Origin of the sequence: Brevibacillus daliensis, assembly GCF_021245735.1 — a bacterium.
GTDB lineage: Bacteria > Bacillota > Bacilli > Brevibacillales > Brevibacillaceae > Brevibacillus_B > Brevibacillus_B daliensis.
In genome coordinates this window covers 519,044-576,714 of the sequence record NZ_JAJISB010000001.1, presented here as the reverse complement: position 1 = coordinate 576,714, position 57,671 = coordinate 519,044, and the positions used below count along the sequence as shown (strand labels likewise).

General features: G+C 40.4%; 50 protein-coding genes, 1 tRNA gene and 3 pseudogenes (1 of these 54 cut by a window edge). 29 read left to right on the top strand and 25 right to left on the bottom strand.

Going from position 1 to position 57,671, the window contains the following annotated elements; all coding sequences use genetic code 11:
- Window positions 1–328: 328 nt before the first annotated feature.
- Window positions 329–799 (bottom strand): DUF4180 domain-containing protein, encoded by a 471-nt coding sequence (locus LM917_RS02795; protein ID WP_232695929.1) that lies wholly within the window; start codon window positions 797–799, stop codon window positions 329–331.
- A 294-nt stretch (window positions 800–1,093) separates the two neighbouring features.
- Between LM917_RS02795 and LM917_RS02790 the strand changes: the two genes are divergently transcribed.
- Window positions 1,094–1,669 (top strand): cupin domain-containing protein, encoded by a 576-nt coding sequence (locus LM917_RS02790; protein ID WP_232695927.1) that lies wholly within the window; start codon window positions 1,094–1,096, stop codon window positions 1,667–1,669.
- Between the two features lie 292 nt (window positions 1,670–1,961).
- Here the strand turns inward: LM917_RS02790 and LM917_RS02785 are convergent, their stop codons facing one another.
- The 7 genes from LM917_RS02785 to LM917_RS02755 all read right to left on the bottom strand — a co-directional run bounded on the left by LM917_RS02785 (window position 1,962) and on the right by LM917_RS02755 (window position 11,795).
- Window positions 1,962–3,614 carry an esterase/lipase family protein gene (locus tag LM917_RS02785; protein WP_232695925.1) on the bottom strand — a complete coding sequence of 551 codons (1,653 nt, stop codon included), beginning with the start codon at window positions 3,612–3,614 and terminating at the stop codon, window positions 1,962–1,964.
- Between the two features lie 279 nt (window positions 3,615–3,893).
- Window positions 3,894–3,969, bottom strand: a tRNA-Ala gene (locus tag LM917_RS02780).
- An 84-nt stretch (window positions 3,970–4,053) separates the two neighbouring features.
- Window positions 4,054–4,701: a YcnI family copper-binding membrane protein gene (locus LM917_RS02775; protein WP_232695923.1), complete on the bottom strand. Its 648-nt coding sequence runs from the start codon at window positions 4,699–4,701 to the stop codon at window positions 4,054–4,056.
- 28 nt (window positions 4,702–4,729) lie between these two features.
- A complete protein-coding gene (locus LM917_RS02770) occupies window positions 4,730–6,421 on the bottom strand; it encodes a copper resistance CopC/CopD family protein (RefSeq protein ID WP_232695922.1) in 1,692 nt (563 codons plus the stop codon).
- A 138-nt stretch (window positions 6,422–6,559) separates the two neighbouring features.
- Window positions 6,560–11,158 carry a multicopper oxidase domain-containing protein gene (locus LM917_RS02765; protein WP_309241917.1) on the bottom strand — a complete coding sequence of 1,533 codons (4,599 nt, stop codon included), beginning with the start codon at window positions 11,156–11,158 and terminating at the stop codon, window positions 6,560–6,562.
- A 42-nt stretch (window positions 11,159–11,200) separates the two neighbouring features.
- Window positions 11,201–11,488 carry a hypothetical protein gene (locus tag LM917_RS02760; protein WP_232695920.1) on the bottom strand — a complete coding sequence of 96 codons (288 nt, stop codon included), beginning with the start codon at window positions 11,486–11,488 and terminating at the stop codon, window positions 11,201–11,203.
- A gap of 19 nt (window positions 11,489–11,507) precedes the next feature.
- Window positions 11,508–11,795: a hypothetical protein gene (locus LM917_RS02755; RefSeq protein ID WP_232695919.1), complete on the bottom strand. Its 288-nt coding sequence runs from the start codon at window positions 11,793–11,795 to the stop codon at window positions 11,508–11,510.
- A gap of 191 nt (window positions 11,796–11,986) precedes the next feature.
- Here LM917_RS02755 and LM917_RS02750 point away from each other — a divergent pair, with 191 nt between their 5' ends.
- Complete coding sequence (locus LM917_RS02750; RefSeq protein ID WP_232695917.1) at window positions 11,987–12,706, top strand: hypothetical protein; 720 nt, start codon at window positions 11,987–11,989, stop codon at window positions 12,704–12,706.
- 141 nt (window positions 12,707–12,847) lie between these two features.
- On the opposite strand, the gene LM917_RS02745 is transcribed toward LM917_RS02750, so the two are convergent.
- Together LM917_RS02745 and LM917_RS02740 are read right to left on the bottom strand one after the other, a co-directional pair.
- Window positions 12,848–13,264, bottom strand: coding sequence for a hypothetical protein (locus tag LM917_RS02745; RefSeq protein WP_232695916.1), 417 nt, complete (start codon window positions 13,262–13,264; stop codon window positions 12,848–12,850).
- Window positions 13,265–13,345: 81 nt separating this feature from the next.
- The gene (locus tag LM917_RS02740; protein WP_232695915.1) at window positions 13,346–14,128 is read right to left on the bottom strand and encodes a hypothetical protein; all 783 of its coding nucleotides are present in this window, start codon (window positions 14,126–14,128) and stop codon (window positions 13,346–13,348) included.
- Window positions 14,129–14,289: 161 nt separating this feature from the next.
- Between LM917_RS02740 and LM917_RS02735 the strand changes: the two genes are divergently transcribed.
- Window positions 14,290–14,703 carry a hypothetical protein gene (locus tag LM917_RS02735; protein WP_232695913.1) on the top strand — a complete coding sequence of 138 codons (414 nt, stop codon included), beginning with the start codon at window positions 14,290–14,292 and terminating at the stop codon, window positions 14,701–14,703.
- A gap of 100 nt (window positions 14,704–14,803) precedes the next feature.
- Here the strand turns inward: LM917_RS02735 and LM917_RS02730 are convergent, their stop codons facing one another.
- Window positions 14,804–15,448, bottom strand: a complete 645-nt coding sequence (locus tag LM917_RS02730; RefSeq protein WP_232695911.1) for a DUF305 domain-containing protein — start codon at window positions 15,446–15,448, stop codon at window positions 14,804–14,806.
- A gap of 511 nt (window positions 15,449–15,959) precedes the next feature.
- On the opposite strand from LM917_RS02730, the gene LM917_RS02725 reads away from it, so the two are divergent.
- The 4 genes from LM917_RS02725 to LM917_RS02710 all read left to right on the top strand — a co-directional run bounded on the left by LM917_RS02725 (window position 15,960) and on the right by LM917_RS02710 (window position 22,180).
- Window positions 15,960–17,513 (top strand): ABC transporter substrate-binding protein, encoded by a 1,554-nt coding sequence (locus LM917_RS02725; RefSeq protein ID WP_232695910.1) that lies wholly within the window; start codon window positions 15,960–15,962, stop codon window positions 17,511–17,513.
- Window positions 17,514–17,751: 238 nt separating this feature from the next.
- Window positions 17,752–19,080 (top strand): FAD-dependent oxidoreductase, encoded by a 1,329-nt coding sequence (locus LM917_RS02720; RefSeq protein ID WP_232695909.1) that lies wholly within the window; start codon window positions 17,752–17,754, stop codon window positions 19,078–19,080.
- Between the two features lie 359 nt (window positions 19,081–19,439).
- Window positions 19,440–20,000 carry a sigma-70 family RNA polymerase sigma factor gene (locus tag LM917_RS02715; RefSeq protein ID WP_232695908.1) on the top strand — a complete coding sequence of 187 codons (561 nt, stop codon included), beginning with the start codon at window positions 19,440–19,442 and terminating at the stop codon, window positions 19,998–20,000.
- Window positions 19,991–22,180, top strand: coding sequence for a YcdB/YcdC domain-containing protein (locus tag LM917_RS02710; protein WP_232695907.1), 2,190 nt, complete (start codon window positions 19,991–19,993; stop codon window positions 22,178–22,180). Before LM917_RS02715 ends, LM917_RS02710 begins: the two co-directional genes overlap by 10 nt.
- A 67-nt stretch (window positions 22,181–22,247) precedes the next feature.
- Here the strand turns inward: LM917_RS02710 and LM917_RS02705 are convergent, their stop codons facing one another.
- Window positions 22,248–22,847 (bottom strand): hypothetical protein, encoded by a 600-nt coding sequence (locus LM917_RS02705; protein ID WP_232695906.1) that lies wholly within the window; start codon window positions 22,845–22,847, stop codon window positions 22,248–22,250.
- A 377-nt stretch (window positions 22,848–23,224) separates the two neighbouring features.
- Between LM917_RS02705 and LM917_RS02700 the strand changes: the two genes are divergently transcribed.
- From LM917_RS02700 to LM917_RS02665, 8 genes are all read left to right on the top strand, one after another.
- Window positions 23,225–23,803 (top strand): hypothetical protein, encoded by a 579-nt coding sequence (locus tag LM917_RS02700; protein WP_232695904.1) that lies wholly within the window; start codon window positions 23,225–23,227, stop codon window positions 23,801–23,803.
- 158 nt (window positions 23,804–23,961) lie between these two features.
- Window positions 23,962–24,426 carry a ferritin-like domain-containing protein gene (locus LM917_RS02695; RefSeq protein WP_232695903.1) on the top strand — a complete coding sequence of 155 codons (465 nt, stop codon included), beginning with the start codon at window positions 23,962–23,964 and terminating at the stop codon, window positions 24,424–24,426.
- A gap of 143 nt (window positions 24,427–24,569) precedes the next feature.
- Window positions 24,570–25,880 carry a GTP cyclohydrolase IIa gene (locus tag LM917_RS02690; RefSeq protein WP_232695902.1) on the top strand — a complete coding sequence of 437 codons (1,311 nt, stop codon included), beginning with the start codon at window positions 24,570–24,572 and terminating at the stop codon, window positions 25,878–25,880.
- 38 nt (window positions 25,881–25,918) lie between these two features.
- A complete protein-coding gene (locus tag LM917_RS02685) occupies window positions 25,919–27,505 on the top strand; it encodes an N-acyl-D-amino-acid deacylase family protein (RefSeq protein WP_232695901.1) in 1,587 nt (528 codons plus the stop codon).
- Window positions 27,505–28,320 (top strand): serine hydrolase, encoded by an 816-nt coding sequence (locus tag LM917_RS02680; protein WP_232695899.1) that lies wholly within the window; start codon window positions 27,505–27,507, stop codon window positions 28,318–28,320. Before LM917_RS02685 ends, LM917_RS02680 begins: the two co-directional genes overlap by 1 nt.
- A 23-nt stretch (window positions 28,321–28,343) precedes the next feature.
- Window positions 28,344–29,156: a transporter substrate-binding domain-containing protein gene (locus LM917_RS02675; protein ID WP_232695898.1), complete on the top strand. Its 813-nt coding sequence runs from the start codon at window positions 28,344–28,346 to the stop codon at window positions 29,154–29,156.
- A 47-nt stretch (window positions 29,157–29,203) separates the two neighbouring features.
- Window positions 29,204–29,860, top strand: coding sequence for an amino acid ABC transporter permease (locus tag LM917_RS02670; protein WP_232695984.1), 657 nt, complete (start codon window positions 29,204–29,206; stop codon window positions 29,858–29,860).
- 8 nt (window positions 29,861–29,868) lie between these two features.
- The gene (locus tag LM917_RS02665; protein ID WP_232695983.1) at window positions 29,869–30,594 is read left to right on the top strand and encodes an amino acid ABC transporter ATP-binding protein; all 726 of its coding nucleotides are present in this window, start codon (window positions 29,869–29,871) and stop codon (window positions 30,592–30,594) included.
- A gap of 650 nt (window positions 30,595–31,244) precedes the next feature.
- Here LM917_RS02665 and LM917_RS02660 read toward each other — a convergent pair.
- The 5 genes from LM917_RS02660 to LM917_RS02640 all read right to left on the bottom strand — a co-directional run bounded on the left by LM917_RS02660 (window position 31,245) and on the right by LM917_RS02640 (window position 36,086).
- Window positions 31,245–32,261 carry a S66 family peptidase gene (locus LM917_RS02660; RefSeq protein ID WP_232695897.1) on the bottom strand — a complete coding sequence of 339 codons (1,017 nt, stop codon included), beginning with the start codon at window positions 32,259–32,261 and terminating at the stop codon, window positions 31,245–31,247.
- Window positions 32,262–32,380: 119 nt separating this feature from the next.
- Complete coding sequence (locus LM917_RS02655) at window positions 32,381–33,532, bottom strand: amidohydrolase (protein ID WP_232695896.1); 1,152 nt, start codon at window positions 33,530–33,532, stop codon at window positions 32,381–32,383.
- A gap of 186 nt (window positions 33,533–33,718) precedes the next feature.
- Window positions 33,719–35,125, bottom strand: a complete 1,407-nt coding sequence (locus LM917_RS02650; RefSeq protein WP_232695895.1) for a nucleoside recognition domain-containing protein — start codon at window positions 35,123–35,125, stop codon at window positions 33,719–33,721.
- Complete coding sequence (locus LM917_RS02645; RefSeq protein WP_232695894.1) at window positions 35,103–35,834, bottom strand: FeoB small GTPase domain-containing protein; 732 nt, start codon at window positions 35,832–35,834, stop codon at window positions 35,103–35,105. Before LM917_RS02645 ends, LM917_RS02650 begins: the two co-directional genes overlap by 23 nt.
- 6 nt (window positions 35,835–35,840) lie before the next feature.
- Window positions 35,841–36,086 (bottom strand): FeoA family protein, encoded by a 246-nt coding sequence (locus tag LM917_RS02640; protein WP_232695893.1) that lies wholly within the window; start codon window positions 36,084–36,086, stop codon window positions 35,841–35,843.
- Window positions 36,087–36,690: 604 nt separating this feature from the next.
- Between LM917_RS02640 and LM917_RS02635 the strand changes: the two genes are divergently transcribed.
- The 3 genes from LM917_RS02635 (at window position 36,691) to LM917_RS02625 (ending at window position 39,185) form a co-directional block, all read left to right on the top strand.
- The gene (locus LM917_RS02635; protein WP_232695892.1) at window positions 36,691–36,942 is read left to right on the top strand and encodes a hypothetical protein; all 252 of its coding nucleotides are present in this window, start codon (window positions 36,691–36,693) and stop codon (window positions 36,940–36,942) included.
- Window positions 36,923–37,126 (top strand): aspartyl-phosphate phosphatase Spo0E family protein, encoded by a 204-nt coding sequence (locus LM917_RS02630; protein WP_232695891.1) that lies wholly within the window; start codon window positions 36,923–36,925, stop codon window positions 37,124–37,126. Before LM917_RS02635 ends, LM917_RS02630 begins: the two co-directional genes overlap by 20 nt.
- A 262-nt stretch (window positions 37,127–37,388) precedes the next feature.
- Complete coding sequence (locus tag LM917_RS02625; protein ID WP_232695889.1) at window positions 37,389–39,185, top strand: serine hydrolase domain-containing protein; 1,797 nt, start codon at window positions 37,389–37,391, stop codon at window positions 39,183–39,185.
- An 80-nt stretch (window positions 39,186–39,265) separates the two neighbouring features.
- On the opposite strand, the gene LM917_RS02620 is transcribed toward LM917_RS02625, so the two are convergent.
- The 4 genes and pseudogenes from LM917_RS02620 to LM917_RS02605 form a co-directional block, all read right to left on the bottom strand.
- Window positions 39,266–40,738 carry an aldehyde dehydrogenase family protein gene (locus LM917_RS02620; protein WP_232695888.1) on the bottom strand — a complete coding sequence of 491 codons (1,473 nt, stop codon included), beginning with the start codon at window positions 40,736–40,738 and terminating at the stop codon, window positions 39,266–39,268.
- An 88-nt stretch (window positions 40,739–40,826) separates the two neighbouring features.
- A pseudogene (locus LM917_RS02615) lies at window positions 40,827–41,975 on the bottom strand (copper amine oxidase); the annotation flags it as partial.
- 25 nt (window positions 41,976–42,000) lie between these two features.
- A complete protein-coding gene (locus tag LM917_RS02610; protein ID WP_232695887.1) occupies window positions 42,001–42,615 on the bottom strand; it encodes a hypothetical protein in 615 nt (204 codons plus the stop codon).
- Window positions 42,578–42,892, bottom strand: a complete 315-nt coding sequence (locus LM917_RS02605; protein ID WP_232695885.1) for a copper amine oxidase N-terminal domain-containing protein — start codon at window positions 42,890–42,892, stop codon at window positions 42,578–42,580. The genes LM917_RS02610 and LM917_RS02605 overlap by 38 nt, the downstream gene beginning before the upstream one ends.
- Window positions 42,893–43,057: 165 nt before the next feature.
- Between LM917_RS02605 and LM917_RS02600 the strand changes: the two genes are divergently transcribed.
- Window positions 43,058–43,900, top strand: a complete 843-nt coding sequence (locus tag LM917_RS02600) for a helix-turn-helix domain-containing protein (protein WP_232695884.1) — start codon at window positions 43,058–43,060, stop codon at window positions 43,898–43,900.
- A gap of 159 nt (window positions 43,901–44,059) precedes the next feature.
- The gene (locus LM917_RS02595; protein ID WP_232695883.1) at window positions 44,060–44,587 is read left to right on the top strand and encodes a hypothetical protein; all 528 of its coding nucleotides are present in this window, start codon (window positions 44,060–44,062) and stop codon (window positions 44,585–44,587) included.
- A 109-nt stretch (window positions 44,588–44,696) separates the two neighbouring features.
- On the opposite strand, the gene LM917_RS02590 is transcribed toward LM917_RS02595, so the two are convergent.
- Window positions 44,697–45,899 (bottom strand): hypothetical protein, encoded by a 1,203-nt coding sequence (locus LM917_RS02590; RefSeq protein WP_232695882.1) that lies wholly within the window; start codon window positions 45,897–45,899, stop codon window positions 44,697–44,699.
- 247 nt (window positions 45,900–46,146) lie between these two features.
- On the opposite strand from LM917_RS02590, the gene LM917_RS02585 reads away from it, so the two are divergent.
- The 5 genes and pseudogenes from LM917_RS02585 (at window position 46,147) to LM917_RS02565 (ending at window position 49,805) form a co-directional block, all read left to right on the top strand.
- Window positions 46,147–46,977 (top strand): aldo/keto reductase, encoded by an 831-nt coding sequence (locus LM917_RS02585; protein ID WP_309241916.1) that lies wholly within the window; start codon window positions 46,147–46,149, stop codon window positions 46,975–46,977.
- A 440-nt stretch (window positions 46,978–47,417) separates the two neighbouring features.
- Window positions 47,418–47,876: pseudogene (locus LM917_RS24710) on the top strand (protoglobin domain-containing protein); the annotation flags it as partial.
- A gap of 222 nt (window positions 47,877–48,098) precedes the next feature.
- Window positions 48,099–48,416, top strand: a pseudogene (locus LM917_RS24705) (methyl-accepting chemotaxis protein); the annotation flags it as partial.
- Window positions 48,417–48,592: 176 nt separating this feature from the next.
- Window positions 48,593–49,600 (top strand): TIR domain-containing protein, encoded by a 1,008-nt coding sequence (locus tag LM917_RS02570; protein WP_232695881.1) that lies wholly within the window; start codon window positions 48,593–48,595, stop codon window positions 49,598–49,600.
- Window positions 49,584–49,805 carry a hypothetical protein gene (locus LM917_RS02565; RefSeq protein ID WP_232695880.1) on the top strand — a complete coding sequence of 74 codons (222 nt, stop codon included), beginning with the start codon at window positions 49,584–49,586 and terminating at the stop codon, window positions 49,803–49,805. Before LM917_RS02570 ends, LM917_RS02565 begins: the two co-directional genes overlap by 17 nt.
- A gap of 268 nt (window positions 49,806–50,073) precedes the next feature.
- Here LM917_RS02565 and LM917_RS02560 read toward each other — a convergent pair whose 3' ends face one another.
- Window positions 50,074–50,331: a YciI family protein gene (locus tag LM917_RS02560; RefSeq protein ID WP_232695879.1), complete on the bottom strand. Its 258-nt coding sequence runs from the start codon at window positions 50,329–50,331 to the stop codon at window positions 50,074–50,076.
- A 259-nt stretch (window positions 50,332–50,590) separates the two neighbouring features.
- On the opposite strand from LM917_RS02560, the gene LM917_RS02555 reads away from it, so the two are divergent.
- A complete protein-coding gene (locus LM917_RS02555; RefSeq protein WP_232695878.1) occupies window positions 50,591–51,544 on the top strand; it encodes an alpha/beta hydrolase in 954 nt (317 codons plus the stop codon).
- A 101-nt stretch (window positions 51,545–51,645) separates the two neighbouring features.
- On the opposite strand, the gene LM917_RS02550 is transcribed toward LM917_RS02555, so the two are convergent.
- Complete coding sequence (locus tag LM917_RS02550; RefSeq protein WP_232695877.1) at window positions 51,646–52,599, bottom strand: DMT family transporter; 954 nt, start codon at window positions 52,597–52,599, stop codon at window positions 51,646–51,648.
- Between the two features lie 134 nt (window positions 52,600–52,733).
- Here LM917_RS02550 and LM917_RS02545 point away from each other — a divergent pair, with 134 nt between their 5' ends.
- Together LM917_RS02545 and cls are read left to right on the top strand one after the other, a co-directional pair.
- Window positions 52,734–53,600 carry a LysR family transcriptional regulator gene (locus LM917_RS02545; protein WP_232695875.1) on the top strand — a complete coding sequence of 289 codons (867 nt, stop codon included), beginning with the start codon at window positions 52,734–52,736 and terminating at the stop codon, window positions 53,598–53,600.
- Between the two features lie 749 nt (window positions 53,601–54,349).
- Complete coding sequence (cls, locus tag LM917_RS02540; protein WP_232695874.1) at window positions 54,350–55,795, top strand: cardiolipin synthase; 1,446 nt, start codon at window positions 54,350–54,352, stop codon at window positions 55,793–55,795.
- A gap of 115 nt (window positions 55,796–55,910) precedes the next feature.
- Here the strand turns inward: cls and LM917_RS02535 are convergent, their stop codons facing one another.
- Window positions 55,911–56,969, bottom strand: a complete 1,059-nt coding sequence (locus LM917_RS02535; RefSeq protein ID WP_232695873.1) for an acyltransferase — start codon at window positions 56,967–56,969, stop codon at window positions 55,911–55,913.
- A gap of 220 nt (window positions 56,970–57,189) precedes the next feature.
- On the opposite strand from LM917_RS02535, the gene LM917_RS02530 reads away from it, so the two are divergent.
- Window positions 57,190–57,671, top strand: the beginning of a protein-coding gene (locus LM917_RS02530) for a 2-oxoacid:acceptor oxidoreductase family protein (protein ID WP_232695981.1). It continues 526 nt past the right edge of the window; only the first 482 of its 1,008 coding nucleotides appear in the window; its start codon is at window positions 57,190–57,192; its stop codon lies off the right edge, out of view.

The window sequence follows — 57,671 nt, the reverse complement described above, 5'->3', positions numbered from 1 at the left end:
ATTTTTAATAGTTATATTTTCTATTTTTTGGTATACATCGCAGTTGTTTCTTTAACTATCTCAAAGTTTCTTCGTTTTTCTTGCATAGGGACCATATTCTGATATTTCATGATCCTCATGCTTATTCAACAACCTAAGTATTTTTTTCCAAGCGTCATTTCAGAAGTAGAGGGGTCAGGAAAAAGAGTGAGGATGAGTTGAAGGCTTTGGCTTAGAAGTGGAGGATAAAAAACAAAAAACGCTCGGAAACCCAAGCGTTACACAGTTATTTATATGGTGGAGCCTATAGCAACTTTTCCATCTTCTGATTTATATAATGTTTCATTTATCATTTCAAAAGCCAACTCTCTGCATCTTCTCTGGTCTCAAAAACTCTAAAATGGTTGCTCTTATTGGATTCGAGTACCATTTCCTTAAATTTTCCTTTGTTAACCACCTCCATAGGAATGACCGCTGCAGTTTTAACATGGTAGTTGATAAATTTTTGAATCATTTTACCTGCTACGCCTGTTCGGAGTTTGAAAAAATCTTCCGAAAGAGCAGGGCTATGCAGCATTAGAAGATTCGCCTCATTTTCTATGCACAAAGCGACGAGATCCACAGCATCCTGCTCGGTGCTAAGTGGAACTTGGGTAGATATGATTTCGATATATTTTTTAGTTCCGTCCTCTACGATTTGATGGTTCATAATCGTTTCCACCATCCATTCTTTTTCATAAAGTTCTTTACGTATCCCTTGAACCCAGTTTAGTTCGTTGTGGTAGGAAGATAGCAGATTTTCGGATATTTTATTCCACAAAAACTCTTCACGTGCGTTTCGATTAGGTGCAGGAACTCCACGTCCTTGGTATGACGCGCATCGAGATCATTCATTAGCCAATATAGTTACAAAACAAAAAGACGAAGGTATCGTTTTTAGCGGTGTCTTCGCCATTAAAACAAAAAGCCCTCCAATTAGGAAGGCATTCTTACTAACTTTGGTGGAGTCCAAGGGGATCGAAGATGGCGGTTTCAGTTTTTGGACAAATCACATCTATCTGGGCACGTGAATATATTAATTAATCATCCAATCCAGAAAGGCGGGATACAGCCTGTGTCCACCGACAGCACCATGGCCGAACTTAGCTCTCCTTCTTTGAATTTATGTTTTGACTTAAGAACAGCGCCATTCTTCCAGAAGAATGCTCAAAACTTCATTCTTCAGCAATTCGCTAAGCAGTTGCCCGTGATGCAAAATTTGGGCTTGCTGGACATCTTTCTGAGTAAAGGAAATAGCGTCGAGTGCCATTGGCACCCCAACGCAGCCGAACTTGTCTACGTAATACAGGGAGAAGCTATCGTCTCCATTCTCAATCCCTTTACCCTGCAAATACTTACCTACTGCGTTAAGCCGCCCCAAACGGTGTATATCCCGATGGGGTGGTGGCATTGGGAAATTGCGACTACTGATCACACCCACTTGTTGGCTATTTTCGACAATAATGCCGCGCAGGTTGTATTCGGGTCCGATGTCCTGAGAAAGACACCACCCGAAGTGTTCCAGATAATCTATGGCGTGAATGCGGCTCAGCTTGCTGAAGTGCTCAAGCCAATTGATCAGACGGTAGTCATAGGTCCGCCAGCTTCAAATGATATTCAATGGCGGATAGGAACGCAAGGCCACCCTTGAATTATTTCCCGTACACAAAAAAGGCCGGAAAGCAACTTGTTGCTGGGTTCCCGGCCTGATTCTTCTTAAAATAATTACCTAGTCCAATAAAAAAAGCCTTCCATCCAGAAGGCATCGTTGATAAATATGGTGGAGCCAAGGGGGATCGAACCCCTGACCTCTTGACTGCCAGTCAAGCACTCTCCCGTGATGGTTAGTTATACTACCTAAATATAATTTAATTAATCAATCTCATCTTCAATAAATTAGAAAAAAGCTTTAAGTCGTAAAGAGAATTTTTCGAAAAAAAAATCTACTGTTTTTCGAGATAATATATTCCAAAATTACTTCTTTGCTGAATAATTGATAAAGCTTTCTTTGTTGCATCATCTACATCTATAAGAAAGATAATATAAGAAGGCTTTACCGAGTCCGCAAACACTTTCCCATCAAAACTCACAGTTTCTTGGACACTTGCAATGTATTGTTTGATTTCATCAAACCCCATTAAGTCACCGTTAATTTGTATTGCCGGAATTGTTGAGATAATTGGATGTGTCACTTCTATTTTCTCTTTGCTATCAAAGAATAAAATTAATTCATGGGCTCCCGTAAGTTGGTCCAAAAGAGTATTCAATGTGATCTTTTTGTCTTCAAACGATTCGTAGTTAATAACAGTATTAATGAGCTTGTATTGGTTTTCAATTGTAGTAATATCTATATCAAAATATTTTATTAAAATAAACACATTCTCGTTATGTTTATCTATCAAAGTGGCAAGTAGTGAACGTAAAATAAATTGGAATGATTTCCCTGTTGATAATAATATTTCAAATTGACCTTTTCTGAAATTTTCAGCAAGCAATTTAAATTGTTTTTTTTCTAATTCCAAGTACTCATCAAAGAGAACTTTAATAGCAGATCCCTCTTGAATACTTTCAATAATTTTATACATTTTAGTTTTATAGTCTTCTTCTAAATTGAATAGAGAATATAATTTTTGGAAATATTCTTCAGACAATACCTGTGTATATCCATGCTGCCAACTTTCTTGTTCAAGTGCTATAAACTTTTTAATACGGTGATTTGCTCGCTCAGCTAGTAAATGTCCAATTGCTTTGAGATTATTATCTGGTAATGTAGCTAATCTGGGCATCGTTTCACGAAGTAGATTTTCCATATGACTCGTATATCCCAATGTAGGACGATGGTTAAAAAATTGAACCATCAAATGGTACACAGTAGTCTCCGTATCCATTTTACAAATACTTCGATGATCCTCTTCTACCAGATCAGCATCTTGGATATATGGAGGATTGGAAGAAATTTTACCAACAGCCAAATCAGAATTACCATAGATATTCTTTTGTTTAATGTGCGCAAGTCGCGTACCAGTATATCGAACCCATTTTACTGACTGATCTGCCAGTTCTTTGCTAAAAACTTGCAATGACCGAACTTGGATCGAAACTACATACTTACCAATAAAAGGGGGCATAAAAGCGTATGCAGCTGAAGCTAAGGAAGCGACTCCGGAACCAGCGAATGGGACTGCGAGATACACAATGCCTCTTACACGGTCGGTGAAATCGATATTCTCACGTTCCACCTGCTCAATCAACATATTCTGGACGATCACCCCTCCCATACTATGTGAAACGAAATAAATCTCCTTATTATGTATTCTCGCCTTTAATTCGGAGAATAAGAGGTTTGAAATCTCCTTAAAATGATGCCTTTGGAGAATGAAACCCGTTTTATATCCAAAGGTATACAGATCATATTGACTATATGAGACATCTTCTAGAAACAATTGGGGTAAAGGGGCGCACCCCTTCTTAGTCCAAGTATGGTAAGGATGCCCTTGAAGACCGTGAACGAAAATAATTGTGGCATCGTTGCCATTTTGACGAACTTTATGTAATCCTTCCTTCTTATAAAGGTTACTATTTTTCCAGAAATTCAAGTAATTCCCTCCAGTATACCACTTAGAAACATCTCAATTACTAACCCTATTATAATTATTTGAAATTTGTGAGTCTATCCGGTTACTTCAAATGTGAGAATAGAAAAACACTCTATAAAGAAACACTACTTATTACCATTTTAGCTGATAAATGGAGCAAAGAGGTATTCTGCCAGCGTGACTTTGAAGCAGTAATTTAATATTCCGCTTTATCAGCATCTCGAAGCTCTATCAAAATCGAAAAAACCACTTCATGATAGAAGTGGTTTATGAACTGTATGGTGGAGCCAAGGGGGATCGAACCCCTGACCTCTTGACTGCCAGTCAAGCACTCTCCCAGCTGAGCTATGGCCCCATGAATAAGGCTAATGATAGCATTTGAGAGGATAAAATGTCAATATATCAGCTGGGAGAGAGGTGTCAATCGTTTCTCCTATTTTTATTTTCTTGTTAGAGCAATGATAATCGCAATAATACCTAGGATAAGAGCAGCAATAGATAGATACAAAGTAACAGTAAAACCTACATATTCCGCACCACTATCATTAGCCTCATGTGAAGAAGAAGTCCCCGTATCAACCGCAGTAGAAGGATGCCCATGACTATCTGTTCCACCACCTGCTACTTTTGCCGTCACTTTCGTAAGGGAAGCAGGGGTGTTAGAATCAGCGGCTCCTGTCCATTCCACTACTTTACCGTCTTTATACGTCTGGTATGATTTCCAGGAGATGTTCGTTGCGTTTTCGCCTACTTTTCCCGACATGTTGAATTCGGTAAATTCGTTCGCTAATAATCCTTCCCCGGTTGCTTTCCAGACAACACCTACTATTTTTCCTGAGGCATCTTTCGTCGGCTCATATGACCAGCCTGCCTTTGGCTCGAAACGGGAGATACTTACTTCCTCGGGGAACTTCACTTCAACCTTTATGGTTGGACTCTCACTTTCAGATGGAACACGAATAGAGAATTTCTCATACGAGCCTTGGGTTACTTCTTGGGGATATACAACAACGTGAGCACTAATGATTTCGGCAAACAGCAGAATACCAAGCAAGCAAGTAATGAAAGCAGTAGAGAATTTTTTCATAAAGGGTTCAATCCTTTCTCTAAAAAAATTAATAGATCACGAACTCCTTGTTGAAAATAATTTCGCTGTCACTAGGGTCCATAACACGTACCTGAATCGTCCATTTTCCAGCAAAGGGCAGATACGGTCCCTCTTTCTCGTAGGTATATGGTGAAAAGCCAGGAATTACATTTTGTTCAGAATTGGTTTGAACAGGGATGATAGGTACATCAATAGGCGGTATATCCGTATCTTGACTAATGACTAGGAGCTGTACGTTTTTAGGTTTTCCGACTTGGTGGGGTAACCAAACGCTTACTTTCATCTTGTTCGTACCTACCTGATTGGGTGTGATGGATACGGCAACGTGAAGGCGCTCGTTATTTACTTGCCAGCGTAGGGGTTCGTTGGTGGGGAGAGGATTCATATAGGTGAAAAGTCCGACGACGACTATAATCAGTGTCATAAGGGTAGAATCTAATCCCAACAGTTTTTGCATGGAAGACATATTTTTCTTTCGCAAGTCGTATCGTAATAAAGAGCCTACTACGAGGACAAGCAAGACGAGCCCTGACTTAACCAGTAGCAAGATTCCCCATTCTGTATGAATGAGATAGGAGAGATCTGGCAGGAAAATAAGGGTCAAAAGGGTTCCAGTTAAAATTAAAATAACGAGGCTTGCCAAAGCCACATCGGAAAAATAGGGGATAAACTTTTTAGCATGGTATCTGCTTTTTTGCCAATGAACCAGAATATACAATATTCCTCCGACCCAGACTGCAGCTGAGAGCAAATGCACGATATCAAGTAACACGGTTTGTAGTGGAGAATCAGTGGCTGAAGCATGACCAGAGAAGCTCTTGGTCGCAATCATGAGTATTAGCCATAACATATCGAACCATTTCACTCTGTGTAAAAAAAGAAAACCAAACAAACTTAACCCGAGCATCGCGAGCCATGATAATCCAATCGTTGTACCCGAGAATAACGAGAGGATATTGCTCAACTGCCATTCCACTAACAAGTTGGGAAGTTGTGTTCCGATTAGCACCACATGCATGAGGAAAAAGATTCTCTGCAACATGACCGAGTACTGCAAATCAAGAGCATGAATTTCTTGCATCGTAGATTCACGCTGAACCGTCATCCAAAAGATCCACCCTACCAGAGTGAGTAAACTCATGTAATAGACAATACGAGCTACGTAATGGAGTAACTGTTCTAAAGTGAAATCAGAGAGTCCGTTATGGTTAAAATGATGCCCCTTACTGGCTAATCCTCCTTGTATGGGCGGGGCTTCGGTTGTTTCCCCGACAGTAAAAATATAGGAACCAGAAATAGGATGACCGTCAGCAGATATTACTTTGTAACTAACCGTATAATATCCGTTTTCAAGAGGTGAGAGCGGTAGATATATCTGCTTTTGATTCGTATCCGTCAATGCATTGGCAGGAATGATGGACTCCCCATCAGCATTAAATAGTTTGATAGAAACATTCCCTTTTTCCAATCTCTCATTAAAAGTTAATCTGATTTCCTTAGGAGAATGTGGTTGTTGACTATTTTGTTCAGGGACTGAGTCGGTAAGTGAAGCGTGTGCTAAAATTCGCGTTGGAATAACGAACGTGAGTAAAAATAAGAAGAGAACCAGGAAACGCTTAAGGGAATAGATATGATATACCTCCTTTCCTTGGAGAATGGCATAGGTGACGAGTGCAGTTTCTTTGGAAGAGGTAGTCAATGTAGGAGATTTGCTATGACTATTAACTAAGGAGTGTCAAAAGATCCATTTCCCATGAAAAAATCCTGCAGAACAATGTACTGCAGGATTTGCTTGATTATATTCGTATGGTGGAACAATACCGAATTTATTGATCTTTTAATCATAATCAGATTTGGAAATGGTACGAGAATCAGAGTTGTCATTAGAACCAGAGCCAGGGTCAGAAGTAGGACCAGGGTCAGAAGTAGGACCAGGGTCAGAAGTAGGACCAGGGTCAGAAGTAGGACCAGGGTCAGAAGTAGGACCAGGGTCAGAAGTAGGACCAGGGTCAGAAGTAGGACCAGGGTCAGAAGTAGGACCAGGGTCAGAAGTAGGACCAGGGTCAGAAGTAGGACCAGGGTCAGAAGTAGGACCAGGGTCAGAAGTAGGACCAGGGTCAGAAGTAGGACCAGGGTCAGAAGTAGGACCAGGGTCAGAAGTAGGACCAGGGTCAGAAGTAGGACCAGGGTCAGAAGTAGGACCAGGGTCAGAAGTAGGACCAGGGTCAGAAGTAGGACCAGGGTCAGAAGTAGGACCAGGGTCAGAAGTAGGACCAGGGTCAGAAGTAGGACCAGGGTCAGAAGTAGGACCAGGGTCAGAAGTAGGACCAGGGTCAGAAGTAGGACCAGGGTCAGAAGTAGGACCAGGGTCAGAAGTAGGACCAGGGTCAGAAGTAGGACCAGGGTCAGAAGTAGGACCAGGGTCAGAAGTAGGACCAGGGTCAGAAGTAGGACCAGGGTCAGAAGTAGGACCAGGGTCAGAAGTAGGACCAGGGTCAGAAGTAGGACCAGGGTCAGAAGTAGGACCAGGGTCAGAAGTAGGACCAGGGTCAGAAGTAGGACCAGGGTCAGAAGTAGGACCAGGGTCAGAAGTAGGACCAGGGTCAGAAGTAGGACCAGGGTCAGAAGTAGGACCAGGGTCAGAAGTAGGACCAGGGTCAGAAGTAAGACCAGAGTCAGAAGTAGGACCAGGGTCAGAACTGAAATTAGTATCAAAAATATCATTCGAATCTGAATGAATCGAGGAATCCGTTACAACACTAACTTCAAAATCTTGTCCTTCACCGGGGAGACTAGGTTGCAGGGTATCGATCTCTTTCAGATGAGGCTGGAGATCTTGATGAACGCGAATCAAGCCCCAAACCCCCAATTCCAGATGCCATCGAATATTACCTGATCGATATAAATAATCTCCAGGGAACTTAAAAAGTCCGCCAGCACCGCCAATTAATTCTGCATCTAGCTTGCTTCCAGGAACATTTTGCCCTTTTACGGATCTTATTTCAGAATGAACATCATTTTTATCCGATCTCCAAATATGACCGTGTATATGGAAGGTATGCGATCTTCTACGCTCAGAAGGCATAATCATTCGTACCGTTACGGGATCGCCCACATATGCTTCAAACACAGGAGTAGCAGGGTCACCAAAAACAGCGGAGCTAAAAGCGTCTTTTATGTCTGCGAGCGGTCTGCCACGCATCCGGTTTTGCAAACGTTCAGAGCGATAGTTAAACCCTCTGGAACCCTGATCGTAGGTATCCACTTCTTCAAATGGTTCAACAGATGGAAATACAAATGACGGATCAATAATCAGGTTATCGTTTGTATCAAGCAAACGAACGCCGTCATGCATTAACAAGACAAATTCCCTGGTCGTAGGCAAATATGGGTTAACAAGAACGACACTTGCCCCTTTTTTTACAGGATACAAGGTTTGAGGATCGAGATATACAGTAAAACGAGGCTCTGCAATAAACGCTCCAAAAGAACCATGATGACGATGGTTACGTAAATCTGCTACATCCCACATATTAATAGCCCCATGAGGTAGGTCAACGTACCATTTATAAGTGATCGTTTCACCTGGAGCAATTGTTTGGTCATGATTAAATCCAACGGTATCCCCGCTTGATGTTTTTACATCGAAAGCAAGTAATTGAGGGTGAAGGGATATGCGTAAGGATGGTGGGAAAAAAGCTTCATCCTTGACTGCGGGATAGCCATGCCTGCCATCAATCACATGCCCTTCATCAGCCAGCAAGTTTGTTAAAGTAATCTCTACGCAATCCCCGGCATTGGCGCGTATCACCAATGGTTCTGGATTCATACTGCCATTCAGGATATCGGGTACATCATCTTCAAAGGCAAAGATGATACCAAACGGATCATGATCATTAAAATTGTTATAGACGATATTCGTTTGTAGGGCAACCACATTAAATTTGCGAACGTGAGCTACCTCAGGACATACGAATCCCTTGTCTACCGCTTTTGGTGGCGGATATCCTGTTTTCTTGGGCAAAGGTTTTTTTCGTTTTGGAGGACGCGGGCGATCTTTTAGCGGGATGAGATCAGGTACTTTTTGTCCATAGGCACGAATCAAGCCCCACAGTCCTGTCCATGCATCTTCAACATCTTCGTAGCAATAGAGATAGTCTCCATCTCGGGGAACAAAGGTTTCAATCGTAAACGATTCTGCAATACCGATGTGTTGAGATGCCACGAAATCAGAGTCTTGGTCTCTTCGCTCATTTTTCCAACTTATCCCATGAATGTTGAGAACATGTGATTCTTCCTGAGCCCCTTGCAGCATTCTGATACGTATAGGGTCGCCTGCATAGGCACGTAATATAGGAGTAACAGGATCACCATGTACAAAGGAGCTAAATACATAGGCTGTTTCGTCTCCCGGACCAACTCTGAACTTCATCGGTTCATTCTTGTAGTTGACACCGAACATACCGGGATCGTCATCAGAACCTGGAAAGTCCGGTTCTTCAATGGGATTGCCAGCTTTATCGAATAATAAAGTAAAATCTTGTACGAACAACGTATAATCTCGATAATCAGGAATAAGTGGATTGGTTACAGTGATTTGTGTGCCGCCTCTTGTGCGTTTTCCAGTAGTTGAGTCGAAAAATCTGGAGAAGCGGGGATGAACCACGACGCCAGCAAATAAACCATGCTGCTGATGTGAATTAGGGAAAAGATGGTCATGCCAAAAAGTAGCTTTTAATTCTACATCTGCAAACCATTCATAACGAATAGTTTCTCCAGGAAGGGCACTGGTATCGTAGTTCCAGCCTACATTAGCTCCATCTGAACATAATACATCGAATTTAACGAAGTGGACGTGCATGCCGGCTTCATAAGTGCGAGTAACTAGCTGGAATGCAGTACCAGGTAAGACGTTCGGCAATCGATTGGTAAAGTTAATCCGGATACAATCTCCCGCATCTGCATGAAAAACAAACGGTTCAACTTCCTTCCGACCAGCTAAGATGTCTTCAATATCCTCATCAAATACGTAAACTCTGGCATATGGGTCGTTCCAGCCTTGCTTGTTATATACAACTGGAATTTGAATCGCAGAAATATTGACCTCTCTCGTAACGGGGTTACCCAAGCAGGAATCTGCAAAAACAGCTCCAGGTCTTGCACGAGGGACAGCTGCGTTCTTTTCAAGTTCGGTCATTTTTCTGCCACCAACGAGACCTAGTGGTGGACGGGGTGCTTTAAACCCAACTTTTCCTGGAATGAAGTTAGGAAAACCAGGTTTCTCTGGTGTAGGACGAGGTGGGCAGGGTCGATCAGGTAGAGGTTGAAGTTGCTCAATCCTCATTCCATTCGGGTAACATTGAGTACCATCCTGTAGTGTGTCAAATATACGATTCATTCCCCACATTCCTTCGTCAAAGTGAGGATAAAGGTGGCAGTGAACGATTACATCTCCAATAGCGCCCTGTAAACTGCCCAGACCATATAAAGGTTCAACCGTATAATGATTCTGAGGACCAATTGCCTGAACGTCCAGGATATTGGATTCAAGATCAGAAGGCTCTGCAAACCATTGATGAACATGGTAGTGGAAGGTATGAGTCTCCTTAGTACCGCCGTGTATTAAGCGGATTTTGGCGGGATCACCTCTATACCCACGTAGAATAGGGGTGGCAGGATCACCAAATACCCAAGAATCATGGTGTACTTCTTCTCCTTCACAGTCCGGGCATACAACCCCTTCCTGAACTAACCTTAATCGGTTACGCATTGGCTCAGCACGATAATTGACTGAAAACGTAGAGGATGGCTGGAAGGTGTGGGGATTTAGTGGATTATTCCCCGTCAAGTCTTTCATTTCTAGCTCATCTCCGAAGAACCAGGCATATTCACGAAATGAAGGCAACAATGGATTGTGAACATCCGCATATACGCCACTATTAAGTGGACCACCTGTTACAGGATCAGTCCATGTTGATCCCATACGCTGTACAAGCAATGCGCCAAACAAACCGTGAACATTGCTTCCTTCTTCTGTACTAAGTACGTTACCAAGATCAGAGAAGAAATGAATTCCTTCTTTGACAACTTGCAGACGGTAAATGATTTCACCGCCTGGAGGGACGGTCGTATCGGGATTTAAGCCAGCAAATGCACCATCTGAAGTAAGTATGTCATACTGTGCTTCTTGAAAATGCATACCAGCATTCAGATCCAACTGATTTTCAAACTTAATTTCTACTTCATCACCTACGTTTGCACGAATCACTAGAGGCTGAACTAATTCAACAGGAGTGAATGGCTTTTTGCTTATAAGAAATTTTACTTTTTCCTCATTTTCCTTTAATACATACATCAGACCATTTGGATCATGATCTCCGAAGTTGTTGTAAACGATGCGTACTGATATCGCGACAACATGATAGGAACGCTTCACGTTAGTAATACCTCCTGCCTCCGTTGTGTCATCACACCGCTGTTAACGTAATTTAGGAATTTTGAAGTTGTCAGATTCAATGAAATAAACATTAATTGTGTCCATATGAATGTACCAAATACGATCTTCCAGCTCGATGGTGGGCATTATCTCCACTTTTACTTCGACAAAATCCTCAATGACAGATAGGATCTTTCCAATGAACATAGATGGGAATTGTGCAGTTAATAATAATACTCTTTTGCCAATCGCCTCACGCAATTCATCGTGAAAGGCTGCCTGGCGTTCAGGACTGGGGTCCGTGAAACTGTTACGTGACTTTTTTGCCAAAGAAATAACCTCCTTTGTACTAGGTTAGTGGGAATACGATCGTACTATCAAATTCTGTAAAGGAAACTACTTTTTCTAATGGGAAACTGAGTGGAGTAGGGAAAACAAAATTGGGAGCGTTCACCATTTTAATCGTGCAGGGAGATAACGTAACAAACCCCATGTTAACTTCGATGATTGGTCCAACAAAGAGTGGGCGAAACGTCTGGCCTAAGATATTCAATTGTGATGCTTCGAGTGTAAGCAAAATCTCCTTATCTTCTGCCTTGAGTTCGTTGAGGATATCTACAATCGTTGTAATATCCATTCTTTATCCTCCTTTTACGCAATGTTATTCTCTGACTTATATTCGCTACCTCAAGCTGCTTTGCAAATTGAAAAAGTTTTTTGAATAGAAAGTTAGACAGAATCATCATTTTGTCAGGTGTCCAAACACCATGACTGATCCTGCCATACCATGCTAATAACTGAGTAAGAAAGTCCAAGGAGGATCAACAAATGGGAAAGACAGCGAAGCATTGTTTTCCGTGTCCACCTGTAATTCGAACCCCGCTATACCCTTCCCCAAACAGTAACTTGTCCCAAAGAAAATTAGACCAACAACAAAAATGTATTGAAGCAGCTAATAACTTACTTCAAGCATTAGGCAATCCTCAAGATCCAGAGAACACAAACGCACTTCGACTACATTTTCAATCCCTTCGTAACATGCTACTGCGAATTACCGTAGGGTGTGCGATGAAGAAAGAGTGCATCGGTGGATGTCTACAAGTAGCGGGAAGTGACTTTTTACAATTAATCGGGGAAAAAGGGAAATTAACCTTTGTCCAGTACGACAAAATTTGCTCGGTTGCAACAAAAGGGGATGAAGCAAACGAGAATGAGCAAGAACTACTTCACATTGATCCTTGTTTACGTGAAGCATTAGTATCTTCATTTGGCGAAGTTGTTTCACAAAGTCCATTTCTCATCAATATATTTTTTGGGATTCCGTTATTTCGCCAGTTAAAAAGTTTTATCGGCAGTGAGGTGGAAATTACATCGGTAATAGGAGATGTAATTAGAGGGACATTAGTTGCATCGGAAGAAGGACAGATAGAGGTACTACTTGACTGTAGTAACGATTTCGTCAATGTCAATTTGCAAGACATCTGTTTTCTTACTCTCGAAAGTAAGCCTGTGTCAATGAACACACACAAATGCCCTATCTTGATATAAGGGTATGCAATAAAATAGATAAACGTGCGGCTACTCAATCACTAGAGGTCAGCTACACGTTTATTTGTTTATTAGTGCCTTCATTTTGGCTAGTACGAAAGAAAAAAAGGTAGGACAAGCATCCTACCCGCAGCTTTCATCTCAATGTTTATAACGTTTGATTTTTACAATACGCGACTGGAAAATGGTTGTGACTTTGTCCGAATCCTTATTCGCTACATCGACAAAATCGGTGCCTACATCGCAGACTGTTCCTTTAATCTTTCGGACTTTTTCATCGCATAAATAATAGATTTTGACAGAAGAATTTTTATGACGGATTAAATTAAAATTGATATTCTTATCTAGACCAGCTAGACGTAAATGAATCAGATTTTGTGGCGGAGCGATTAAGGGAATACAACAGTCACCATTAACAAATAAACCATCACAACGCTGTTCTCGCACAGGACGAAGTTTTCTATTTAGTTTTGTCGTACTGGTACAAGATCGCTGATTATTCACTCCGTTACGAGGCATCTGACTACTCACACTTTTATGAGATTGGAACTTACCCATTAGATTCACTCCCTTGGTATGATGTCATTTAACCGTATCATGCCAGGGGTATGCAAAAAAGGGACAAAAGCTGATCTTATATCATGTAGCGGCATCTCTTTTACTTTTGCCTGTTAACAAACGTGCGAACAAGCTATAAATTCTCAGTGTCCGGATATCCGAAATTTCCGTTAGGGGGAGAGCAAGCTGTTTTCCGAACGAAGTAATGGTTAGAATGCCTTTTTTTGAGTTCACTACTTTTCCAATGATGATCTCACCATTCATACTGATCTTAACTTTTGTTCCCTTCCACGTCTGCATATTTGTCTCTAAGGTTTCTTCAAAAAATTGTTGGATCAAGACATCACGATTTGCTACGGTTTCACCGAATTGGGTGGATAATTTTCGTACTAATTCCTTGTCTATAGCCAGATGCTGATGCGTGTTCGGTATATCAGGTAGTCCATAGGGGATATTGGCAGAATGAATAGCGGAGAAAGGAATCCAAATACGATCGATAAAGGTAGTGAGAATGACGAAGTTCCTACCCACAACACTCACCTTTCCTATGGTGTGCAATACTTTTTCTCCATTTTTGGAGTACACTTCCACTTGTTGATTCCGCTTGTGTTTAAAAAATTTACGGAGGACCATCTCTTTTTTGCGATTAGGTAAGGCTTCTCCCAGTAAGAATAAATTATGCCCATGAATATACTGTTGGAGCATTTTCAGCTCTGAGGAGGGCAATTCACTGGCTGGCGAAGAAATGCCTTTACCTAACCTGAGATTTATTTGATTCTCCAGATCTTCTTTCTCTTCTTCCTGACTTTGTTTTTCTAAGAGTTCCCTTACATATTGGTCTAATCGTACTGAGGGTTGTTCCATGCCAACTAAACCTCCACCCTGTGAGTTTGATGAAATCTAGCGTATGAGATTAAACGGGGACATTCCTAAAAGGGAATACAGCTTCATCCAGCATTGTATATATAAACTGTATGAAGAAAGAGCAGTTTTTTTCCCAGTTGTGAAGAAAAAGGAGGTGTGACATGTACTGGATGGCATGGGTGATTTTTTTCAGTTATCTCATAACAGGCATGGGGGCTTTTCTCTATTTATTTAAATTTCGTCGTTTGATTGGCTACCATTTTGGAATGAATGTGGCAATGACAGCAAGTGGTGTCTTCGGATTAGCAACAGGTATCGTATTTAGTTATCTGTTTCCTGGTGAATACACTCTCTTAACTATCGTGACTACCGTATTAGCAGTGGCTATTGGTGTGGTTTTTGGAGCGCTTGTGGATTATCAGACTGTTATTACTGGAGTGAGTAGCGGAGTGATGCCAGGACTGATGGGACCAATGATAGGAATGATGGCTGATCAACAGGTTTTACTGATACTGTTTTGTACCGTGCTGTATTACGGATCGTTTGGATTACTTTGTTACTCTGTTCGTGCATAGTAAGATCTAAAAAAGAAGTAGCATAGAGTAGAAAAAAAGAGTCACCTGTAACGGAGACTCTTTTTTCATTTATTAGATAGGATAGATTTCACAGCGTTATCTATTCTTCTCCCTTTTTCATCGCCATCAGCATTTTTCTCATCTTCATCAGTTGTGTGTATTGATTACCAACAATCATTTTCGCCATCTTGCTGAGTTCCTCATTATTGGTATAATCCAGAATATCGGCTGCCATCTTTACTGCGCCTTTGTGATGAGGAATCATTTCTATCAAAAAGTCTTCATTTATATTCCCAGTTGGTTTTGTGGTTTCCATTCTTGTAATCATACGGCTGTAAGCTTTCTTATACCCTATTAGATATTCCGCCTCTTTTGCTTTATCGATGTGAGGTGTGCTCTTTAAACGATCTAACAGCGATTTCATTTCTACAACTTCTGCTTTTTGTTCATTTCTTATATTCGTTGCGATTTCTTTAAGTTGAGGATCGTTCCCATACGACAGGTAATTTTCCGACATACGAACGGCTACTTCATGGTGGGGGATCATCTCATACAGAAAATCAATCGTCGGGTCCCCAGTTACAGGAGCGTTTTCCATACCTGTTTTCATAGTCTGAAGTATTTTTTGATATTGCTTTAGATAAGCTTCTTCTTTAGAAGCGGGTGCAGCGTGTACATTCAAGCCCATCGTCAGCATGATAACAACAAGTAAGGCTGTAAGAGTAGAGCGTACGAATCGTTTCATGTCCAGTTTCCTCCTAATACAGTGTTTTTGCTTATTATTGTTTGGAAAAATGTAGAATTTATTCATGGACACTCCGGTAAGTGTTAATTTGCAACTTTGGAATATTTAGGTAAGATTAATGACAGAGAGGAGAATGTTATGAAACAAGATTTTATTTCCAATACGGTAACAAGCCCGGATGGAATGTGGAATTTTCGATTATTGGATCTACCTCAAGAAAATGTAGATGAAAAAGCTAACAAATAAGTTTGTAAACGAAAAAAAGAGTCAAAAGCAATCCTTGCCAGTTTGCTATTGATTCTTTTTATAATTTTGAAAAAAATAAAAAATAGATTGATTACATTGAAAAATTCTACTATTATTATAAAAAATAAAATTATCTTAAAAATTTGATAATAGAGAAGTCTACTTAACAGCGGAAAACCATACTTGGTATTTGTACACATCATGCTTTTATCAATAAACTAAATTTTTAGTCAATTTATAGAATATTGAAGAGGAGAGAATAATCATGCTATCAAAAAAAGCTTTCAAAACAGCATCCGCCTTGCTTCTCAGCAGTATGTTGGTTCTTAGTGGATGTGGAGGAAGTGGAACAGACAGTGGGACAAAGCCAACTACTAAAGGAACAGAAGCTGCCACGAATAAAGTCCTGAATATCGGTTTAAAAGCTGATCCTCCGAGTCTCGATCCATCTCAATCTACCGCTCTGGTAGATCGTTTTGTTCATAATAGCTTATATGACAAGCTTTTTGATATTAACGAAAAGGGTGAAATCATTCCGATGCTGGCTACTTCTTATGAGGTATCACCAGATGGGCTTACGTATACGCTGAAATTAAAAGAGGGTGTTACCTTCCATGATGGTACCAAGTTTGATGCCGAGGCAGCCAAATTTAATATTGATCGCTATCGTGCGGAAGACTCCAGACGTCGTGCTGAGTTAACATTTATTACGGATGTAAAGGTAGTCGATCCATTAACCATTCAAATTGTACTGAAAAAGCCGTTTGCTCCGTTACTATCTATTTTTACAGATCGCTCAGGCATGATGGTATCACCAGAAGCAGTTAAAAAATCTGGGAAAGACTTCATTAATAATCCGGTTGGTTCAGGCCCATTTGTCTTTGTAAAACAGGTAAAAGGCGATCAGGTAAATCTGAAAAAGAATGAGAATTACTGGAACGGAGAAGTAAAACTTGATGAGGTCAACTTCAAAGTATTTACCAACCAAAGCGCAGGTGTACAAAACCTTAAATCAGGAGCAATCGATATTCTTGATGAGGTTCCTGTTAAAGAAATCCCAGGGTTGAAAAATGATTCCAATTTTGAAGTCGTTTCTGCCGCTAACTATGGTTTTCAAGGTATATACATGAATATGAGTGCCGAGCCTTTTTCTAATAAGTATCTGCGACAAGCTGTAGATCGTGCCATTGACCGTGAAACAGTAATAAAAGTTTTATTTGACGGTTATGGTTTGCCAGCTAACTCTCCATTCTCGCCAGGTAACCTCGCTTACGGGGATTCTGACAAGGTGAAAAAGCCAGATCCAGAAGAGATTAAAGAATTGCTTGCGAAAGGTGGAAAGCCTGATGGTTTCTCCTTTACCCTGCAAATCGCAACTTCTCCAGCCAATGAACAATTTGGTGCTGTTCTACAAAATATGTTAAAGACGTATAACATTGATGTGAAACTAGAAAAAGTAGAATTCGGAGCTATGCTTGAAAAATCCGAAAAGGGTACCTTCGAGGCTACCCAGCTAGGTTGGTCAGGCAGGGTTGACCCAGACCAAAACATCTATGATTTTATGGTTACAGGGGCTCCAAATAATAAATCGCGTATCAATAACCCAGAGGTTGATAGATTAATCGTTGAGGCACGCAGTGAACTGGATAATACGAAGAGAAAAGCTCTTTATGATCAGGTAATGGCGATTCTGTATGAAGAAGCACCATATGTCTACATTTATCATAACTATGATAGATTTGGTATTTCCAAAAAAGTTAAAGGGTTCACGCACGTTCCAGACGGTTTGATTCGAACTGCAAAACTGGATAAAGAATAAGAAGCCTTCGTTTATCGTCAGCTACAAGACGAACCCCGTTATACACTACCGGGGTCTTTCTTCTTGTCCTCCTGTAATCATTGCAAAAATCCCGGAAAAAACACTTGTGACATATTTCACAAATTGTTCACTGCCTTCTATCAATTAACAAGTTATAATGAACATGTAAACAACATAACAACAGTATTAAATATAGTAAGTTTGTTACTCATCTTAGTTGTACACAGGAGGCATAACTATGAAAATAGCTGTTATTGGTTGCACCCATGCTGGAACTGCTGCAATTGTAAATGCTGCTAAACTATATCCAGAAGCTCAAATTACTGTCTATGAACGCAATGACAACATTTCTTTCTTATCTTGTGGAATCGCACTTTACGTAGCTGGAGTTGTAAAAGATCCCCAAGGATTGTTTTACTCTTCACCTGAGCAATTAGCCGAATTGGGCGTTACCACAAATATGCTACATGATGTGATCTCCGTTGATTCTGATAACAAAGTACTTCGCGTACGCAATTTGAACACGAATGAAGAATTCGAGGATACGTATGATAAGCTGATCGTTACAACAGGATCTTGGCCAATTATGCCAAACATTGAAGGAATCGACCTAGAAAATATTGTTCTTTGCAAAAACTATAACCACTCCAATACCATTATTGAAAAAGCCAAAAACGCCAAAAATGTGGTAGTGGTTGGCGCGGGTTATATTGGTATTGAATTGGTGGAAGCATTCGAGATGAATGGTAAAAATGTAACACTGATCGATAGTGAAGAACGTATCTTGAACCGCTATTTAGATAAAGAATTTACAGAGGTCACAGAAGCAGATTTGAAGTCACACGGTATAACGCTGCAATTGGGACAGACTGTTACCAAATTTAAAGGTACGAATGGAAAAGTCTCTAACGTTATCACGACAAAAGGTGAGTATGATGCAGACTTAGTAATCCTGTGCATTGGTTTTAGACCAAATACGGCACTTTTACAAGGACAAGTGGAAATGCTGGGAAATGGTGCAATTGTTGTAGACGAATATATGCGCACCAGTAAAGAAGATATTTATGCAGCGGGAGATAGCTGTGCAATCCGTTATAATCCAACTGGCCGACATGCCTATATTCCATTAGCTACTAACGCGGTTCGAATGGGTACCTTGGTTGCCAAGAATCTATTGGCCCCTGTCATGAAATATATGGGTACGCAAGGTACATCTGGAATAAAAATTTATGATTACAATATTGCATCTACAGGACTAACTGAACAGGCAGCTTCTGATCTGGACTTAAATGTGAAAACTGTCACAATCAATGATAACTATCGCCCTGAGTTTATGCCAGATTATGAACAGGTTTTGCTAAAAGTGTTATATGATGAAGCGACACGCCGTATATTAGGAGCCCAAATCATGTCGAAAGCGGACATGACTCAATCAATGAACACGTTATCGGTTTGTATTCAAAATGAGATGACAATCGATCAGCTTGGTTTTGTGGATTTCTTCTTCCAACCTCATTACAACAAGCCGTGGAATATTTTGAATCAGGCTGGATTACAAGCCAACTAGCATCGTAAGTATTTCAATAAGTAGTGTAAAAAAGAGTATCAGCAGATTATGTCATAGACATGATCAATGCTGATACTCTTTTTTCTGTGAAAAACGTCTTGACGTTTTTCATAAAATTGGATGTGACCGCTTGCGGTCCATCAAAACGGTCATGACCGTTTTAGTAGGGTTTGAATCGATTTTATACCAGAAAACGGTATGATGCAGTAATGTAGAAAGAACGGATCTAAGATACTACTCTTTTTCAAAATCATGCGAGTTTTTTGATGTAACAATATTTTTTTGAAAACACTGTAACATTTTTTCTCCTACGGGATCAAATATACACACGAAGCGAAGAGAGGAGGAGTTATGTCATCGTGTATTCAGAAATAAAGCAGGAGAACCCGGCTATTCACATGACAAAAGAAGCTGCCCTGGAAGTCATGATGAGAGAGTATGGTGACAAAATCATTCAGCTGGTATATCTCATCGTAAAAGACCGAAATATGGCAGAAGACATTACGCAGGAGGTTTTTCTGAAAGCCTACCGTGGAATAGATTCATTCCGTGGTGACAGCAATTTGAAAACCTGGCTGTATCGCATTGCTATTAACGAGTCCAAACAATATTTGCGATCCTGGTCATTTCGCCGTATCTTCTCTACCTTTAAAAAGGAAGAGACACCTAGCGATAGTAGTGAGCTTTACGTAGAAAAGAAGGTCATAGATAAAATGACCAAGGAGGCAATAGCGGAAAAAGTTATGGCTATGTCACCACAGTATCGGCAGGTTATTCTGCTCTACTATTATGAGGATTTATCCACAAAGGAAATCGCTGAAATATTAGAAGTATCAGGACAGGTAGTTCGCACTAAACTTCATCGAGCACGAAAGCAATTTAAGTTATTAGTAGAAAAGGAGGGGCTGGAATGGATGTAGATAAAGAGCTTCGTGAGTCGGTTCGGACAGGTAGTCATAACTCGTTGCAGGATGTGAGATTTACTCCAGAATTGGAAAATCGAATTCGCAACCAAGTAAAACAAAAAGGACGCAACTATAACAAATTGTACATAAGCACTGCTGCGGTGGCATGTCTTGTTGTGGGGCTTGTTGCCTGGACTTCGCCGTCATTAGGTCTTAAAGAAGGATTCCAACAATCGGTATCGGCTCTCTCGGAGCAAAAAACTAAGGTTCTTATAGAAAAAGCCCTGAAGCCACTACTAAAAGCAATTCCAGAATTAAGCAGTTACCAAGTAGAAATAAAGGAATCATCTGCTGACAAGATCGTAGTGATGCTTAAAGATACTAGTGCGACTGCTAGTGTAGCCATAAATACGGAAAGTGGTAATGTGGAAATATTTCAATGGTCAACAGGGGATGAGACAGATCAACACCCGTCAGAAAAAGTAGCACAGGAGAAAGCGACAGCTTTTCTAAAAAAGCTCCTTGGTGATGATAGTGAGAAATACAAACAGGTTGCTGTAAGTGAAATTAAGAGACCACAGAATGGATACTTGGTCTTCGATGTGAAAGGAATGTACGTCACTTTCCAACAGCTAAAAAACGGAGAGCTTGTTCCATTTTCTGATATAACGGTATGGGTTGATGGTGCAGGTCGTGTCGTCTCCTTTGGACAAATAAATAAAGAGGAGCAAAAGATGCTTACTGAACTTAGGGAAGTACTCCCAGAGTTAAATCCCAAGTCCGTATTAGTCAACAAAGCGTATATTACTTTTGATTTTCGCGGGCGATTTTTGATGTTGGAGAATACTGACAAGAAAGGTAGCAAAGTGATGATCAGCACGGAGGGAAAAGGAGATACCCTAACAAACTACCGTGTTGAGAATGAACGGGGTGAGGATACAGATTTTGCATGGACGTCTAATGCAATAGCAAAAGAAAAAGCAAATCAATTCTTGCAACACGTTCTCGGAGATGACGCGAAAAATTACAGAGAAACGACAGAAAGCGATACAATCTATTATACGCGCTACCATAATGGGATACCTGTTTTAGAAGACGATATATTTATTGGTGTAAACAAGGAGGGGCGAGTACTTGGGTATGACAAGAGAGTTAATTCGTACGATCTAGCCTCGCTACCTGACCCAGCAAAAGCGGTAGCGAAAGAGACAGCAGAAGCTGAGCTGGCTAAAAATATGAAACTACGTTACATTGAGCATGCAGTAATGAAACGTGACCCTGAAACAAGCAAAGAGCTGGAATTTAGACCGATTCTCGACTACACTCCAGCTGTATCTTTTATGCAAAGGGGTGAGGTACGTTCCCTTAACTGGTATATCGATGCGTCAACAGGAAAAATTCAGTATGGCTCTGGGAATAACGGAATGGATTACGACCGCCGTAATAACCACGATCCGATCAGTCTCAATCCACAACAATCAGTTGTAATCAAAACAAAGGAAGAAGCAGCACAATTCTTGAAAGAACAATCAGGTGTCAACCTGAACAATCTCACTTATGATGAGCAGGTAGATGAGTCTGCATGGAATGGAAGGAAGCAAAAAAGCTTTCATTGGGTGACAAATGATAATAAATGGTTTGAAGTTGTAACAGATTTTGCCACCGGGAGAGTTATTGAATATTGGATCCCACGAGCGGATACGAAAATTACTGTTTCCAAAGCGGATGCTTTAAAGGAAGCAGTACGCTTCCTGGAAAAACATGTTGATTCGGATGTAACAGAGGTACAAATCAGCCAGCTCATTGAACCCGGAGAGGCTAATCCTGTATGGAATGGGTCTTGGGGGTTCGAGTTCATCAAGAGTTATGAGGGGATACCTGTTCTCGAACAAGATCCTGATGAAGCCTACATGGTTTCGGTTGATCCATCCACAGGAAAAGTTGATAGATTCTATAACAGAACAGGAATGAAAAAGAAAGTTACTCTTCCTGATAAGCAAAACGTGGTTCCTGTACAGACAGCTGTAGAAGAATATCTGAGAGTACTACCACTTCAATTAACCTATACAATCAAGGGTGTTGAGAGAGAGAATTTGGAAGAGCCCATGTTAATTTACATCCCAACAAGTGATAAAGCACACGCTAATAAATATATCCATATCGATGCAGTTACCGGCAAGGCAGTAATCCGGTAATTGTCTATAATAAACCCGAATAAAGGACTTTTTTTAAGCCCATTATTCGGGTTTTACGATTGAATGGCTACTTTCTTCTTCTGTTCATCATCCATATCCAGCCGACGATTACACCTGTAACTACTCCAATGATGATCCAGAGGATAGAACTTCCTGATTGTGTATCTTCGCTAGAGGAATCTGATTCTACAGAGATTTCTGTTATCAGAGAAGGCTTCGTTCCATCACCTAGCTGAGCCAGGACTTCAGTAGCTTTGGAAGCTTCGATTGTACCGTCACAAAAAGATGTGAGCAAGATATCCTTTTTCTCCGTATCAGTTTTTGCATATACGAGGTAGGAATTGCCAATCTTGAAATCTACTCCGCAAGATTCTTCATGACCATTGTCATATACGATCAGTTGTGAGGGAGGATTACCTTTCCATGATTTCTCTACTACAAATACATTGGCATCGCTATCGGACATCGGGTGATTGGCGGGGAAAAAACTACCTTGCTTATTCTTTATATCTTTAGCTGTACCAACAAATACCGAATCTGCTTTTTCGAATTTCTCTGTTGGGGTCAGGCTAACACACGAGCAGGCATAGCTAGTAGAAGGAGTTACCACAAAAAGGCTCATGGCAACAAAGATAACGATCATACATCTAGTTAATAACCGGTTCATATTAATCCTCCTAAAGGTTATTTTCTGTGGATTTCTACGAACAGGTATATGTGTATCTTCCTAGTGCAATTGAATGAAGAGGGGATATTTGTAAAATTTTTGCAAGCTGTATAGGTTATTATATAAATGTTTGCTACAATAATGAAAGTCTGTTAATGCTGCTTATAACAACATACCATCTGACAAGACATAGAGCGTTAGAATGCTTCATAACGAGTAATTAAATGATAGAGGGATGATAGAATCATTTTTCTCGTAACGATTAATCAGAAGAAAACGTACAACATATAAGAGAACACGTTACCTCATGCATTTTTTACATCTATAACACGTATGTAAAACGTACGAACACTATAGTCGATAAAGGAGGAATTGTCGTGAAACGTTTAGCCATACTCACCGTTGCAGCATTATTATTACTAGCAGGTTGCGCACCGGATAAACCGACTACCGAACCCCCTGTAACTTCACCAGAAACAGGACAAACAGGAGAGCAACAGCCTGTCCAAGAGATTTCTAAGGTTAAATTGAATGAGAAATTTTTAGGAGAGCTTGCTACCAATGAAATACAAGGCTTCCCTATAGCAATTGGTGCATCTAAAGATGAGATTATGAAAAAATACGGGGCCGTTACAGAAACTAACTTCTATGAAGGTGGAGAATATCATGCTTTCGAGAAGCTGGATCAGGCTCTTTTGTTTTTTGATGGAAAAGAACGATTATACGCCATTGATATTGGATCTAAATATTTGAGTACGACAGACAGCCAAAATTTGAAAAAAGCTGTGGGTAAACCTGATTACGATGGCATGGATGACTCCACAGGAGGATATACAATTACGTATCAAGCAGGAGACAATAGTGTATTTATTTCCGCTGCAGATGACAAATCTCCCGTTGAGAAGATTCGTATTATCAATAAAAAGATGATTGAAGAGGCACCTCAGGAATTGTAGGCGAATGTCAAAAGCAACAAGGTAAGGGTGAACTGTGCTACCCGCCGGTATTCTTTTCATTATCAAAAAATGCCGGGCGTAACTAAGAAAATATGTACCTAATTGTACACATGCTGAATAACATGGGGGGAAGAACAATTACCTAAAGAGGTGAGAGTATGTACCCCCATTTTTATCCGGCCTATGGGGTGGTTCCTGTCTACAACATAGGTCCATCTGAGTTCAACCTAATTATTCCGATCCTCGAGGAATCGATAGCTGACGAGCGTGAGGATGAGTTGTTTTACGATAGCCTGATTGCTCTGGCTCCAACTCAACTGGAAAAGGAAGTCATAACTAGCATACGTAATGATGAGCGGAAGCATAGGCGATATCTAAGACAAATCTATAAAGAGTTAACGGGAAGAGATGCACCACCAGGAAAAGCAAACAGCTTTCAACCACCCGCAAGCTATCTAGAGGGTTTAGAAAAGGCATTACTTGGGGAACTACAAGCGTTTGAAAGATACCGTACTGTATATATGAATATTCCTGAGCGATATAAAAATATGATATTTGAGATCATGACAGATGAGCTAAAGCACGCAGGTTACTATAATTGGCTCTACGCAAAAAATAAATAACCAAAAGCAATCAGCCCTTACTTATGCTGATTGCTTCTTTTTTTGTTGTAAATCGGACCTTTTACGGACGTTGACCTTAAATAGCGGATAATCTATCATAAAATATAAAAAATACTGAAAAGTTATAGAGGAAAGTGATTGTTATGCAAATTACTGTTGGTTTTTTTGGTCCTCATGACTTATTACCCGAAATAATGGAGTTGTCCGACTCCTCTCCCTCTATTTGTCTTCGCGCTTTTGGTTATAAAGAGGTATCGGAAACACTCTCACTCGTACAGCAACATGCCGATTCTGTGGATGCATTACTTTTTGCTGGTCCAATTCCTTACCAAATTGGTCGGAGGGCAGCTGGCAAAGAGAAGCCCCTTTTATATTTACCACATGATGGTTCCAGTCTGTACCGTGCCTTTTTTCACATGCTAAAGAACAAGGGGCACTCTACAGAGTCATGGAGATTAAGTATTGATTTTCTTTACCGAAGTGAAATTGAAGAATACCTGTGTGATCTTGGAATAAATGCCAACAAGATTTATGTGAAAGATTACCACCAGGGGATGAGTATGGACGAATTTCTCTCCTTTCATCTGTCTCTGTGGGAAGAAGGAAAAATTGATGCGACGTTAACTTGTTCGACAATGGTTTATAGAGAATTAACGAATCGGGGACTTGCCTGTTACAGGGTTATCCCAACCAGGGTGAGCATGAGAAAAATGCTTCAACAAGCGGAACTGGAAGTCAAAAGCTTGCGGGTATCTAACTCTTATTTGGTTATTGTCATCATTCATGTCGATTGGATGACGAATCGCTTTAGTTCTGAGTATGACTGGCAACGAAAAAAATTGTTGGTGCAACAAATCCTGATTCAATTTGGGGAAGATATCCAAGCTACACTTAACTGGTCAAATAGCGATGAATTCTCCTTTATTACCACTCGTGAAGCTATGGCAAATGCAGCTGATTACCAAGATGTGAATAGGTTGATAGGGCGAATCATGCATGAGGCGCAGGTGACTACCTATGCGGGCATTGGTTTAGGCAGAACTGCTAATGAAGCTGAGAGAAGGGCTAGAGAGGCTTTACTTCAAGCGAGAACGTTTGAAGAGGGGAATTGTATTATTCTGATGCAGGAGGGATTGGTGCTTGGTCCACTTGGAAAAGATAGCCACTTATTGTACAGTGCCAGAAGTGACGATCCACACCGGTTGAAGCTTTCCAAAAATACAGGTTTGAGTGTCGGAACAATCAATAAATTGATCTCTTTACATGAGCATCTTAATGAAGCACATATTACTGCATTGGAGCTAGCCAATCATTTTAGTATAACGCATCGCAGTGCAAGAAGAATTTTGCATAAGCTAGAGCAAGCCCAGGTTGCAACTGTTGTGGGAGAAGAACAACCGATAGGTAGAGGAAGGCCGCGTCAATTATATAAGCTTGACTTTAACCAGGAGTAAAATATGAATAATACAGTTGAAAAGGAGAGGCGATATGCATGCTTGATGTCCTGATTCGGGGTGGAATGGTTTGTGATGGTACAGGAAATCCCTGGACTAGGCTTGATATAGGAGTAAAGGATGGAAGGATTGCGGTAATAGGCAAGCTTGAGGATAAGAAGGCAAAAAGAGTGATCCAAGCGGAGGGATTAGTTGTTGCTCCAGGTTTTATCGATCCTCATGTACACTCTGATCTACTCTGTACAAAACCTGATATTCATAAGATTAAGGTTTTACAGGGTGTAACGACGGAGTTATGTGGTCAGGATGGTATTTCCGTTGCCCCTATATCTCCGGCTACTAAGCTTAAGTGGCAACAACAACTAAAAGGATTGAACGGGGACATTGGTGATTGGCCATGGGAGACAGTAGATGAATACCTTTCGTTTATAGAAAATTCTGAAATATCAGGAAATATTGCATATCTAGTACCGCATGGAGCTGTACGGACCATTGCTATGGGATTCTCAGCAAGAGAAGCGACGCAAGAAGAAATCAAGATTATGTGTGAGCTAGTGGAAGAAGGGTTAAAACAGGGTGCCTTCGGATTTTCTTCAGGAATTCAGTATCCTCCATGTGTATACAGCAATAAGGAGGAACTAACAGCTCTTTGTAAGGTGACAGCTACATATGATGGATGTTTTGTTGTTCATATTAGGAATGAAAGCAACTACTCATTAGAGGCATTGGACGAGGTAATCGATGCTGCTCGGCAATCTGGTGTTCGACTGCATGTCTCCCATTTTAAAGTATGTGGTAGCATAAATCGGGACAAATGGCAGGAAGCCCTGCAAAAGTTGGACAATGCTAGAAATGAAGGCATTGAGGTTACGTTTGACCAGTATCCATATACGGCTGCTTCGACTGTTTTTCAATCTATCTTACCTCCTTGGATGCATGATGGAGGAACGGATGCCATGCTTAAACGTCTGGAAGATCAGCAGATTACTGACCAAGTAAAAATCGAAATGGAGGAAAATGGAGAATATGACAACCCTGTACGAAACAATGGGTGGAAAAAGATAGTAATCGCCTCTGTTCAAACCAGTCGTAATAAAGAGTGTGAGGGAAAAAGTGTGGCTACGATTGCTAAGGAAAGGGGATTGGAGCCTGCAGAAGCAGCATTTCAACTACTTCGTGAAGAAAAAGCAGCGGTCACTATGATTATTCACTGGGGAGAAGAGGAAGACATTTTGCAAGCTATGCAGCATCCGTTTCATATGGTGGGTTCTGACGGAGTTTTTGGTGGCAAACCCCATCCTCGTTTGTATGGGACTTTTCCACGTGTACTTGCACGGTATTCACGAGATATGCAGGTTTTCCCCATTTGGGAGGCAGTTCGTAGAATGACGAGCGCTCCTGCCCAACTATTACGACTTAAAGATCGCGGATTGTTAAAAGAAGGATATTGGGCAGACATTGTACTCTTTGACTGGAAAACTGTACAGGACAATGCTACATACGATGAGCCATTATTACTACCAACTGGAATTCCTTATGTCTTGGTAAACGGAGAAGTGGTGGTTGATCAATCGGAGTTTACACGAGTAACGGCTGGTCAGGTTATTCGTAGGGGGCAAGTGTGATGATGGAATCAGGAATGAGGTTGTTACAGATACAAGTTGGTAGGCTCTTGAAGGAAGTAGAGGGTGATTATGCAGTTGTTCTCCATGACCTTGCTTCTAATGAGAGGTGGGGTCACCAAGAGAAAATGCTGTTTACTGCAGAAAGTATTATTAAAATCCCGATCATGGCAGCGATTTTTCGTGCAGCTCATGAAGAACAGTTTCATCTTTCAGATTCGATTTTGGTACGAAGAGAAGATTTGGTCGGTGGCTCAGGGATATTACAGCATTTAACTGCACCTATGCATATATCTGTCTATGATTTGATTACCTTGATGATTATCCAGAGTGATAATACAGCCACGAATGTTTTAATTAATTCTGTTGGTAAAGAGTATATTTCCCAAACTATGCTTGAGCTAGAGATGGTAGATAGTACATTTACTCGGAAGCTCATGATATTTCCTGTAACGGAACCCGAGCCCAACATGATCACAGCTGCCGATGTTTCTTCGGCATTATTACGAATTGTGAAGGGTCAATTTATTTCTACCCATGCGTGCGATCAGATGGTGCGGATTTTGAAAAAGCAACAATTTAGAGATGCCCTACCTTCACTTTTACCCGAGCAACATAGCGGGGTAATTGGCTCTTCAAACAATTGGGAACTGGCTCACAAGACTGGTTGGGATGAAGGGGTTCAACATGATGCTGGCATTCTTTACGCAGGGGGGAAATGTATCCTTATTACGGTTTTATCGAAGCAAGTAGACGTTAAAGAGTCAAGGCAGGTCATTGGACAGATTGGAAAAATGGTTTATCAGTATGCAACCTAAAACTTTTACAAGGGGGTATTCACTTGATTTGGAAAAAAACAATCACGTGCCTTTTAATCTCATTGTTTGTGCTTGGTACCATGGCAGGCTGTAGTTCTGAAACGCCATTAGCAAAATCGAATTCAATGACGCTGAAAGAAGGAACGTTTTCCTTTGCACTTAGCGGTTTGGCTCGCCCTTATAATTATATGGATAGTAACAACCAACTGACTGGATTTGATGTGGATATCGCGATGGAAGTCAGCAAGCGATTGGGTCTGAAAGGAGAAGCAGTGCAGACTCCCTGGGGCTCCATTTTACAAGGGTTAAAAGCTAACAAGTACGATTCAATTATCGGCGGAATGTCCATCACCGAAGAACGTGCTAAACAAGTTGACTTTTCTGAGCCGTATCTCACTATGAAGGCAGTCATGTTTGTAAATGAAAAGAATTCAAAAAATATCAGCTCTAAAGAAGATTTGAATGGAAAAGTTGTTGGTGTGGTCACTGCCTCCACATACAAAGATTTAGCGGTTGAACTGGTTGGACCTACTGGACAAGTGAAGGAATATGAAAGCGATCTATTTGCCATGCAGGAATTGAAGCAAGAAGGACGTCTTGATGTTGTTATTACTGATTTTGGCGTAGGAATGGAAGCTGTCAAAGTAGGAAAATTACCAGCGAAAACAGTGGGAGAACCTTTATTCCTCGATCAATGTGGAATCCCAGTCCAAAAAGGGAATAAGGAGCTGTTGGATGCGATCAATAAGGCACTTCTTGATATGAAGGCGGATGGAACTTATAAAGAAATTAGTATGAAATATTTCAACGCAGATATTTCAGAGGGTCTGAAGTAACAGCTATTTGAAGATAAATGTAAGGGGGGAGCCAGGTGAGTGGTTTTATTCAACTGTTTCAGGAAACATGGCTAGGATTTTTAAAAGCAGCTTGGCTTACGGTAGAACTGACGGCCGTCTCTCTGGTGATTGCCATTGTAATCGGTCTGATATTTGCGTTTTTTCGCATATCTGATAACAAATTTCTAGTAGGAATTGCGAAATTATATATCACATTGATTCGTGGTACCCCTTTAATTTTGCAAATCATGGTTCTCTATTTTGGGATTGCCAAGGTAGTGTTGCTTTCTGATTTCTGGGCAGGAGCGCTGGCGCTGGCGGTGCATAGTGGAGCATATATCGCTGAGATTTTTCGTGGGACGATCCAGTCGATTGAAAAAGGGCAGATGGAAGCTGCGCGCTCACTCGGTATGTCGTACCCGATAGCGATGAGACGTATCATTTTGCCACAAGCTTTTAAACGTGCGATCCCGCCACTTGGCAATCAATTTATTATAGGTTTAAAAGATTCTTCCCTTGTAGGGTTGCTCGGCTTCCCTGAACTATATCTTTTGTCTCAATCTACCGCTGCCCGGACTTTCCTACAATTTGAAGCGTATGCAATTGCAGGTTTATATTATCTCGTATTGGTTCTGATTTTCACCTACATCATTAACCGATTAGAAACGCGGTTACATGTAGAAAAGGTAGGTGTTCGTACATGAGTTCGACAATGGTGAGCATAAATGACTTACACAAATCATTTGGCAGATTGCATGTGCTTAAAGGATGCGAATTACATGTAGAAAAAAATGAAGTGGTTGTATTAATCGGTGCAAGTGGCTCAGGGAAAAGTACGCTCTTACGCTGTGTTAACTTTTTAGAAATAGCTGAGCAAGGCACAATCATGATAGATGGGTTAAAGATCCAATCAGGAAAAGACGATCTAAACAAAATCAGAGAGCATGTGGGGATGGTTTTTCAACATTTTAACTTGTTCCCACATCGAACAGTTTTGGAGAATATTACGGAGGCGCCCATCTACGTAAAAAAAGAGAGCAAAGAGAAGGCAATTAACTATGCCAGAGAATTACTTGAAAAAGTAGGACTTCTAGAAAAGGAGCTTTGCTACCCTCATCAACTCTCGGGTGGTCAACAGCAACGAGTTGCCATTGCTCGTGCCTTAGCGATGAAACCTAAAATCATGCTGTTTGACGAGCCTACTTCAGCACTTGATCCAGAGTTAGTAGGCGAAGTTTTAACTGTAATGAAACAACTGGCTAAGGATGGGATGACCATGATGATCGTAACCCATGAAATGGGGTTTGCTAAAGAAGTTGCAGATCGGGTTATTATGATGCATGATGGGACGATTATCGAGCAAGGTCCACCACTAGAACTATTTGAACGACCGCAACATGAGCGGACACAACGATTTTTAAATCAGATATTGAAATAAGTGAGTACGCCTGATCTGGTAAATGGATCAGGTTTTTTCATAATTTTTTGGAGCATGAGCCCCTAATTTTATTGGTAAAAACGTTGTATGAAGGCAAATATTCGTAAGCAGATTTTTATTGATGACTACTGTAGTGGGCAGGCAGAAGAAGCACATTTTTTGTCTGCAAACTCGTTAAGGTCCAGCGAGGGAGTGAATTCTGTCCGCTACACAGTAAAGAGTGCGGAAAGTGCAAAAAGAAGCCATTCAACGATGTGTTTCATGGGTTGCACTTTTTAACCCGCACTCTTTACTGTGTAGCTAGGGAGGACCTTAAATAGTTCTGGACAAAAAATGTGCTTCTTCTGCAAACGGCTTCAGTGGAAAAACACGAACAATCACAACAGCATGAAAAACCAGCTTCTCTTTTCACACAGAGCGACTTGGCGAAGCCCATCCTAGCGGAGCACTCTTTATCGGGAAAAAGAAGCGAGACCAAGCAAGTCTTACAGTGAATACATCGTTTTTGAGCTTCCCCGATAAATAGTGCGGAGCGGACAGTCTAATCCCTTGCGGGGCGAAGACTTTAGCGAAGGGTGAAAAGAGAAGCTGGTTTTCTCCACTATTGCAGGAAGAAAACCAGCTTGTTTTTTTCTTACTAATCCGAATAATTATGGGTTAAAAAATTGCTTCATAGAACCTTTGCCATCTTCTACTTCTATTTCAGCATACGCCCCATTAATCAAAGTTATTTGTGGTGGAACATGTCCACAATCAATATCATAGATGATTGGTATCTGTAATTCCTCGGATAGTTCTTTGTAAATATCCTCCACTGTATAGTTGTCGATAGATTGATTTGCAGGGCTTCTACCAAATATAAGACCTGTACAATTATCAAACCATCCTGCTAATTTCATTTGAACTAAAGACCTACGTAAATCGGTTGTTGTCAGTTCACAATTTTCGAAAAACCACAAGATGGGTTCATTATTTATCTGGTAATTTTGGAAATGTTGCAAATTACCGAACGGGGTGCCTATCAAATGTCTGATCACATCTATACAACCACCAAGTAAGCGACCTTGTATTTTTACATTCGTATTTGAAATAACCTTCCAACAAGTTTGTTCTGTTAAATGAAAGACACATAGCGAAGGATCAGAGTGATTCCATTCCTTCTGATAGTATAGCGATGAATGCTGGAGGATTGATTCACCAGTTTTAGTTGATAAGACAGATTGCCACATTGCTGTTGTATCATCAGAAAATTCTCCTCTTAACTCAACTAGATTCGTACCATGAGCAGTTGCTATGCCTGTTTGTAAGGTGATTGCTAACAATAAAGCGCTTATATCTGAATATCCCAATATCCACTTACTCTTTATATTTTCAAAATCAATGTATTCAAGTATCTCGATTAATAATTCTCCGCCCCAAGGAGGAATGATAATATGGATGTTATCATCTTGCATCATATCATTGAATTCAGTAGCACGTATTTTGGCTGGCGATGACTTTGCCTTATCTTGAGTCCAAACTGTTTCACCACAAATAACACTGAATCCCTTCGTCTTCATACGGCTACATGAAAGTTTAATTAAATCATGTAATTCCACTTTAACCCCAGACGAGGGTGCTGTAATACCTATGGTTGCTCCTTCTTCTAAAATCGGATATCTAATCATGCAAGTTCCCCTTTCACAATTTTCATTAGTTTACTGGGTAAAGGCATGTGAAGCAATATTTTTCTATAAAAATGACATTCAAACAATAGTCAGTTTGAATGTCATTTGGAAATGATTACTTATTCGGCTTCAAATACAACTACACCATCAATCCATGTCTTCTCAACCCGTGATCTGTGAATATCTAACGGATCGCCGTTCCAGAGAACGATGTCAGCATCTTTTCCTGCTTCAAGTGACCCCACATGATCGTCTACACCAAGGTGTTTGGCAGCATTCAAGGTTACAGACATCCACGCGAGTGATTCATCTAGGCCACTACGGACTGCATGAGAAACAGTAGTAATGAGATACTCGATGTTAACCACCGGATGGTCGGTGGTGATGCTAAATGGAACTCCTGCTTCTGCTAAAGCCAGTAAGGTATGGAATCCCTTTTCGGCGGTTTCAACCTTGGAACGGGACGATAATGTCGGTCCGACAGAAACACGTACGCCTTTCTCTTTTAAGAAAGGAGCGATTTTGTGCCCTTCTGTACAGTGCTCAATTGTAACCTGTATACCGAACTCATTAGCTAAGCGGAGAACGGTCACAATATCGTCAGCACGGTGAGCGTGGGCACGTAAAGGAATCTTTCCATCTAGGACTTTGACGAGATTTTCCAAGCCTAAGTCACGTTTGCATGACGAATCATGTTCTCTTGCCTTTTTATAGTCTTGCGCCTGCATGAACTGTTGGCGCAAGAGAGCTGCAAGCCCCATACGAGTCACAGGGGATTTGTCTTTCGTTCCAAAAACACGTTTGGGATTCTCTCCAAAAGCTGCTTTCATTCCTGATGGTTCACGCAGTATCATCTTATCTACAATCGTGCCGGTCGTCTTGATCGTAACCATTTCACCACCAATTACGTTGGCACTGCCGGGCATGATCTGCACGGTGGTTACGCCAGATCTTCGTGCAATCTCAAATCCAACTTCTAAAGGGTTAATACCGTCTAACGATCGGACGTGGGGAGTAAGAGGTGAGCTAGTTTCATTGTAATCTGCCCCTTCTTTCCCAATCCCTTCTTCATGTACCCCTAAATGTGTATGTACGTCAATAATTCCTGGTGTCACGAATTTTCCATTGGCATCGATTACTTTTTTTACGTGTGAAAGATCAATGTCAGTACCAACTGCCGTGATCATACCCTGTTCAATAACGATGGTTCCTTTATCGAGTTTAGTTCCATCACCGATAATGATCGTAGCGTTCGTAATAGCTACACTCACTTTAACATCCCCTTCGTCTTTTAGGTTATTGGTATTGTATCTTATTATGAATATGTTCGATTACTATGGCAACGGGATGATAGGACCTTTTTGGTTATCTTGGTGAACAATAATAAAACCATCTTATGGATCAGGAAAAGCTCTGTGATCCATGAAGATGGTTAATGTTTTTTTGCTAAAACCTTTTTATACCCATCCGAAATAACGTGCAAGCTGAGCAGTAGTAAAAGTAACTGCTATTGCGATGGCAAGAGGAATAAGGGCAGATAACAGTGTCCACTTCTTGCTCTTTGTTTCTTTGTAGATATTAAACAACGTTGTGCCACAAGGATAATGAAGAAGGGAAAATAGCATCATATTAAGTGCTGTTAACCACGTCCAGCCTTGTTGCAGGAATATCTCTTTCACATTGTCCAACCCATCCAATTCCACCATTGCCCCGGAGGATAAATATCCCATTAATAAAATTGGCAGTACAATTTCGTTAGCCGGAAGCCCCAAAATAAAAGCCATTATAATGAAACCATCCAAACCGATCAAATGCCCAAAAGGTTCGAAAAAGGCAGCCATGTGAGTAAGAATACTATCTCCACCAACAAAGATGTTTCCCAATATCCAGGTAATGACTCCTGCTGGAGCGGCAACAATGACCGCTCTTTTTAAAACGCTCCATGATTTATCTCTGGAAGAAAGCAATATTGTTTTCCAGATTTGCGGGCGTCGATAAGGAGGAAGCTCCAACGTGTAGTGAGTTGGTACTCCTCGTAATGCTGTTTTGGATAAAACCCAGGAGACTGTAAATGTAGTGATAATCCCGATTAACACCATGCCCATGACGATTGATGCTGTAACGATTGTTTGGATTCCTCCAGAACTGCTAACCACCATAAACAGGGAAGCAAGCAAAATTAAGGTTGGCCATCTACCGTTACAAGGGACAAAGTTATTAGTTAGAATCGCCAACATCCGCTCACGTGGTGATTCAATAATCCGAGTGGAGATAATAGCGGCAGCGTTACAGCCAAAACCCATAGACATGGTCAAGGCTTGTTTTCCATGCCCCCCAGCTCGTTTGAACATTCTATCCATGTTAAAAGCTACACGAGGTAAATACCCGAAATTCTCCAGTAAAGCAAAGGTAGGGAAAAAGATAGCCATCGGTGGCAGCATAACACTAATAACCCAAGATGTACCACGGAACAGCCCCAAAACCAAGATACCATGTAACCAATCTGGAGCGTTCACAGCCAGAAAGCCTGCTGTAAGATAACCTTCAATAACACCGAACATATCGGCAAGCATAGAGGATGGTACATTGGCGCCAGCGATTGTGATCCAGAAAATGAGACCAAGGATAGCCAACATGATGGGGAATCCCCAAATTTTTGATGTGAATATTCGATCGAGTTGATACGAATTTGCTAATTTTTGTTGGTCTTCATATTGAACAACCTCGCGACATATCCCATGAGTTGTTTTGTAGATGTCGCTTACGATGCTATCTCGAATAGAATCGCCTGTGCCCATTCGCTGTGCCTTTTTAACTAATGCGTCTAACTGACTGGGGGCACTAATGGCAAGCTGTTTGCCCATATTGTAGCGCCTCCTCTTTTTTATAGGAATCCTGATCGGTCAGCCATAGTTTCATGGTGGTAAGCAAGCTTTCATCTCCATCCAGCAAGCGTAAGGCAACCCAACGTGCAGGCAAACGGTCTCCCAACATCTCCTGAATAGAGGGCACTAACTCATTAATTTTCTGTTCGATCTCATCGTTGTACGTAATGGGAGTAGGCGAAGGTACGATTTCTCCGGATGCTACCTTGAGTACCTGTGATAATAACTCATTAATACCGGTTTTGTTTCGTGCTGAGATGGCGACGGTTGGAACGCCTAGTTTCTGTTCCATTTTTCTGATATCAATATGGATTCCTAATCGTTTTGCCTCGTCGATTAAGTTAATGCAAACCACCACTTGATTTGTCATTTCTAACACCTGAATGGCAAGATTAAGGTTTCTTTCTAATGAGGTTGCATCTAATACGACGATTGTGACATCAGGCTTTTCAAAAATAATATAATCACGAGCTGCTTCTTCATCAGCAGAGTTGGAATACAACGAATATGTTCCTGGTAGATCAACCAATGTAAATTGGGTATCGAGATGCTGAAAAGTCCCTTCTGCTCGAAGGACCGTCTTACCTGCCCAATTACCTGTATGCTGCCGCATGTTAGTCAGTGTATTAAAAAGGGTGCTTTTCCCTGTATTTGGATTTCCTGCCAATGCAATGGTGTATGTTTTCAAGTTACTCTAGCCTCCTAGTCTTTTACCCCAAATTAGCGAGCTCTCTTCGCTCCGCAAGGCGATGGTTGTATTGTTGACCCGAAATGCAATTGGATCACCTAATGGACTTTTTTGTAGGACCTCAATTTCATTGCCAGGAACAAAGCCCAAGTCAAGCAATCGTCTTCGCATTACTCCTGTTACCTCGATTCGAGTGAGGCGCATTTTATTACCAGTTCCTGCTTCAGATAAGGGTATTGGTTCAAAAGTCATTTGTCTGACCTCCTAAGTGTTTCGTCGCAAAAGCTATATTCATTTTATTTTCATTCGAAATGAAGAGTGGGCTTTTTCTGTGAAAAACGTCTCTACGTTTTTCATGAAATTGGATGTGACCGCTTGCGGTCCAACAAAACGGTTATGACTGTTTTGTATGTTGTTATGTTATGACAGTTCACTGAGAATGTTTATTAGAGCTACCGTTTTTTTTAGTTTATACCAATTGTTTTTACCTTGCAACAAAAAGTTTGCCTAAGGAAACTTTTTAAGTCTATTTCTAATTTGATAGCTAAAAAATTAGTTGCAATAATCAAAAAGTAGGCGCAGATATTAGTTGTTTCATGATGATGAAGAGGAGCAATAACTAAAAGAGTAGTTGTTATCCTTCTGTTACCTAATAAATAACCATTAGATACGAGTGTCGTAAAATGTCAATTTTTATAAATCGTTTCAAACATTTCTAAACAGATTTACTAATAAGAACGTAAAGTAAAATGAGAAAAGAATTAGTACTAACATGATGGAGCGGAAAATGAATGTAGCATCATGTATCGGCAAAAGTAAATAACCTTTGAGGAGTTAGAAATGGAGGAAAGTAAATATGGCATTAATATGGGCAGAAGACCCTGTAACATTTAACAAAGAGCAGGGGAAAGCTAAACACCTGACACATTTAATTGCGCTTGTTCCTAGTAAATCTCAAGCTACTTCACAACAACAATCTAAACCAATTTCACAACCAACTGAAGCAAGTTTGGCAACGGAAAAAGATGTGGTAGAAATATCTCAACCGACAAGACGTGGTCGTAAAAAAGGAAAGAAGAATACAATGAATGCATGGTTCTACTATTGATTCAGCGAATATAGCTGATCAGATTGAAATAGTTCGTCAGGAAATGATTCAGAAAGCAATGGAGTTTGGAAGCTTTACCGACCCTCAAGTCCTTGCTATTAGTCAACGGTTGGATCAACTTGTGTTGTGCATACAGAAAAAAAGATGGCTTGAATATCAGTTACCACAAAATCATAACAAATGAGACATAAAAGACCACTTTTTAGTAAGTGGTCTTTTTCTGTGAAAAACGTCTCGACGTTTTTCATAAACTTGGATGTGACCGCTTGCGGTCCAACAAAATGTTCATGACCATTTTGTATATTTTTATTCTCCTTTGGGCATCTTTCCCATTACCTACTTTTTTTTTATCCTACATGAGGAAAGAGTCCTGAAGTACGATATCAATTAAGGGAAAATTCAGTAAAATATAATAAAGTAGATGAAAATGTAAAGGGAGGGCAGTTATGCAAAAAGGTAAGCTCTTATTTCAAGGTATGCTAGTAGTAGCTTTACTCTCTTCCACAGTGACCGCTTCAGCCGAAACGATTTCGGCATCGTATGTAGAACCAGGATCAGAATACCTAGAGAACCAGACAGAAGATAGTCAAGGGAAACAGCAACAGATAGAAGCAACATACACAACAAACGTAACAAGTAAACCCTTGAAACATAACTATGATAAAGGAAGCTGGGATCAGGTTAAGAATGGAAAGGAAACGTTAGATGAAGGCTCTCCTAAAAAGGCAGGAATGTTAAAAGACGAATTAGAAGAAATTGATGGGATTATTGAAGACTACCTGGATACTAGATTAATTCCGGGAGCAGTTGTGTTAGTTGCCAGAAAAGGAACGATTGTAAAAGAGGAAGCCTACGGTTATGCCGTTCGTTATGCAGATCAGACGTTTACTCCTATTGATAATCCAATTGAGATGGAAGAGGAGACATTATTTGATGTTGCTTCCGTTAGTAAGTTATTCACGTCCATTGCCATCATGCAATTGGTAGAAGATGGAGATATCGAGCTGGACGAGCCTGTAGCTACCTATATTCCAGAGTTCGCTAGTAACGGAAAAGAGAATATTACAGTCACTCAGTTACTTACACATACCTCGGGGATGGCTGCATCCAAACCAATCCAAAACATAAATGGATCAAGAGAGGAGCGATTCCAGGCAGTCTTTGCTGATGCGCCTATAAATGAACCAGGAAGCACTTATTTATACAGTGATTTAAACATGATCGTCTTGGGAGCAGTAGTTGAAAGAATAACTGGCCAACGATTAGATGAATATGTAGAGCAAGAGATTACAGAGCCGCTAGATATGGAAAACACGATGTATAATCCGTCAGCAGATTTACTTGATGAGATTGCGGCAACAGAGTATAGTACGACTACTTCTCGTGGACTGGTCTGGGGTCAGGTGCATGATGAAAAAGCGTGGGCATTGGATGGAGTTGCTGGACATGCAGGAGTATTTAGTACTGCTCCCGATCTGGCAATTCTTGCCCAAATGATGTTGAATGACGGAGTATACGATGACGAACGGATTTTGGAAAAAGAGTCCGTACGTCTCATGATGGAGAACCAGATCCCAGAGTTTCCAGGTAATGACCACGGTCTTGGGTGGGAAGTAAATCAAGACTGGTACATGGATGGACTGACCGATCTTACCACAATGGGACATACCGGATTTACAGGGACATCCATCGTAGTTAGTCCAAGTAACCAGACAATTGTTATCTTGTTAACAAATCGTGTTCACCCAAGTAGAAATATGGGTTCAATTAATCCCATACGACGAGAGGTAGCACGTCAAGCAGCATTAGCTATTCCGGTAAGTGGACAACAAAAAAAGGATGTTTGGTTCGCAGGTACCGGGGATAAAAAAGAGAACACCTTGACGACAGATTTACGCAACCTGAAAAAAGGACAGCAACCCGAAGAGCTTCGCTTTGAGACGTGGTATCGTATCCAGGCGGAAAAAGATTACGGTTATGTAGAAGCGACAACTGACGGAGTAAATTGGGAACCCCTTACTGCTGCTTATACGGATCGCTCAGATTGGGTAGAAGTAACCGTATCACTTCCGGATGATGTAGAACAAGTACGGTTTCGCTATAGTACCGATGACACGATAAATGGTAGAGGCTGGTACGTAGCTAAACCAACCATCACTGATAAAAAAGGGAAGAAAATGAAAATTGATTGGGAACAAATTGGTTTTGAAGCAGGTAACGGTGAAAAAGAGAAGGATGAGTAACACACATATGAATGGTTGAAGCAAATAAAAGAGTCCCGTCTCTCTTTTTCACAGGAGACGGGACTCTTTTCAATAGGTTACTATACGCCGTACCAATTTAACCCCTGTTTACCTAGGTCTACCCAGACACTTTTCGTATGCGTATACATGTCCATTGCCTGGATACCTAATTCGCGGCCAAAACCGCTTTGTTTTGTTCCTCCAAACGATACCGTGCTATCTAACATGCTATACGTATTGACGTAAACAGTCCCTGCTTTTAGTCCGCGTGCCATACGATGGGCGCGTTTTAGATCATTGGTCCAGACACCTGATGCCAGTCCGTAGTTCGTGTCATTTGCTAGTTTTATGGCATCTTCTTCCTCTTTAAAACGTATGAGTGAAATGACAGGGCCAAAAATTTCTTCACGAGCAATTTTCATTTCATTTGTAACGTTCTCAAAAATGGTAGGTGTATAAAAGTATCCTGTACCTGCCTGTGGATTACGTTTCCCACCCAAGACAAGATTGGCTCCTTCTTCCAGTCCACTAGCCACATAGTTCTCAATACGATCCAATTGAGTTAAAGAAACTTGTGGTCCCATTTGTGTCGTAGGATCGAGTGGATTTCCCGTACGGATTGTTTGGGCTTTTTGACTGAACAAATCGATGAATTTATCATAGATGCGATCTTGGACAAATAAGCGAGAGCCGGCAGCACACACTTGACCTTGTGCAAAGTAAATTCCAAATAGAGAACCATTTACAGCATCTTCAAGATTGGCATCATCAAAGACGATATTGGGAGATTTACCACCCAGCTCTAGAGAAACAGGTTTTACATTCTTACTAGCTGCTTGCATAATAAGGCGTCCAGTTGCTGTAGACCCTGTAAACGCAATTTTATCTACATCAGGATGGGATGTTAATGCATTCCCTGCTATCGCCCCATATCCAGGTACAACGTTTATTACGCCATCTGGTATTCCTGCTTCCTGAAAAATTTTGGCTAATTCCAAAATACTGATGGGCGTTTGTTCAGCAGGTTTAATTACGATCGTATTACCCGCTGCAAGAGCTGGTGCCATCTTCCACATCGCTAGCATCAACGGGAAGTTCCAAGGAACAATTGCTCCAATAACCCCGATAGGTTCGCGCAGTGTATAGGTAAAACGGTTTGCTGGGGAGGAGTGTGTTTCACCCTGAACCTTGTTAGCTAAACCGGCATAAAATTCAAGAACATCAATCATTGCTGGCATAGCGATATACTTAGTCTCGTTGATTGGTAGTCCATTATCGGTTGATTCAACCTCCGCCAGAAAATCTAGCTTTTCCCACATTTTCTGAGCAGCGCGATGGAGAAGTCTTCCTCGATCACTTGGGGCCATGTCTGCCCATGGTCCTGTTTCAAAAGCTTTTCTGGCAGCTTTAACTGCTACATCAACGTCTTCTGCTCCTGCTTCTGATACGATTCCATTTATTTCGCCCGTGGCTGGATTTAATGAAGGAAAAGTTTTTCCGGATAATGAGTCAACCCATTGCCCACCTATGAATAATTGATACCTTTTTTCCATATATATAACTCCTTTCGATTTTTACAGATATACACTTTGTACTTGATATGCAAGTCAACTTATAATCATGAGCTTTTTGAGACTGATTTTATGGAAGATCTAGGGTAGGCGTCTGATCAAAGAAATTCCAAGGTTTTAACATCGTGTAAACCCACTCTGTTGGTAAAATGGGCCACTCTTCTGCACGAGCTACATGAGTTGTTCCTGTTGTCATCCACACGACATTATCTACGTTCTCGATGGAATCGTTATTCGTTGTATATTGTTTCAAACCTGTATCAGTATTTGTCCGATTCGGATATTCTCCCTCAGGAAAACGTTCATCAGGGTCGTATTTGGTAACCCAGAGCTGCTTATCCATAAAATTAACACGGTTGTACAACCATTCATCTTTACTAAATAGGGCACCTTTTGCAATTGGATGTGTTCCACCTGCATAAGGAATGATTTGATAAGATACCGGATTACCTACTTTATTTTCCTTGTTCGTATTGCTTAGGAGGCGAATCGTCGAAGGGTCGAAATTTTGGATAGCTTCCTGCTCGGTTTTAACAACCTTTTGCTCGGTGACCATTACGCTTTTTCGTGGTCCTCCATCCTTATTTTCCTCAACCTTTGGATTAACCTCTGTTAGGGTATTCATTTCACCATCGACGTCTAAATCGAGGCGGAAATTGTAGATATGTTGATGTGTCGTTCCTACAATATTGTGGTCGATCAGCGTACCGTATTTTGTATCTTCTTTTGCAGTAGGATCATGCATGGTTGATGATTTTACACCCTTAACTGCTTCAATTCCTGTGGCACCAACATTTATCTTAATCGTTCCGTTTGGAGACAAAATCCAGTCAAAAATATAGTCATAATTGCCAACTGTACTGATCCAGCGTATAACTAGTTCTCGTCTCTCACGGCTCACATTTTGATTTCCGAGTACCATCTCCTGATGTTTAAGTTCAGGACCGGCGTATTGTTCGAATATGGCAATCGCATTTGGAATGGTGTAGGGGTTACCGTCATTATCTGTAATGGTTGCATCGAGAAGCACAGCATTGTTTGGTACGTCCGTTCCTTTTTGTAGCTGAGAGGTTAGGACACCCATACCATAATCACCAGAGTCCAAATAAGCTTTAAAATACCAGCCCACATCTGGGTCGCCATACGGAACAATCATTCCGCCAAGTGAACCCTCGTACATTACTTTTCGTTTTTTGCCATTATCGTTGATGGTCATAGTGGAGAGGACAGGACCTACCCGTGAATCAAGTTTTAGATGGAAATCCCAGTTTTGCCAATGAAACTTTTAATAACCGCAAATCTTGTTGTAATCCGTCTGCTCCATTAAAGTATCCGACTGTAAGCGGTGTAGCCACCACTTTCTTGACATCATCAATGTCACGTTTTTTTAGAGCATCTTTAAAAGCTGAGCTTTCTTCAATAGCCTTCTGGACTGTTGCAAAATCATCCAGGATAACCATTCCATGAACGCCTTCAATCTCCTTGAAAGAGGAGAGTTTTTGGGTTGAAAGGTCAACTTCACCTTCTATTACTTTTTTGCCGTCCAGAGCTACAAATTTGGCAGCACGATTGAATGAGCTTTTTTCACCATATACCCATTTCCATACCTGAGCTTTATCGGGGTCTTTCAAGGAAATCTGGGTAAACCGCATGTTATCTTTAAATTGATCAGATGCTTTTATCACTTTTACGGCATTCTTGATTTCATCGGGTGTTAACGGATTAAGTGGATGATCGGTTTTTTTGACAGAAGCGGTCTGTTTCAGATCGGCTTGAAACACTTCGTTGATAAAATGATGAGTTACATAAGTGACCCCTTCCTTATTCATCACAGGAGCTTCTTTTGACGGTTTTACCATTAACCAGAGCCTCTGCTGAATTGGGTGTTACATAGACAATGGTTCCGTCTTTCTTGACAAGAATTGACTTTGTAGTTTTATCCCACTCTAATGTGCCTCCAACATTTTCAATAACGGTTCGAAGTGGCACATACTCTGCCTCGCCACCATGCGCAGCTGCTTTATCTGAAAAAGGCACGAAGGTAGGCATCCCTAGCAAAAAAGTAGTTGCAAGCGCAATAATAGAGACAAGCATCTTTTGAGAGAACTTCAGTGCGTTTTCTTTTCTTTTTTTCATACAATACCCCCTTGATAGTAAATCTGCATGTGTCCAGTTTATTACAAGATAATGACGGTTGTATTGTAATTATCGGAACTTTCTGTTAATTATTATTTGTAGGATAATAAATAAGTTAAGAAAGATTTAATCATAATAGCTGATTACTATTTGAGGGGGTTTCGTATGCTTACGAATTACAAAGGGATTGCTGCCAACCTCCCATCCTTTCAGTACGGATTTCGATTAGAGACAGTTTATTATAGGGAAAAATTTGTTCCATATCAGGGTCAAACCGTATTGTATTATGAATTTTTGATGGATGATGTTAATGCAATTCATGTTGTTCCTGACGGTTGTACGGATGTCATTTTTTGTTGCGACCCACTCCGACCTCATTCTTTACTTTGTGGAACGATCTTACAAGGTGAGAATTTCAATTTTTATGCGGGTGCAACATATTTCGGAATTCGCCTTTCACCTATACAAAGCTTGCAAATTCGCCCAACTACCTTTCGTGACTTAATAGATAAACAACTTCCTTTAGAAGAGATAATGAAAGGGATAGATAACATCTGCGAGAATATTGCTTTGAAAACTACCTTTCACGAACGTATCTCTTATTTGGAGCACTCCTTTTTACCTTTGCTTCTAACTTCTGATCAATCATCACAAATGTTTCAATACTGTATCCAACAAATTTACCGTTCAAAGGGACTGTTTTCCGTCGAACAACTTGCAACTGATCTTGGATTTTCATCCAGGTATTTACGTAAAAAATTCGAGGAAACACTTGGACTGTCTCCCAAGCAATATAGCCGAATTATCAGGTTCCAAAATACACTCTCTTTTATTTTGAATCAAAAGAACTTGAATGTAGCTAATGAACATGGCTATTATGACCAATCTCATTTGATTAAAGATTTCAAGTTTTTTAGTTTACTCACACCTATGCAAATAAGTGAGCTTTTGAAACAAACAACCGACCACACTATGCATCTTGTTGGAAGTAGGGCTTTGTACGACTGACAGATTTTAGTTCGATTACGTTGATATACACATACAAAAACCTTGGTGAAATATCCAAGGTTTTCTTGCGTAACTATTCTTCTTTTCGTACAATTTCAATAATTGCTATAACATAAAAAATAATTACGTGGTAAAAGGGCAAGACAGGAGGCTGATTCGATGTGGTTTGTGGAGGATGTGTTGCTATCAAAATGGCATATGATTACGATCATACTAAGTCTGGTAGCATTAGGTGCACTATTTGCAGGAGGCTATCACAAAAAGAAAATAGTTAGGAGCACAGTAATAACCTTCCTACTCTTTTATTTTGCGATCTCAATGCCTGTATGGGGTAATGCGAGTGAAAAACAAGAAATAGAAGAACATCTACTCACTCAACTGGATGTAGCTTTTAATCAACGATTGCAAGAACATAGTGATTTAAAGGAAAATCAGATGGTTACTCTCATGATGGGATCCTGGGAGGATGATGGTGAGCATAAGAATCATATTTTTGTAGGTAATTATAGTAATAGTTACGAGTTCAACGGATGGGTACAGTTGCTGTTATACGATTCCGAGAATAAAGAGTTTTTGACAAAAACCTATGAAAATGTGAGATTGAAACCAAATCAAAAGTTGAAACTAGATGAATTTTACACCGAAACATACGCGAAAAGATTCCAGTATTCTTATGAAGAAAAGTAAAGGAATAACTGAAATTACAGCTTGCAGGTGCGCTATATCGGAAAAATAAAAGAGCGAGGGATTCCTGATCCTTCGCTCTTTTTGGTTATTGGACTATGAATTTTACACGTCACGCATTTTTATCTTGCTGCATTTTCTTATTTCGATTGTACTCCCAGGTGCGAAGCAGTTTACGAGTCTTTTTCGCTATGAAATACGGAGCAACTACCCATAGTGGCAATAGCACAATAGATGCCATGGTTTCTGCATATAATATCCGTGGAGGAGTGCCACTTTCATAGATAAGTATCCACCATACCCATGCAACAAAATGAGTCACCCAATAAAAAATGATCTGTCTAAATGCTAATCGCTCCACACGAGTGAAGAAAATAATCGCAAGAAAAAGTAAGACAAGGAAGGGCAAATAATTAAGAATTTCAGTAAACCAACCAAATTGGGCACTTAGTAGAAGCCATGCTGCTAGGATGGGATGCAGAATAAAGGTAAGCCATGCTGTCTTTCCTACTTTTACAGGACCATTTTCTGCAATATACTTCTCGAAGCGTTCTTGTTCAGCTTCTTCTTCTAGCATTCGTTCTCGTTCCAGTCTATCTTCTTCTGTTTTAACTTTTTCTTTTTCTGACATTATTTCCAGCATTTGTTCTGCAAAGTTGCCTGAGTAGATAAAAGGTCGCTTCGTTACTTCATCGTCAAGAATATCGAGAATGTAATTATTTGTAGTTAAATTACTTGAACTTAGCCTAATTGAAAACTCTAGTTGAACCTTGTTTTCGTGTAGTGTTTTCAACCATGGATCTATTTCTGAATCTTCAATAAATCGAATGCAGGTCAGATGGGTTGAACCATGTTCCGAATAACGAAGAACAATCATCGGACATATTTTCACTTGCTGGACAGGTTCATTCAGAGCAGTTGGTTTATATAGGTGATAATCATTTTTTAAATAAAAGGAAACAAGTGCTTGATTGATAGTTGTGAATGGAATCGTAACCGTTGTAAGTTTATCATTTTTACTATTTCTCTCTAAATGGATTATTCTGTCTAAATGAAGTTCATAGGTAGATTCCTGATTGTTACGCTGAATCAGGTTACTAGCAATTTTACTAGATTTCCAAATACTCCATAAACCAATTGGAATCAGCAGTATCGATGCCCATTTCCAAGAAGTATCCATTTCTACTATGATGTAGCCGGAACCAATAACCATTGCCAATCCAGCAATTAGCCAGATGAACAGCATTTCGAAGAAGAGAATCCAATAGAATACTTGCATTTTCCTTGCTTGCTGATGGAGCGCTATGGTAGTCATTATAAGATTTTCACCTCCGAAAACAATAAGCAGTTTGTAATGAAAGAGACCTACTCATAATTATACAAAATGTCTGATAAAGAATACAATTCGCAAATTATGAATTGCATAGTATGAAATTGCACATTATAAAGCAAATGTTACAGGCTTCTGCATAGATGTAATGGTGCGTGTCTATCTCTGCGTGCTACAATAATACTGTTGTGAAATAGCCTACACATTGAAAAAAGCTGAGGAGGTAACGCACGTGGTTAAAAATATTGCAGATTGCACGGTTCTCCATAATGGAGTCAAAATGCCTTGGGTTGGTCTTGGTGTCTGGAAAACTGAAGATGGGGAACAGGTTATTCAGGCAGTGGTATCAGCTATTCAGCATGGTTATAGAAGTATTGACACAGCCAAGATTTATCGGAATGAAGATGGGGTTGGGGAAGCTATTAAAAAATGTGGCGTACCTCGTGAAGAATTGTTTATTACTACAAAAGTTTGGAACAAAGATCAAGGTTATGAATCCACGCTAGCAGCTTTTGATAAGAGCATGAACAAGCTTGGACTTGAATATTTGGATCTTTATCTCATACATTGGCCTGGTCCTGATAGTGAGCGCATGGCAGATACCTGGAGAGCGTTGGAGAAATTATATGCAGACGGAAGAGTAAGAGCGATTGGTGTCTGCAATTTCCACATCACTCATTTGCAAGAGCTGTTTAAAACGGCTAAAGTGAAACCGATGGTGAATCAGGTTGAACTTCACCCGTTAATAAGTCAAAAAGAGATGATTTCGTTCTGTAAAGAAAATAACATCCAGGTGGAGGCGTGGAGCCCACTTATGCAAGGTAACCTGGACCAGCCTGTTCTTCAACAACTTGCTGAACAATATGGGAAGTCACCTGCGCAAATCGTCCTTCGTTGGCATTTGCAAAACGGCGTTGTCATTATCCCAAAATCAGTAAAAGAACATAGAATCAAAGAGAATGCCGATCTGTTTGATTTTTCATTGACTGATGAAGATATGGAAAGAATTAATGATATGAGTGCTAACCAACGTTTTGGTCCAGACCCATACGAATTCTTTTAGTGAAACGTAACCGCCCTTTATTGGGCGGTTTTTGTATTTCAGAGGATTACTTTTTGAAACACTACTGTAGTGGGTAGGCAGAAGAAGCACATTTTTTGTCTGCGAACTGTTAAGTTCCAGCATGGTAGTCAAGACTGTCCGCTACTGGGCAAAGAGTGCGGAGCGGACAGTCTAACCCCTTGTGGGGCGAAGACTTTTAGCGAAATGTGAAAAGAGAAGCTGGTTTTCTCCACGAAAGTAGGAGGCCACCCTCTTCAATAAACTTCGGTGTACTCATTGTACTTTTGTTCATATGGAAAATTTACATATAAATGTGAGAAATATCACTGCAATGATATTAGAAAATTGGGAAAATTAAGGGTAGAGTAAACCATAAGTGTTGGAGTTCTAATAGATGTGTGGTGCGTTTGGGGAGATAAGTTGAGGAGGAAATGACGTAAATGATCATTGTGTCGAACAAAAAAAGAGAGAGACAAATTCGGTTTACTGGCATTAATGAATCAGATTTACAGATGTTACATAGTCAAAGAGAAATTTTTGAACAGCTAGCCCATCTAGTTGTTGAAGAGGTGTATGAGCGTATAACTGATCAACCTGAACTTCTCAGAATTATTCACAACCACAGTCATCTAGACAAGTTAAAGAGAATGCAGAAAAAATATTTCGCATCCCTTGCAGTAGAAATCATTAATGATGAGTACATTGCGGAGAGATTGCGAGTAGGTAAAGTTCATGCTCATATCGGTCTTACACCTGACTGGTATTTAGGTACATTTATGATATTCTTAGAGACATTCAGGGAATTGGTAAAAGAAATGGAACTTCCACAGGCTGATGCCCTTGTTTTTTCCCTCACTAAATTGTTAAACTTTGATTCACAACTGGCACTCGAAGCTTACGTAAAGGATGAATACAACCGGAAGCAGGAAGATACGATACATGAGGTTAGCGATGCAGTAAATGAATTGGCCCGTATTTTAACCGACCTAAGTAATAATAGTAAGCTGGTAGCAATAGCAGCAAAAAATACAGCATATTCTCAGGACAAGTCACACCAACTGATTATCGGTCTGAATCAGGAACTAAAAAACATTCAGGTAATGGGAAGTCTGATGAAAAACATTTCCGATCAGACTCATCTGCTCGGTTTAAATGCTGCCATTGAAGCTGCACGTGCTGGAGTAAGCGGCAGAGGTTTTGAGGTGGTAGCGAATGAGGTCCGCAAACTTGCTCAGCATTCCAAAGGGTCAGTGATCGAGATCGAAAAGGTGCTCAAACATGTTTTCAAGGTATTAGATGAAGTACAAAAAGAGTCTGAGCAAACAAATGAATATGCGAAACAGCAGGAAGCTAATTCAACAAAATTAGAGGATTATGTATTTACTGTGCAAAAAGTTACACGCCAATTAGAGCAAGTTAAAGTAGCGCATCATATGTAATCATTCATTTCTCACATATAACGGATCGGTCCCCTCGTACCAAGTTAAAGAGGTGGATCGTTTTTTTATTCATATGGACTATTTTTTCAAAACTATGTTAAAATTTAGGATAATGGTAATTCTGTATGCTGATTCCCTCCCAGCTTCCAAGGGGTAATGATATGGAGGAGGAATACATGTTGAAGCCCAAAGTATTCATCGGCTCTTCAGTGGAAGGTTTGCCCATCGCTTATGCCATTCAGGAGAACCTTAGTTATGTAGCTGAGGTAACGGTGTGGGATCAAGGGGTGTTTCATCTATCTAGTACGTCTTTGCATGATCTGTTACAAGAAACAGAGCATGTCGATTTTGCGATTTTTCCTTTTACGCCGGATGATGTGAGCCGGATTCGTGATAACGAAGTGAAAACGGTGCGGGATAATGTGATATTTGAATTTGCTTTGTTTGTATCGCGACTTGGGATGGAACGAGTTTTTTATGTAGTCCCCCAGCATGCTCCTGATATGCATTTGCCAACCGATTTGGCTGGAATTACACCGGGGAAATATGATGCAAATCGAAGCGATGCCAGATGGAAAGCTGCACTTGGGCCTTTTTGTAATCAAGTAAAAACACAGATCGCTATTCAAGGTCCTAAACCCAAACAACAAGATAGTGAAATACTTTTGCAAAAACTGCATAAAATGGAGTCTCATGCTCGTTTTCTGTACTATCTGCTTACACTCAGCAAGCATTCAGAAAGTAAATATAATCAAATCTTATCAGCATTTTTAAGTGAATTGGAACCGCCCGCTGGATTACGAACGAAGGCGGCTACCTTTTTTACAATTAGTGAAGACGAAAAAGCATTGGAGCAATTGGGCTCATCTGGAATTGTAAGTGAAGAAAAACATCGTTTCCCACTTCAAACTGAGGGGCGGACAGGAAGCTACGTAGCAGAAGCTTTTGTTCGTAAGGTATCGATGCTCACATTGCTCAGAGGCGATGGATTTGGTTTGGAGTATATTTATTGTAGACCTATTGCGGAGGATTTTATCATTACGATACATTTTCTAGCTGCCCAAGCAATTACGGAGGAAGCATTTGAAGAGCTTTTGCATATCGTATATAATGCAAACAAAGATATATTTGATTCGTTTCATGCATTTTTGAAAGGGGAGCTGCGTTATGAAACCGGTAGGTAGACGGGAAGAACATACCAGGTATACGATATCAGGTCATTGGCGTGATGGTAAGGTGCTTGCTGTACCACTCTCCCTGATCAACAAGGTATACAAAAGTGGACCATCTATTTTACTTGCGAAGGATGGCATTCGAATTATAGCTGTTGGAAATGCCGACTATGGGTTACCCAGTTTCCTTAACCAGACGGGTTCTCAGTTTTGTTAGTGTTTTGTTAATGATGTACAGACATAATGACTCGTGAAGTGAGGAAGTAACTTGCGGGTGATACATAGTGAAAGCCAGCGGGAGATTTCCGTTGGCTTTATTTGGTGGTGGGGTAAATAGTGTCTAACGGTTGATGAGAAATCATTGCCATATAAGAGGATAATTCGGGAGAGAATTAATTGAAGAGAATTGTAATCCGATTACTCTGAATGAAGACCATACATGTGTCATCAGCCTTCATTCAGAGTAAGTTAATGTTACGAAGCGATTAGCCCATGTTCCATTGTTTTAATTCCAGATGGCGGACACCCTCGACCACATAGGGGTCAGATTCAGCAAGTTGTGTAGCTTCTTCAAGAGAATCAGCCTGATAAATGACCATTCCACCTGAACCGTCTGCAAATGGACCTTTGGCATATACTTTTCCTTGTTCAATTAACTTTTCTAGATAAGTAAGGTGATTGGGGCGAAATTCCAGGTTTTTTTCAGCATCTTTCATTAGTAACGTTGCAACAAAATAAGCCATGTTGTAAAGTCTCCCTTCTCTCTAATAGGTTAATTGTAGCAGATGCTAGAAAATTCCGTGCAAAAAATAGTGATAAAGTTTTTTATAGAATAACCAGAAAATAGTAGGGCTACTTATCTTCTGAAATAACAGACAAGACGGAGTTTTTACAAAGAGGGCAAGAGGTTGATTATATGAAAAAAATGGAAATAAAAAAATATCAAATAGCGGTGAACGATACAGGATAGAGTGGTAAAGTTAGGGAACCGAGGTGAAACAAATGAGAGAACAAACTATGAATATGACTGATGAAGACGGTGTAGATATTTTTGTATATCACTGGTCACCTGAAGAAGAAGTAGAGATTAAGGGGATCGTGCAAATCGCTCATGGAATGGCGGAAACAGCTGCTCGTTATGAGCGATTTGCTCGCTACTTAACAGATGCAGGGTATGTTGTCCTCGTCAATGATCATCGAGGACATGGTAAAACAGCTGGTCAAGTAGAGAATCTAGGATATTTGGGTGAAGATGGATTCAACTGGATGGTCCGGGCAATGGCGCAGGTTAGCCATTTGATCCATGAAGAGTACCCGGGGCAGCCAATCTATTTATTTGCCCACAGCATGGGTTCCTTCCTTGGACAACAATTTATCTATGAATACCCGAAGCTAATTGATGGTGTAATTTTATCTGGAAGCAATGGAAAAAGAGGACCAGAATTGCTAGCAGGAATTATATTATCCAGCTTGATTGCTAAAGTAAAAGGGGATAAATTCAGAAGTAAGTTAGTTGATGAGCTTGCATTTGGTAGTTTTAATCGACATATTGTAACGCCGCGCACACCATTTGACTGGTTAAGCCGTGATTCTAAAGAAGTGGATAAATATGTAAAAGATCCTTATTGTGGGTCCCTTTCTACCGTTAGTTTTTATCGGGATTTTTTCATCATGTTACGTGATATTCATAAGCCAGAAAATATGAGTCATATTCCACGAGAACTTCCTGTCTTTATTATATCTGGAGACGAGGACCCAGTTGGAGACAGGGGACAAGGAATAAAACGCTTGGTGCGTATGTACAATGATCTAGGAATGACACAGGTTTCCTACAAGCTGTATACAGGTGGAAGGCATGAACTGTTAAACGAAACAAATCGTTTGGAAGTCATGAATGATTGTCTGGAATGGCTTAACAAACAAGTAAAAAAACGTGATGAAAATCTATCTTCATAAGTAAAAAGCTGCTTTTCGGATTCAACTTGTTCCGAAATAGCAGCTTTTTTTCTGTAAAAGATAAGGATAAGCATCAGAGTTCTCCTGAAAAATACGAGGGATTAATGGGCGTGTGCTTTCACAGGGACTTTTATTTTTGCGGTTCTACGTTGGTAGAGGTTATTACTGATCAGTGCTAGCATGATAAATAACGTGCCAACTATATCATACATCGTCATCTCATATCCTTGCATAAGTGAGATAGCGAAGGTCGTAACAGGTACAAAATTGATGAACAAAATTCCGTTGATAGGCTGCAAGATTTTAATGCCTGCATTCCAGCTTAACAATGCAATGACACCAGCTATTACAACCATGAAACTCATCTCAGGAGCGATCGCACCCAAAGCAGAGATGCTAGGAACGTCCAGAAATCCAAACAAGGTAAGGAAAAAGACCACGATAACCGAGGTGGCTGTTCCTAATAGACAGCTGAGTGTTGAATAGCGAAGCGGTGACCAATGACTAAACTGGTCGCCGCCAATTGTATAGATGACCCAGCCTAATACACCAGCAAAAATTAGTAAGACGGGAAATAAGGCATTTCCACCCAGCAGAAAGGATTGGAAATCTCCCTTGGTTGCAACAAGAAAACAACCTACTAATGCGATACCCATGCATCCAACAGTAATTGGCTTGGGTCTATTCTGGTTAAAAATCCAGAGCAGAAGTACAGAAATCATCGGCATTAACGCTTCCATGACTGAAGCTAGAATAACGCCTGATGCTCCTAACTGATTTTGCCCAGTAAAAACCAATAAATTATAAACCGTGAATGCCATGGTTCCAAAAAACCAGAGTGGTAGCCCACGCCCTTCCAAACGAAGTGCTTTTTTGCCTTCCTTTACCCATAAAAGGACAAATAAAATAATCGAAACAAGCACATACCGAATAACGGAAAAATAAAAGGGATCAATAAAGGCAAATGCACTTTCTGCAACAGGAAACATAGCTCCCCATGCCATACTGGCAATAAGACAGAGTAAGGCACCTTTCAAAATGATATTGCTTTTCATGCTGATGTTACTTCCTTTCTTTTTTGCTCATGTATTCCATAATAGTCTCGCTATGCTATCAAGTAAAATGATTGAAAGTGATATATAACATCATTATAATTGATAGTAAATAGAGGCAAAAAGGAGAGGGAGTCGTGGATGTAAGTGATTTGCGAATATTTCAAGCAGTTGCACAAGAAGGCAGTGTAAGCGAAGCGGCACGCCAACTTAATTACGTACAATCAAATGTGACTGCCCGTATCAACCAGTTGGAAAAAGAGTTGAACACGACGCTTTTTCACAGGCATCGTCGAGGTGTAACACTTAATGAAGATGGCAGAAAGCTGTTAGGTTATACACAAAAAATAATTACGTTGATGGATGAGATTAAGCAATCCTTTCAAAGCGATGAAAACCCTTCAGGTCCCTTGTTAATTGGCTCCGTAGAGACGGTCTCATCCTTACCATCAATCCTGTCAGAATATCATAAAAGGTATCCTCGTATTGATCTTTCCTTGGTATCTGGAGTAACGCAGCATCTACTTGCAGACGTCTTGCAATATAAATTGGATGGTGCTTTTGTCAGTGGACCTATAGAACATAAAGACATCATTCAGGAACACTTAATGGAAGAAAAGCTTGTCCTGATTACTCGGTCAGTTGATGGAATGGAATCGATAGAGGGTTATAAAAACAAGCCTTTACTTGTGTTTCGAGAAGGGTGTGGCTACCGTGCCAGATTAATTCAATGGCTACAGTCTGAAGGTATTCAACCGAAAAAAATAATGGAGTTTGGTACGTTAGAAACCATTTTTGGAGTAGTAGCATCAGGACTAGGAGTCTCTCTTGTCCCCGAATCAACGGTTACAAAACTAGAAAAAGAGGGCATTCTATCGAGCTATTCCATTCCTGCACCTTTTCAAAAAGTATCTACAGTGTTCATAAGGAGAAAGGATTCATTCATAACAAATACGATGGGCGCTTTTTTACGTACGATTCAAGAATACCGTTCCAAAGGATAAATGCGCGAAAATATAATGATTTACTGGAAGGAGATAACTCATCTTCAATTAGGCACAAACCAATTTATGCGTTTGCCTTAGTGTGTTTGCCCGTATCAACCTTTGTTCATTTTGCATTTGATGTTAGTGGGGGTCACGGTAGGTACTTGTAAGTGATTGTGGGATAAAGCAATTCCCCAAGTCCCCAAGACTATCGAAAAACAGAGGTGAATAGTATGGGTAATTTTAGACGTGGAAGACGTGAAAGTGAACATCGTGAAGACAGTTGTCATCGTGAAAGCAGGCATCGTGAGGAGTCTTGCAGTAGCGAGGACTTCAGAGAGAGCTTCACCGAGAGCTGCGACACCGAGAGCGAAAGCAGCGATAGACGCCGCCGCCGCCGTCGCAGACGTTGCAACACTCGTCGTGCAAAACGTGAGATTCGCAGAGCAAGACGTATTTTGAAAAGAGCTCTTTGCAATTTGAAAGGTTGCAGAAGACGTCGTCGTCGTCGTCGCAACAAAAGATGCTGTTAATTAATTAATGTGATACGAAGCGCCCAAATCATCCGGGCGCTTTGTATCTTTTACCTACAAGAAAAAGGATTATTACAACATTTTCGAAAAAAATACTTCTTTCAACCTGATTCAATCAGCAAATATGAGGTAACTCATTTGGCGAAACCAATTATTTTGTACATACTAGTGGTAGCCCTATTCGCATAATTGTGAGTAAGTAAAAACATCGAAAAGTAGAGGTGTTTAAGGAGAATGCAGCCGTTTACGCATATCTATGTGGTCTTATCAATCATTAACATTTTTTTTGCAATGGCAATTATTTTTCTCGAACGACGAAATGCAACGGCCACATGGGCCTGGATCTTGGTATTATTTTTTCTCCCAGGGATTGGGTTTATTATCTACATAATTTTGGGTCGAAATCTAAGCGGGCGTAAAATCTATAAGATTAATCAGAGAGAGAAATTAGCCATTAAGGCAATGGTAAATAAGCAAAAACAGAAAATTGAAGAAGACAAATTAATGATTCGTGATGCATCAGTGGACATGTATAAAGATATGATTTACATGAATGTAAACAGTAATAAGTCTTTATTAACCCAGGATAATGAAGTAGAGATCTATATAACAGGAACAGAAAAATTTGAGGCTCTTTTTTCCAGTATCGAGCATGCTAAGCATCATATTCATTTACAATATTATATATTCCGAAATGATACGCTTGGCATTCGATTAGTAGAGCTCTTAATAAAAAAGGCAAAAGAAGGAGTAAAAGTTAGACTTGTCTACGATGACATTGGATGTTTGGGCTTAAAAAAGAGCTTCTTCAATGGACTTCGAGAAGCTGGAGGGGAAGTAGCCATTTTCTTCTCTTCTCCAATTAAATATATTAATTTCCGACTTAATTATCGCAATCACCGAAAGGTAGCCATCATTGATGGAAAAATTGGGTTTGTAGGTGGTTTTAATGTTGGTAATGAATATATCGGACTGGATAAAATGTTGGGATTTTGGCGAGATACTCACTTGAAGATAACTGGCAGTGGAGTCGCTACTTTACAGATTCCCTTTCTGCTTGACTGGAACTTATCAGCGAATCAGGATTTGAAGTATACGGAAGAGTTTTTTCCGGAATTTAGAGGAAACGGAAACATTCCAATACAGATTGTTACCAGTGGACCTACTGCTAAGTATCAGCACATCTCAAACAATTATCTTAAGATGATTCACTCTGCTAAAAAAACTCTTTATCTACAAACGCCTTATTTTGTGCCAGAGGAGAGTTTACTTCAGGATTTACAGATAGCTGCCTTGTCAGGAATTGATGTACGGATTATGATTCCCGATCGTACTGACAGCAAATGGGTAAAATGGGCTTCCTCTTCTTATATTGGGGATTTACTGAAAGCAGGAGCTACATGTTATATGTATGAAAAGGGCTTCATGCATGCAAAGACGATGGTCGTAGACGGCAAGCTGGCTACGGTAGGGACAGCCAATCTTGATATCAGGAGCATGAAGCTTAATTTTGAGGTGAATGCAATCCTGTATGATGTGAATAAGGCAAAGGAATTAGAAGAGATTTTCCTCAAGGATATTGAAAACTGTTTTGAACTTACCCTTGAAGATTATGAGAACAGACCAAAAATGCTTCGCTTTAAAGAGTCAATAGCCAGGTTGCTCTCTCCAATTCTATAGATGACATAGGAAAAGATCGCTCTTGTAGAAGCCAAAAATGGCGTCCTGAAGGAGCGATCTTTTTAATGTCAAGGTATGTTGTTGCAGTCTGCTTCATGCGTATACAACGTTTTCTCTACTTGCGTCGTGCGGGGACCCCTCCCAGCCATTGAACCGAGAAGCGAGAGAAAAGGTAGCTGAACAGAAATGTACTAATAACCACGATGAGATATTGCGCGACAAAGCCGGTATTACCAGACCAGAGAAAGGACCATTTATTTTCTCCAGCCTCCTGTGATAGCACTGTTAATAAGAGAGGATGCAATAAAAAGATTAAAAATGATTGGGTAGATATCCAATCAAATGTACTGTGCCACCATTTTTTCTTACGATACAAAAACGATCCCATACTAAAAAAGAAGAAAAAGCTCGCAAAACAGTAAATGATAATGGTTGGTTTCATGGAAAGCATAAACGTACTGCTTGATTTACTGTCCATAAAGAGGAGCACGTAGCTAGCGATCCACAATAAGAAAAATAACCAGCCTTTTCCCTTGATCCAACTTTCCCAACGATCCCGGTGATGGGCAAGCCACATCCCAGAGATAAAATAGAAGCACCAGACAGGAATAGGAACACTGTATGAATACCAGATGTCAGGTAATGTATAGGATATGTTTGGGTTGTTGCTGATAAAAACCAAGGTCTGCATGACCAATGTAATGATAAAGGTAAGGAAAAGTAAACTCTTGGGTGAGCGATAAAACCATCTGCGAAATAGCGGATAGAGTAGATAAAACTGAAAAACAATCAACATAAAGTATAAGTGTACGTAGCCCTTACCAAGAAGAGTTACTTCTAACCAGTAGGAAAACCACATCGAATAATTCCCATTCTCCATTAATCCACCTTGCGTAAAGAGAGCATAGACGGTTGTCCAGAGAAGATATGGAATCATCAATTTTACTATTCTATTTTTCATAGGTACCCATTTATTGGGCGGATAATGACGGTCTTTATAGAAAAGAAAAAATCCAGAGAGAATCATAAACATCGGTACAGCAAAACGTGATAATTGATTCCAGGCGAAGGCTAACTCAGTCTTGGTTACAAAATGGGATGTAACATGTATGGCTATAACTCCGAAGACGCACAGAACGCGTATAAAATCATATTCTTTCAGTCTTTGTTCCATTTTTTTCCTCTCAGTCTATGTATTTATTCCATTCTCATTGTAAGAATTATAGGAAGACTTTTCAAGCAAGTGGAAGGAAAACGTGATTTTCCTCACAGTTTTACGAGAGAAATCATTCTACACTATAAGAATGGCATAACCTCATAAGTTTTATAGATGAAAGTACCCTTTTTCACATATATTGAAGGCTAGAAAGAATGGGAGGCTGTGAGATTTGACTATGCACACAATGCTGACAAAAACAAACAATTTGGGTTTGTATGAAATCCGTATGGAATCGATTGGTGGTCTAGGGGCCAATTTGGCTGGAAAAATGTTGGCAGAAGCTGGAGTTATGCATATGGGACTAAACGGTTCCAATTTTTCTTCCTATGGATCAGAGAAAAAAGGATCTGCTGTTAAAGCGTTTGTGCGTTTTGCCAATCCTGAAACCAAACTTCGTGAATCGGCTCCTGTAGATGAGCCACATGTTGTAGTTGTTTTTCATGAAGCCATGCTGACTACTCAGAACTGTGTCTCAGGCTTGCATTCTGACGGCATATTACTTGTCAATACGAAGAAATCTCCAGATGAAATCAAGCAACTTACTGGACTTCAGTCAGGTACAATCATGTGTGTTGATGCACTTGGCATCTCTCTACGTGAAAAAACTCGTATTAATACAGCAATGTTAGGTGCACTCTGTCAGGCAATCGACTTTTT

Coding starts and splice junctions, on each gene's coding strand:
- LM917_RS02605 (WP_232695885.1), bottom strand. CDS start 42,892: ATGAAAAAAAGAAAAGAAAACGCACTGAAGTTCTCTCAAAAGATGCTT.
- LM917_RS02775 (WP_232695923.1), bottom strand. CDS start 4,701: ATGAAAAAATTCTCTACTGCTTTCATTACTTGCTTGCTTGGTATTCTG.
- LM917_RS02695 (WP_232695903.1), top strand. CDS start 23,962: ATGTACCCCCATTTTTATCCGGCCTATGGGGTGGTTCCTGTCTACAAC.
- LM917_RS02565 (WP_232695880.1), top strand. CDS start 49,584: ATGAAACCGGTAGGTAGACGGGAAGAACATACCAGGTATACGATATCA.
- LM917_RS02640 (WP_232695893.1), bottom strand. CDS start 36,086: ATGACTTTTGAACCAATACCCTTATCTGAAGCAGGAACTGGTAATAAA.
- LM917_RS02625 (WP_232695889.1), top strand. CDS start 37,389: ATGCAAAAAGGTAAGCTCTTATTTCAAGGTATGCTAGTAGTAGCTTTA.
- LM917_RS02595 (WP_232695883.1), top strand. CDS start 44,060: ATGTGGTTTGTGGAGGATGTGTTGCTATCAAAATGGCATATGATTACG.
- LM917_RS02555 (WP_232695878.1), top strand. CDS start 50,591: ATGAGAGAACAAACTATGAATATGACTGATGAAGACGGTGTAGATATT.
- LM917_RS02660 (WP_232695897.1), bottom strand. CDS start 32,261: ATGATTAGATATCCGATTTTAGAAGAAGGAGCAACCATAGGTATTACA.
- LM917_RS02685 (WP_232695901.1), top strand. CDS start 25,919: ATGCTTGATGTCCTGATTCGGGGTGGAATGGTTTGTGATGGTACAGGA.
- LM917_RS02570 (WP_232695881.1), top strand. CDS start 48,593: ATGTTGAAGCCCAAAGTATTCATCGGCTCTTCAGTGGAAGGTTTGCCC.
- LM917_RS02550 (WP_232695877.1), bottom strand. CDS start 52,599: ATGAAAAGCAATATCATTTTGAAAGGTGCCTTACTCTGTCTTATTGCC.
- LM917_RS02725 (WP_232695910.1), top strand. CDS start 15,960: ATGCTATCAAAAAAAGCTTTCAAAACAGCATCCGCCTTGCTTCTCAGC.
- LM917_RS02680 (WP_232695899.1), top strand. CDS start 27,505: ATGATGGAATCAGGAATGAGGTTGTTACAGATACAAGTTGGTAGGCTC.
- LM917_RS02630 (WP_232695891.1), top strand. CDS start 36,923: ATGCATGGTTCTACTATTGATTCAGCGAATATAGCTGATCAGATTGAA.
- LM917_RS02600 (WP_232695884.1), top strand. CDS start 43,058: ATGCTTACGAATTACAAAGGGATTGCTGCCAACCTCCCATCCTTTCAG.
- LM917_RS02740 (WP_232695915.1), bottom strand. CDS start 14,128: ATGGAACAACCCTCAGTACGATTAGACCAATATGTAAGGGAACTCTTA.
- LM917_RS02690 (WP_232695902.1), top strand. CDS start 24,570: ATGCAAATTACTGTTGGTTTTTTTGGTCCTCATGACTTATTACCCGAA.
- LM917_RS02705 (WP_232695906.1), bottom strand. CDS start 22,847: ATGAACCGGTTATTAACTAGATGTATGATCGTTATCTTTGTTGCCATG.
- LM917_RS02755 (WP_232695919.1), bottom strand. CDS start 11,795: ATGGATATTACAACGATTGTAGATATCCTCAACGAACTCAAGGCAGAA.
- LM917_RS02665 (WP_232695983.1), top strand. CDS start 29,869: ATGGTGAGCATAAATGACTTACACAAATCATTTGGCAGATTGCATGTG.
- LM917_RS02650 (WP_232695895.1), bottom strand. CDS start 35,125: ATGGGCAAACAGCTTGCCATTAGTGCCCCCAGTCAGTTAGACGCATTA.
- LM917_RS02560 (WP_232695879.1), bottom strand. CDS start 50,331: ATGGCTTATTTTGTTGCAACGTTACTAATGAAAGATGCTGAAAAAAAC.
- LM917_RS02735 (WP_232695913.1), top strand. CDS start 14,290: ATGTACTGGATGGCATGGGTGATTTTTTTCAGTTATCTCATAACAGGC.
- LM917_RS02730 (WP_232695911.1), bottom strand. CDS start 15,448: ATGAAACGATTCGTACGCTCTACTCTTACAGCCTTACTTGTTGTTATC.
- LM917_RS02710 (WP_232695907.1), top strand. CDS start 19,991: ATGGATGTAGATAAAGAGCTTCGTGAGTCGGTTCGGACAGGTAGTCAT.
- LM917_RS02720 (WP_232695909.1), top strand. CDS start 17,752: ATGAAAATAGCTGTTATTGGTTGCACCCATGCTGGAACTGCTGCAATT.
- LM917_RS02535 (WP_232695873.1), bottom strand. CDS start 56,969: ATGGAACAAAGACTGAAAGAATATGATTTTATACGCGTTCTGTGCGTC.
- LM917_RS02635 (WP_232695892.1), top strand. CDS start 36,691: ATGGCATTAATATGGGCAGAAGACCCTGTAACATTTAACAAAGAGCAG.
- LM917_RS02620 (WP_232695888.1), bottom strand. CDS start 40,738: ATGGAAAAAAGGTATCAATTATTCATAGGTGGGCAATGGGTTGACTCA.
- LM917_RS02610 (WP_232695887.1), bottom strand. CDS start 42,615: ATGGTAAAACCGTCAAAAGAAGCTCCTGTGATGAATAAGGAAGGGGTC.
- LM917_RS02745 (WP_232695916.1), bottom strand. CDS start 13,264: ATGGGTAAGTTCCAATCTCATAAAAGTGTGAGTAGTCAGATGCCTCGT.
- cls (WP_232695874.1), top strand. CDS start 54,350: ATGCAGCCGTTTACGCATATCTATGTGGTCTTATCAATCATTAACATT.
- LM917_RS02750 (WP_232695917.1), top strand. CDS start 11,987: ATGGGAAAGACAGCGAAGCATTGTTTTCCGTGTCCACCTGTAATTCGA.
- LM917_RS02590 (WP_232695882.1), bottom strand. CDS start 45,899: ATGACTACCATAGCGCTCCATCAGCAAGCAAGGAAAATGCAAGTATTC.